The following is a 45885-nucleotide window of genomic DNA, read 5'->3' as shown; positions in this document are numbered from 1 at the left end:
CTTTCTGGGAGGAGGGGGGGGGGGCGTTTACTCCTGGGGGGGAGATCGGAGACCTCCCATGGGGCGCGGGAGTCCCTGGGGGGGGGGGGGGGGGGGGGCCCCCCCCCCCCCCCCCCCCCACCCGATGCCGACCGGACCTACCGCCCGGGCTCCCGGGCGGTCAGCCGGCCGCGTACGGCGGCGTGGACCTCGGCCTCCTCGGCCGGGTCGGCGGCGAGCCTGCGCAGTCGCTCCAGCACACGCGCGTCGCCGGTGGTGGCGACATGGCGCGCGGCGAGCTCACGGGTGGACTCCTCGCAGTCCCAGAGGCACTCGACGGCGGGCCCCTCGGGGAAGTGCACATCGGTCACGGCGAGCGCCCGGGCGGCGCGGCCGCGCAGTTCGGAGGAGGCGGCCTCCCCGTAGACGTGGCGCAGGACCGGGACGGCGTCGGCGGCGGCCAGCCGCCCCGCACCGTCGACCAGGGACCCGAGCCCGGTACCGCTGACCCCGTGCACGGAGATCCAGCGGCGCAGACCGGCGACCACCAGCGGTGCGTCGGCCGGGCCGCCCGCGTCGGCCAGCAGGCGCACGGCGGTCTCGCCGAGCGCGCTGTCGGCGCCCCCGCTGGCCGGGTCGGCCCAGCGGCGGGCCTGCGCCAGCACCTCGGGGCCGCGCATCCGGCCGAGCAGCTCCAACGCGGCCCGGACGATCCGGTCGTCCACGTCAGCTGCGGCGGCCTCGATCAGTTCGAGGGCGGCCGGGTCGCGCTGGTCGACCAGGTAGCGCAGGGCGGCCCGCCGGGCGCCGGGCAGGCCGCCACGGGCGGCCTCCAGCAGGACCGGACGGTCCTCGGGGCGGACCACGGCGGTCAGACAGCGGGCGGCCGCGGCGGCCCGGCGGTCCACGGCGTCGGGGCCGGAGCGGTCCTCGTCGGTACGCACCGGCTCGGGGCGGCTCAGGAAGGCGCCGGCGCCGAGGTCGCCCAGCTGGCCCTGATCGGCCCAGGCCAGGACGTCGGCGGTGGACCAGCCCGGGGTGACGCCGCCGCGGTTGAGCTGGCGCTGCCAGAGGTCGAAGGGTGACTGCTCGGCGGCGGCGGCCACTCTCGGGTGATAGGCCGCCCAGAGCCGCCAGGGCCTGGGCTCGTAGGCGTTGCGGATGAAGTCGCGCAGCTCGGCGTCGCCCTCCGGGCCCGGCGGGAACCGGTCCAGCACGGCCGTCCCGAGCAGCAGCAGGCCCCGGTCGTCGTCGCGCAGGGCGAGTTCGTCGAGGGCCCAGGCCCAGTTGGCGCCCGTGGCGGCGTACTCGCGCAGCATCAGCAGCGCGTCGCGCCGGCCGTAGGCGGCGAGGTGGCCCAGGACCGAGAGGGCGAGGCCGGTGCGGCTCTCGTCGTCGCTGACGAGGTCCTCGGCGGAGTGGAGGTGGTCCTCGATGCCCTCGAGGGAGGCCTCCAGCTCCATGTAGAGGCGGGCGTAGTAGAGGGAGCGGCTCTCGACCTGCCAGTCGGCCCGCGGATCCCTGGTGACGCATTCCTCCAGCGCGGCGATGGCCTCGGCACGGTCGGCAGCCAGCGCATGGAGCTGCCCGTCACCACGGCCTCGTTGCAGGAGGCCAAGGAGGCTGGCGCTAGGTGCTATCACTGGCTCGAACATGAGGTCAGCATCCGTTGCGGCGGTCGTAGTGGCAACGGGATTTCCGTCGCCGGGGTCTCTGGTCGGTACTGCGGTGGGCGCCCGGGCGCCGGAATCACCGAAGGTTACCGCCTCGGATGCCCTTCCGCACACAGGGCGACGGAGGCCACTGCCACAGTGGCATATGCCAGGGGAATTTTGCCTGCGTTCTGTCCAAACCGCCCACACCGCCCGGGCCGCTGTGCGACAGTCTTCTCACCACCACGACGCCCCGCACACAGGGGGACACACCGAGCGATGGACCCGTCATGAACATGCCCTTAGGCACCGGCCGCCCGCCGGACACCGCCACGGTGGACGGCGCCCGGGCGGGCGCGGACGGCGGCGCCGACGACGGCTCCGACAGCGGAACGGACGGCAGAGTGGACGGCACGGCGCAGGAGCCGTCCGGGCCCTACCTCGGCGGCGGCACCGGCGAGGACCGGCCCGTCGGCTCGGCCGAGTGGGACCTGCTGACCGACGGCGTCCGCTGGGACCAGGCGACCTACCTCCTCCTCGGCTGCGACCCGGGCCACGGCCCGCTCAGCCTGGACCGGCTGCCCGACCGCCTCCCCGAGGCGGACCGGCCGCTGCTGCGCCGGATGATGACCGACGCCCTGGTGCACGGCCGTCCGGCCGCCGGCACCCTGCGGATCCGCCGCCCCGGCGGACGGCACGACCACGTCGAGTGCGCGGGCGAGCCCGTGCTCGACGCCGACGGCACCGTCACCGCGCTGCGGATGCTGCTCCGGCCGGCCCCGCCGACCTGAACCCCGGGCCCGTCCCGCCCGGACTCCGCCCGGCCCGCACCGTCCGGGCCGGCCCTGCCGACCTGAACCCCGGGCCCTTCCCGACCGGCTCCGCCCCCGGACCGGCCGCCCGTCTCACGACGGCCGCGGCCGGTTCTTCGCGTCCGCCGCCCGCAGCTCCCGCCCCAGCTGGGCCCGCAGCTCGTCCACCACCGGCAGCCCCCGGTACCGGGCGGTCAGCCGGTACATCTCGCGCAGCCGGTCCCAGGTCCGGTGCGAGGAGTTCTGGCCGATCAGGTTCATCACCATCTTGGCCTGGAACTCCGCCGCGTCCGGCTCCCCGGTGATCCAGTGCACCGAGGCCAGGGTGATCCGGTCGAACAGCGCCGAACGCAGCTGCCCGGTGCCCTCCCGCAGGGTGATCACCCGCTCCGCGTGCCGCCGCGCCAGCGGGGCCGCCGCCGGGTCGTGCTCGGCCAGGGTGCGCAGCACCAGCGCCTGCATGCCGCGCAGTTCGGCCTCGTCGAAGACCTGCATCCAGGTCGGCGGCGGCGCCGGCGCGTCCTCGGTGAAGAGGTCCTCCGCCTCGCCGAGCAGCCGGTAGGTGTCCTGGGAGTGCCCGATCGAGGCGTGCGCCCAGGCCTCGACGGTGTTGAACATCGCCTGCGTTCTGGGCAGCAGCAGGCCGCCGCCCGCCTTGGCCGCCGACATCAGTTCGATCGCGTCGTCGGCCCGGCCGAGGTGCACCATCTGCCGGGCCGCCCGGGAGATCGCCTCGCCGGCCCGCGGCCGGTCGCCGGCCTCCTTGGCGGCCTCGGCCGCCATCATGAAGTACTTCTGCGCGGTGGGCTCCAGGCCCACGTCGTGCGACATCCAGCCGGCCAGCACCGCCAGGTCGGCCGCGACCAGCCACAGCCGCTGCGCCACCACCGGCGCGTGCCGGTGCGTCAACAGGCCGCCGACCTCGTTGAGTTGGCCGACCACCGCCTTGCGCTGGAGCCCGCCGCCGCGCGCGGCGTCCCAGGCCCGGAACACCTGCACCGAGCGCTCCAGCGACTCCACCTCGTCGAGCCCGACCGGGCCCGCGTCGTACACGTCGACCACCGGGCGCGCGCCGCCCCCGGTGACCACCTGGCGCGGGCCCGGCAGGGAGGCCGCGTACGCGACCGCGTCCCCGCCCAGCCAGCCCTTGAGGGAGTCGGCGACGACCGCCCCGGCCGTGAGCGCGGCTCCGGCGCCCACCAATCCACGTCGGTTCAGCATGAGGTCCATTCCCGTGAACTCGGTGAGGACCGCGGCTGTTCGATCCGGCGACCACGGGACTGCTGCGGACGGCTCCGCTCCGGACCTGGTGGGCCGGTGTCGTTCCAGACCGAGGTCCTCAGTGGTGACGACACGTCCGAGCCGCTCCGTGAACACGGCCGCCAGCACCCTCGGCACCGGATCGCGCGGGATCTCCCCCTGCTCGATCCACCGCCGTACCCTCGACGTGTCGGTGGACAGCTGCTGCTGACCCATCGCGGCACCCCGACGGTTGACCAGCCGGGCCAGTTCGCCCTTGGACCATCCGGTCAGGACGAACAGATCGGCGAGTCGGGTGTTGGGTTCCCTGCTCAAATGAAGCCCCCAGGTTCCTCGGCACTTCCGAGGCTAGAGGCTCCGGCAAGTGCCAGGCGAGCATTCGCCACCGTTCGCCAGGGCCCGCCAGACTACTAAGCCAGTGCCCGACGGGTGTGTTGTAGGGATGCGCCACCTCGCCCCTCGGGTCGGGCGGCGTCCCACCAGCGTCGGGGCGGTCCCCCGACCGTGGCACGGGACGCTCCCGGTCATCACCCGAGGGGGTGGCGCGGCCGGGTGGCGCGGGGGCGCCGGGCACGGCCACGGCAGTCCGGGCGACCGCATTCCCCAGGGTGCGGACGACCGGGACGCCGTCGAACAGGGGTTTCCGACCCCTCGTCCGTGCCCGGCGCCCGCGCACCACCCACCGACCGAAGCAGGGCCGCCGTCACGCCAGGAAGCACACGGCACCAGCCCTCCCCCGCCCCGCGGGGCGAACCCGCAGACGGACCGGAAGGGACCACCCTCAGCCCATGTACTCCTCAGCGACGACCCCCACGCCGACCGCGAGCCGCACCGCGCTGCGCCCCCCCACCGCAGCCACCGGCCGTCCGGGGCCCAGGCAGGTGCCCCCGGCGAGCCGTCCGGTGGCCCCGCGGGGCACCGAGGGCCGGGCCGCGGACGCCCGGGTCCCGGTCGGCCGCACGGCGCTGGGACTGCGCACCCCCGAGGCCGCCCCGCCGGCGGCCGGCCACCGCCTCCCGCTGGCCCGGCAGGCCGACGGCCAGGTGCTGCGCACCCGGCGGCCCGGCCAGCCGGTCGGGCCCGAGCGGATCGACCCGGCGGCGCTGCAGACCCCCTCGGTACGGGCCGCGCTGGGGAGCATCGCGCGGATATGTCCGGCGTTCACCCCGCGCCAGGTCCTGCGCGAGGGCAGCCGCCACATCCTGGTGGCGGGCACCATCGGGCGGGCGCCGGTGGTCGCCAAGTGCCTGGCGCCGCAGGCGGTGCGGAGTGAGTACTTCGAGCAGCTGGTGGCCGACTTCCACCACGAGGTCGCGGTCTACCGGGCGTTCGTCCGGCACCGCCCGCCGGTGCGGCTGCCCCGGCTGGTCGCGGCCGACCACGACCGGTGCGTGCTGGTCATGGAGCGGGTCCCCGGCCGCCCGGCTGCCCGGGAGCGCCACCCGGTCAACGCGCCCACCCCGGGCGAGGTCCGCGCCCTGCTCGGCGCCGTCCGGACGCTGAACCTCTGGCGGCCGCCGAGCGACGTGTTCCAGCCGCGCCTGGACTACCAGTTGGAGATCTCCCGCTACCACTCGGTGGGCCAGCTCACCGACCGGGACGCCGGCGACCTGCGCGGCCTGCTGCACGGCCTGGGCAACACCCCGCTGCAGCTGTGCCACGGCGACGCGCTGCTCAGCAACATGCTGCTGGCGCCGTCCGGGCCGGTGCTGGTCGACTGGGAGCAGGCCGGCTGGTACCTGCCGGGCTACGACCTGGCGGTGCTCTGGAGCGTGCTCTCCGGCGACACCGCCGCCCGCCGCCAGATCAGCCAACTCGCCCAGAGCGGCGGCACCCTGGCCCGGGACGCGTTCCTGGTGAACCTGGTGCTGGTGCTGATGCGGGAGCTCCGGCTGTACGACGTGCCGGGCGCCGGCGAGGAGCAGCGGATCATGATCCGCCGGCTCTACGACGACGCCGCGCTGGCCCGCCGCGCGGTCCGGGCGGCGGTCGGCACCCGCTGACGCCTCCGCCGAAGCCCTGCCGGCCCTGCCGGCTCCGCTGACCCCGTCACCGGCCCTGGCGCACCGCGCCGCGGCCGGTGACGCTACGCCCTGGCGCCGTGCGCCAGGGCGGCCAGGCCGGCGGCGTCCAGCACGGCCTCCTCGGGCGCCAGGTGCACCCGGCTGCTGAGCACGTCCCGCAGGTAGCGCTCCAGCGGGTGACGCCGGCTCAGTCCCGGGTTGCCGGTGAGCGCGACGGCCTGCTGGACGGCCGCGGTGGCGGCCCGGGTGGCCAGCAGGTGGGCCGGCCCGGTCCGGGCCACGGCGTCCGGCTCGCCCCGGTCCACCCGGGGGGCCAGCCCGTGCAGCAGCTCCTCGGCGCCGATCAGCTGGGCGTCGATCTCGCCGAGGGCGGCGCGGTAGCGCGGCAGGGTGCCGAGCGGCTCGGTGAGATTGGCCGGAGTGCGCTGGTTCAGGAAGCGGACCAGCCAGGCCTCGGCGGCCCGGGCGACCCCGACCGCCACCGCGGCGAGGGCCAGATCGTGCCAGGCGCGGGCGAGTTCGGCCTCCTGCGCGTCCTCCCGGTCGGGCGTGCGCAGCCCGAGCCCCAGTTCGAACGGGACCCGCACCGCGTCGAGGACGACGTCGTGGCTGGCGCTGGCCCGCAGGCCGAGCTGGTCCCAGGTGGGGTCGATCTCCAGGCCCTCGCTCTCACCCCGCACCAGGAAGGTGCCGACCCGCGGCTCGGGTTCGTCGGTCCGCGCGGTGACGGCCATCCAGGCCAGCGCCTCGGCGCCGGTGCAGTACGTCTTGCGACCGGTCAGCAGCCAGCCCTCGTCGTCCCGTCGGGCCACCGTCCCGAGCGGCTCGTCCGACCGACCGCCGGGCTCCGCCCGCAGCGTGTTGACCAGCGCGGGCCCGCGCCGGGACTCGGTCAGCAGCCGCCGGTAGCCGGCCGCCGGCCAGCTCGCACGGCGGGCCTGCTCGGCGTGCTGGAGCAGGGTGAAGGCGGTGACCACGGCCACCGAGGCGTCCCCGCGGCCGAGTTGGGCCAGCACCCGGACGGTGTCGGCGAGCGTCCCGCCCGGTCCGCCGTACCGCTGGGAGACCGTCAGGGTGAGCAGCCCGGCCTCGTGGACGGCCTCGATGCCCTGGTACGGGAAGGTCGCGTCGCGGTCGTGCTCCTCAGCGCGGGCGGCGAGCAGGTCGACCACCCGGGGCAGGCCGGCCAGGGCGGCCTCGACCGCCGAGCGGTCGGGCTCGGTGGCCGCGGCGGCGCCGGTGGCCGTCGCCGGTCCGGACGCGGCACCGGACGCGGCACCGGACGCGGCAGGTGCGGCGGGTGCGGGCGGGACGGGTGCCGCCGGCCGGGCGGGGCGGGCGGGGGCCGTCGGACGCGCGGGCGGGGCGGAGGGTGCGGGATGGCCGGAATCCGACGGCTCGGTTCGGGGACGATCGTTCGGTGAACGATCGTCGGCGGCGATGGTCGTCATGGGACTGGTGCCTCCGGGCGGCAGCATGGGCTCAGCGGGTGCGGACGGCACGCCGTACGGGCGCGCGGACGGGCCGGCGGCCCCGGAGGCCGGCCCGCGGCCCACCCCCCGGTCTCGGCGCCGACCCGGTCCGGTCGGCCGCCCGCCGCCACGGGGGCGAGATCCCCCCTCAGTGGCCCGGACACACCCCGCCGGCGGTCCGGCACAGGTCCAGATGCCTGCGACGGGTCAACAGTGGGAGACGGCACGGCATGTTCGCGACTGTACGAACCGGTGATCGATACCGTCAAGCAGCGTCCGAGCCCTGGCCGGGCCCCGACCCCGGGCCCCGACCGGGCCGGGGGCAGAGCGGGGGCGGTGTCGGTCAGCCCTGCTGGAACATGTCGGCCGGCAGCGGCTTCAACAGCTGATACAGGTCGTCCGAAATCGGTCGGTCCCAGGACGCGATGGTGACCAGCACGCCGTCGCTGCGGCCGAACTGGGCGCAGAACACGCGCTCCTCGCTGACCTTGACCTTCTTCACGATCAGCAGGTCGTCCCCGAGCATCACCGGGAAGTCCTCGGCCGAGGTGAACTCGACCGGCTCGTCGTTCTCCAGCGCCGCGAGCAGCTGCCGCACCTCGAAGGGCACCTCGTCGCCGGTGTCCCGGGCAGGCGACCCCTCGGGGAGGTTGCCGATGAACATCGCCGGGCCTCTGCCGCCGAACAGGTCGTAGCGCAGGAAAATCCCCTGGCAGGAGCCGTCCGGGCCGGTCATCATGGCCGCACCGAAGTCGCCGGGCCAGTCACCCGGGTCCATCGCGAGCACGTCGAAGTCCGGGCCGGCGGGCTGTCCGGAGCGACGGCGGAGAAAAGACATGGGAACATCGTACGTGTCCGGCACACCACACTCGCGAGGCGGGTGGGGCACCAACGGGGGACGGGCGGGAGGTCGACGCTCAGAGACCAATGTTGACTCTGAGCAACCGTCCGGGCTACGTTCGGTTCAGCACGACAGCCGTTCTGGGTTTCACCCTCCGGGGGGACGGCATGTCGCAACGCGGCCCTACACGCGTATCCCTCACTGTGCACCTGTCGTGCCGAACTGCCGAGCACCCAGCTTCGTCGTCGCACACAGCACAAACACACAAGCCAACAGTTCCATCGCAGTTCCGTGCAACAAGAGCCAGATCCGCGGGGCCCCGGCCCGTCGCTCCCGTGGATCTGCTCGGGACGCCGCCGCGTGGGGGCGTGCGGGTCCCGAGCAAACGGTGCCGTCAGCCGAGTCGCTCTCGGCGGTGGCGCCAGCCTCCCGGCGACTGCCGGCCCCTCGTGGGCCGGGACCGGCCGACGCACCCCGGTGCGCAGGGGATGACTGGGAGGTATGGCCTGGCAGTGCTGCCGGGCCGCAACAGCAGGCGCCGTGTCTGGCCGCGTGGGGGCGGTGGGCACGGCGTCTGCCTGTGCTCATACTCTGAGCTGCGTTTGTCTAACAGTCAACAGAAATTCTGACGGGGCACGCTCAAAAGATCATCAGTTGTGATGTTCGGTATGTTCGGTATCCGGAATCAGCGGCCCGACCGACCCGGGCCGACCAGGCCGTCCCAGGCCGACCCGGCTGGCCCGGACGCCGACCCGGCTGGCCTGGACACACCGACGGAGCGGACCCGGACGCCGCACCTCTTCCTGCAGCTCGGACCGCTCCGCGGGTGCGCCCGGACGGCGCGGACGATCAGGTGAGGTCGAACTCCCCGTCGCGGGCGCCGAGTACGAAGGCCCGCCACTCGGCCGGGGTGAAGACCAGGACCGGCCCGTCCTCCTGACGACCGTCCCGCATCCCGATGTACCCGTCCACGAACGCGATCTGGACGTCCCCGACGCCCTGGCTGCTGCACAGCCACTCGGCCCCGGTGAAGTCCACCTTCGGCTTCCCGTTCCGCGCGAGCTCCGGCTCGGCGCCGACCGTCCCGGTGTTCGCCCCGGTGTCCGTACCGCTGTTGACTGCCACTGACCGATCTCCTCCCGACGGCATTCCAGCGCCAGCCTAACCACAGCCAGCGGCCCCGGTCAGCGGGTTGGCGAGGTCGCCCTCGACGCCGGCGCCGCGTCTGCGCCGCGTCCGCGTCACGTCCGCGCCGCGTCTCCCGCCGCGAGGGGCGGAGGGCCGGCGGAGGAGCGGCCGGGGCCCGGTGGGGCGTGTCCCGCCGGACCGGGCCGCGGGCAGCTGCCAGAGTGCTGCCAGGGCGCGTACGGTCCCGCCCGCGCCCCGCCCACCACCCCGCCCACCACCTCGACCCAGGGAGCAGCCGATGAGCCGCCGGGACGGCACCCGCGCCGACGTCATCCCCATCTCCGACGCTCCCTCGGCCCACCCGCCGGCCCCCCGCACCCCGCCCTCGCCCACCCCGCTGCCCCGCCCCACCCCGGCGCGGCCCGCCACGCACGGCCGGGTCGGGATCGTCCTGGTCTCGCACAGCCAGGAACTGGCCACCGCCGTACGCTCCCTGGCGCTCGCGCTGACCGGATCCGACTCCCCCGCGCCGGTCGCCGCGACGGGCGGCGACCCGGCGGACGGACCGGGCATCAGCGCGGTCCTGGTGGCCGCCGCCACCCGGCGGGTCGACCAGGGCCACGGCGTGGTGGTGCTCGCCGACCTGGGCGGAGCCGTCACCACCGTGCGGGCGCTGCTCTCGGACGCCGACGAGCACGGCCTGCCGTTCCCGGTCCGCTTCGCGAACGCGCCGTTCGTGGAGGGCGCGGTGGCCGCCACCGCGACCGCCACGGCGGGCGGGGACCTGGCCGCGGTGCTGGACGCCGCGGAGGAGGCCTACCGGCAGCACAAGGGCTGAGGTCCGTCACACGGGTTGAGATCCGCCATGAGGGTTGAGGCACGTCACAAGGACCGAGCCCCGTCGCAAGGGCTGAAACCCGCCGGGCCCGCTACGGGTGCTCCCGGCCCTCCCAGCTGAACACCGCCGGGCCCCGGCACTCCAGCGCGTGGCGCAGCCGGTCGTGCTCGAAGTCGAGCATCGGCGGCAGCTCGTCCAGCCCGAACCAGCCCACCTCCAGCGACTCGTCGTCGTTCACCCGGGCCTCGCCGCCGACCGCCCGGCAGCGGAAGGTCAGCTCCAGGTACTGGGTCACATCGCCGTTCGGGTAGTGGACCGGACGACTGACCGTGGTCGAGGCGAGCAGCTCGGGCACCACCTCCACGCCGGTCTCCTCCAGGCACTCGCGCACCACACCGTCGGCGGGCTGCTCGCCGGGGTCGAGGATGCCGCCGACCGACGCCCACCGGCCGTCGTCGGCCCGGCGGGCGAGCAGCACCCGTCCCCGGTCGTCCACGACGACGGCGGCGACGGCGCTCAGCCAGAGCGGACGGTGGCCCACGAGGGAGCGGAGTTCGAGGAGGAAGGGAGGGATCGCCATGCGACGCAGCCTATCCAGGCCGCCGCCCGGGCCTCCGGCGGTCACCGCCACCGGCCGCTCGGGCCGCTCGGGACGGTCGGGGCCGCGGGAAACGCATTCACCGGAGAGGGGGGAAGGGACCGTCATCCGGAATTACGGGAGAAGGGGGTGCGAGATTGTCTGATGAGATGAAATTCGGTCGTTCTGACCAAATTCGCTTTATCTGTTGATACATCTGTTGAAAAGTTGATCGGCCCGCACCGGACCGTCCAACCGGGCGTCCGACGGAGTGACCGCGAGGGCTCCGTCAGAGCGCGGCACCCCGTCGCCGGACCACCCCGAAGGCGATCCGGCCGAGCAGCAGGACCCCTGCCGCCAAGCAGCCGGCCACCGCCATCGCCCACGCCGGACCGTCACTGTCCGGAACGATCACGGCCACCACGATGCCCAGCACCAGACAGGCCACACCCGCCACCGCCAGCGGAATCCGGTGGGTGACCAGGGCTCCGCCGCTGCACGCGCGGTTCCACCGGGTCGCCCCGTGCAGGTGGAAGTGATCACGGTCCGCATCTGCCATGAGCCCAAGGTACCCCGGGCGGGCCCCCGAGGCAGCCCGCAGGGAGTGAGGGCCGGCACACCCTCCGCAACCGCCCGTCCGGAGGTGCTCCCGGCCTGCTGACGCGTGTACGGGCTCCACAATCAGTCCACGAAAAATCCTCGTCCCCCCGGTACAACCATCCGTCCGGTGCAGGGGTCTCAATGGCATCGAGTGATCCAGGAGCCGTTCACGGGACGGGCGAGAACCCCCACCGCGAACCGGAATACCCAGGGAGCGGAGCCGCCGCCCCCTGGAGCCGGAGGCCGGGCTCCGTCCTCCGGCGGTACCGCCACGCCACTCGGCGACCAAGGGGGAACCGTTGCCGCAGACCCAGTCCACCCCATCGACCGCCACAGCGCGCGCCAGGCCCCGGCCTGGCCTGCGCCCCCTCCCACCCACCACCGGCTGCGCGTCCGACCACCACGGCGCCGGCCGACCCCGACCGGCCGTCGAGACCAAGCGTCTCGACGCGGGCCGGCTCGACGCGGGCCGGCTCGACGCGGGCCGGCTCGAAACGGTGCGGATCGAGAAGACCCGGGTCGAGCCCAACCTGCTCGACCCGACCCGGTTCGACGCGGGCCGGCTCGACCCGACCCTGCTCGACTCGACCCGGCTCGCCGCCAAACGCCTCGACACCAAACACCTGGAGACCGAGCAGGTCGACGCGAAGCACTCCGCGAAGGAACAGCAGGACGCACGGGGCGAATGGCTGCGGTTCGCCCCCGTACAACCGCTGTTCCGAGCCCGGGCCGCCCAGCGACTCGCCGTCCTCGCCTACCACGGGGTGACCGACCACCGCTCCTTCGGCGCCCAGCTCGACCGGCTCCGGCGGCTCGCCACCCCGGTCTCGCTGCAGGCCGTCCTCCAGGCGGTCACCGAGCGGCGGCCACTGCCGCCGCGCAGCGTCCTGGTCACCTTCGACGACGCCGACCGGAGCGTCCTCACCCACGCCCTGCCCGCCCTCGACGCCCGTGGCATCCCCGCCACCGCCTTCGTCATCTCCGAACTCATCGGCACCGAGCGCCCGTTCTGGTGGCACGAGGCCGACTTCCTCGCCCGCCACGGCGGCCGCGCCCGCTCACTCGACTGCGGCCACCCCTCCCAGCTGCTCCCCCGGCTCAAGGCCATGCCCGACCCGGACCGGCGCCGCAGCCTGCACGAACTGCGGGTCAGCGCCGACCGCCGACCGCCCCGCCAGGAACAGCTCACCCCGGCCGACCTGCTCGCCCTGCGGGACGGCGGGGTCGCCATCGGCAACCACACCCAGGGGCACCCGTGCCTCGGCCGCTGCGACGACGCCACCGTCCGCGCCGAGATCACCGGCGCCCACGAAGCCCTCACCCACTGGCTCGGCGAACCCCCCACCGCCTTCGCCTACCCCGACGGCGGCCACGACCCCCGTGCTGAAACCGTCCTGCAGGAGCTCGGCTACCAGCTCGGCTTCCTCTCCGACCACCGCCTCGGCCCCCGACTCCCCTCCCATCCCCTCCAGATCAGCCGCCTCCAGGTCGACTCCACCACCAGCACCCGCCGCTTCGACACCATCCTCTCCGGCCTCGAACCCGCCTACCGCCGCTGGCGCCGCCAAGAGGTGGCCTGACGGGTGACACCGCCGCGCGGGAAGTCGACCGGGCGACTCCCGCGCGGCGCGGCGCGGCGCTCTGCTACGCACCCCGCCCTGCCTCCCAGGCAGGCCCCCTGCCCGAACGGCACCACCGCCGCGCTCGAGAAGTCGGCCAGGCCGACTTTCTGTGCGGCGCGCAGCTGCGGAGGCTCGACGGCACTGGAGCACCGGACTGCAACAGCAGCGCCCCGGCCACCCCACAAGCGCACGAGAAGTCGGCCAGGCCGACTTCCGGTACGGGGTGGCCACGGGCATCGCAGCAACGGATCGACTTCGAGACGGCGGGCACGTGGCCAGCAGGGAGATCGGGTTGATGCCCCGACGAACGAATTCAGCCGGTCCCTGCTGCGCAGGATCGGGGAAGGGTGGCGTCAGAGCCTGGACGCGCCGCATCGGCCGCCCCGGGCGCCTCACGGGAGCCGTGCAGCGGCGGGCGGTCGGCTAGGCGCGGCCTGAGCGCCCAGGGGTCGAACCTCTCAGTACACAGCGTCGGCCGGGTCGACTTCCTGTGCGGGGGGCGCCGTGGCAACAAGTCGACATTGGGACGCGCGCTCGGCCGGCGGAGGATCAGGGCAGGCGAGGATCGCTCAGCACCAGGGGGGATGCGGCACCGCAGAGCGCCTCCGGGCCGGGGGAAGCCGGCCTAGCCGACTTCCCGTGCCGAGTGCGGTGGATCGAAGGGCGATTCCGCCCCCGGGCGCCGAGCGGGCGGCGGCCGGGTAGCCAGGGGCGGGGCCCGCAGCACGCAAGGTCGGCCGGGTCGACTTCCCGTGCAGGGTGTAGTGGCGCCGTAGTGCGGTTCCGGCCCGGATGCCGAGCGGACAGGACCTGGGTGACCAGGGGCCGAGTCCTGCACGAAAGATCGGCCTAGCCGACTTCCTGCGCGGAGTGCGGAGTGCGGTGGCGTCGTAGTGCGGTTCCGGCCGCCCCGCAGCACGCAAGGTCGGCCGGGTCGACTTCCTGTGCAGGCGCCGGGGCCATGGCCCCGGAGTGCGGAAGCACGGAAGCACCGCAGGAGGCGCCCGGCGGGCGGCGGCCGTGGTGCACGGGAAGTCGACGGGGCCGACTTTCTGTGCGCCGGAGCCCCTAGGGGCCGCGCACGGGTGGGCCATTCGGCTGCGGCCCCAGGGGCGGTGGGGTCAGGCGGGGACCGGGGTGAGGGTGAGGCCCTGGGGGTAGAGGGTGGCGGTGGGGGGGAGGGTAGCGGGGGCTCCGGCGTGGAGGACGGTGAGGGTGCCGGTGCCGGTACGGGTGGGGTCGGCGACGCGGCGGAGGGCCTGGGCGGCGACGGCCTCGGCGGAGCCGTGGAGGACCAGGCCCGGGGCCGCCGTGGGGGCGACGGCCGCGCGGATGCGGTCGGCCACGAGCTCGTAGTGGGTGCAGCCGAGCACCAGCACGTCGGTGCCCTCCGGTGTCCGGGCGGCCGCGTCGGCGACGGCCGCGGTGATGGCGGCGTCGTCGCCGTGTTCGACCGCGTCCGCCAGGCCGGGGCAGGCGACCTCGGTGATCTCGGCGGTGCCGCCGAAGTCACGGATCAGCCCGCGCTGGTAGGCGCTGCCGGTGGTGGCGGGGGTGGCCCAGATCGCGACGCGGCCACCGAGGGCGGCGGCGGGCTTGATCGCCGGGACGGTCCCGATGACGGGCAGGCCGGGTTCGAGTTCGGCGCGCAGCGTGTCGAGCGCGTGGACCGAGGCCGTGTTGCAGGCGATCACCAGGGCGTCCGGGCCGAGGGCGGCCGCGGCCCGGCAGCAGCCGAGGGCCAGCTCGGTGACCTCTTCGGGCGTGCGGGGCCCCCACGGCATCGAGGCCGGGTTGGAGGAGAGCACCAGATCGGCGTCCGGGCGCAGCTCCCGGATCGCGGCGGCGGCGGCCAGCAGGCCGATTCCGGAGTCCATCAGTGCGATCTTCACGAGGCAAGACTTTAGTCGATCCACCCCTCGCCGCCGGTTCTGCGGCAGACTGCCGGGGTGACCGTGCTGCTGTGGATCGCCGCGTTCTCCCTGCTGGTCTGGCTCTGGCTGGCGTGCTGCCACGGTTCGTTCTGGCGCACCGACGTCCGGCTGCCGCCGCGCCGTCCGCCGGCGCGGTGGCCGGAGGCGGCGATCGTGGTGCCGGCCCGGGACGAGGCGGCGGTGCTGCCGGTGAGCCTGCCGACGCTGCTGGCGCAGAAGTACCCGGGGCGGGCGCGGGTGATCCTGGTGGACGACCACAGTTCGGACGGCACCGGCGCGGTGGCGGCGGAGCTGCGGACGCTGGACGGGCTGGAGCTGACCGTCACCACCCCTCCCCCGCTGCCCGAGGGCTGGACGGGCAAGCTGTGGGCGCTGCGGCACGGGGTGGAGCTGGCCGGGCCGGACGTCCAGTACCTGCTGCTGACGGACGCGGACATCGCGCACGGCCCGGACTCGCTGGCCGAGCTGGTCGCCGCGGCCGAGTCGAACGGGCTGGACCTGGTGTCGCAGATGGCCCGGCTGCGGGTGGAGACCGGCTGGGAGCGGCTGGTCGTGCCGGCCTTCGTGTACTTCTTCGCCCAGCTGTACCCCTTCCGCCGGAGCAACCGCCCGGGCGCGCGGACGGCGGCCGCCGCGGGCGGCTGTTCGCTGGTGCGGCGGGAGGCGCTGGAGCGGGCTGGCGGGGTGGCGGGGATCCGGGGCGCGGTGATCGACGACGTGTCGCTGGCCCGGGCGGTGAAGTCCTCGGGCGGGCGCACCTGGCTGGGCCTGGCCGGGGAGGTGGACAGCGTCCGCCCGTACCCGCGGCTGGAGCAGCTGTGGCGGATGGTGTCGCGCAGCGCGTACGCCCAGCTGCGGCACTCGCCGCTGTTGCTGCTGGGGACGGTGCTGGGGCTGGCGCTGGTGTACCTGGTGCCGCCGGTGGCGCTGGTGGCCGGGCTGGTGGCGGGGGCGCCGTGGGTGGCGGCGGTGGGCGGGGCGGCCTGGGCGTTGATGGCGGGCACCTATCTGCCGATGGTCCGGTACTACGGGCAGCCGGCCGTGGCCGTGCTGCTGTTGCCGTTCACCGCTTCGCTGTACCTGCTGATGACGGTGGACTCGGCGGTGCAGCACTGGCGCGGCCGGGGCGCCGCCTGGAAGGGCCGGACCTACTCCGGGACGTGAGCCGGGAGGTGGGCCGGGACGTGAGCCGGCAGGGGGCTGGAACATGAGCCGGGAGGCGGGAAAAGCCGGGCGCGGCGGGCCGGTCTCGGCCCATACTGCTCGGATGGACCGTCAGCGGATCTCCCGGCTCGCCCACGCCCACCACCCGATCGCGGCACCCCTGTCGGACGGCTCGGTGTCCCGGCTGCTGGAGCGCGCCCTGGGTGGGCAGGACAGCGGCCGGGTGCTGGATCTCGGCTGTGGGGAGGGCGCCTGGCTGCTGCGGGCGCTGGCCGCGCGGCCGGGCTGGCGGGCGGTGGGAGTGGACGTGGACGCCGCGGCGCTGACCCGGGCGAGGGAGGCGGCGACGGCGCTCGGCGTGGTGCGCCGGATCGGCCTGCACCACCGGGACGCCCGGGAGTTCACCGACCGCGAGCCCTTCGACCTGGTGCTGTGCGTGGGCGCCACCCACGCCTTCGACGGGCTGCTGCCCACGCTCGCGGCGGCCCGTGAACTCCTGGCGCCCGGTGGGCGGTTGCTGGTCGGTGAGGGGTTCTGGGAGCGGGAGCCGTCCCGGGCCGCGCTGGACGGGCTGGGCGCCGCCCGGGAGGACTTCGCGGACCTCGCGACGACCACCGACCGGGTGCTCGCGGAGGGTTGGACGCCGGTGTACGGGCACGTCAGCTCGGCGCGGGAGTGGGACGACTACGAGTTCTCCTGGACGGGTTCGCTGGCCGAGTGGGCACTGGACCACCCGGAGGACCCGGACGCGGCGGCCGCCCGCGAGGCCGCGGACGAGCACCGCACCGGATGGCTGCACGGCTACCGGGGGACGCTCGGCTTCGTCACCCTGCTGCTGCGCCGGAACTGAACTTCCCCTCCGGCAGGGCTACTTCTGCGTCCGGGCGAGGAAGTCGTCGATCAGCGGGGCGATTTCGGGCAGCTTCTCCTCCAGGGCGAAGTGCCCGGTGTCGAGGACGTGCAGTTCGGCCCCGGGCAGGTCGCGCAGGTAGGCGCGGGCGCCGGCCTCGGTGAAGAACGGGTCGTTGCGCCCCCAGATCACCAGCGTGGGCGGCTGCTCGGCGCGCAGCCAGGCCTGCCAGGCGGGGTAGAGCTCGACGTTGGAGAAGTAGTCGAGGGCGAGTTCGACCTGGATGTCCTTGCGGCCGGGCAGGTCGAGGAAGTGCTGGTCGAGGGTCCAGCCGTCGGGGGCGACCAGGCTCGGGTCGGTGGTGCCGCCCTCGTACTGGCCGCGGGTGACGTCCAGGGTGAGGATCGAGCGGGCGGCCTCCTCGGCGCCGGGGACGCCGCGCCGCTGGGCGATGAACCCCCGGGCCTGGTCGGAGAGTCCGTCCTCGTAGGCGTTGCCGTTCTGGACCACCAGGCCGGTGATCCACTCCGGTCGGCGGGTGGCCAGTCGCAGGCCGACGGGGGCGCCGAAGTCGAAGACGTAGAGCGCGAAGCGGTCCAGGCCGAGGGCGAGGCAGAAGCGCTCGACGACGTCGGCGAGGGTGTCGAAGCGGTACGGGAAGGTCTCGGGCGAGGGGCTGTCGCTGTGACCGAAGCCGGGGTAGTCGGGGGCTATCAGGCGGTAGCGGGTGCCGAGCGCGTCGAGCAGCCGGGCGTACTGGTGGGAGGCGGAGGGGAAGCCGTGCAGCAGCAGGAGGACGGGGGCGTCGGCCGGGCCGGTTTCGCGGTAGAAGACGCGCAGCCCGTCGAGGTCGACGTGGCGGTGGTGGATGTGGGGGATCGTCAGCTCACTCATGCTAACCATTAAAGCGCATCTGAACGGTTAGGCACAGGGCTGGCAGGGGTCCGGCGAAGGCCCACCAGGAGCGAGCTGACCGATGATCACCTGCCGGTCGTGGTCCGGTGGCTCTTCACCTGCTCCTGCTGCACCAGGTAGTCGAGCACCTCGGGCATCGCCTCGACGCCGCCGGCCTTGGTCGGCGAGGTCCGGTACTCGCCCTGGACGACCACCGTCGGCAGCTCGTTGATGCCGTAGCGGACGAACTGGGCGGCCGCGTCGTCCACCGACTGCCGCACCTCGGCGGAGCGGTAGGCCGCGTGGAAGCGCTGGGCGTCGACACCGTGGCGCACCGCCCAGTCGGTGGCGGCGGTCTCGGTGGTGAGGTCGGCGTGGTCGGAGTGGATCGCGCGGAAGGCGCTGACCTGGAGCCGGTCGACCAGGTCGAGGCGCTCCAGGGTGTAGTACAGCCGGGCGTGGGCGCGCTGCACGCCCTCCTCCGGACTGCCCGGCCAGATCGCCGGGACCCGGCGGAGCGCGACGTCGGAGCGGTGCTTCTCGGCCCAGGCCTCCAACGGCTGCTCCAGCGCCTGGGAGTGGCCGCAGTCGTACCAGAAGAACTCGACGGCCTCGGTGCGGGTGTCCTCGCGCACCGGTTGCGGGTGGTCGAGCTTGACGAACTGCGTTCCCTCGGAGGGGGATTGGTGGGTCACCGCACCGGCCTGGACGGGGGACGCGGCGATCCCGGCGGCGACGGCGAGCAGGACGGTGGACCGCAGCAGCGACTTCGAGTTCACACCGGGCAGTGTGGCGCCGACGCCTCGTTACCGGCGAGTCGGTACGTGGCGGCGGGCCCGGATTCGCCCGAACGGCGTAGCCGGGCCGCAGCTCAGCTCGGCGGGCCGCCCGTCCACACCTCGGCGACCAGCCGCTGCCAGTCGTCCACCACCGCGCCCAGCTCGAAGTGCTCCAGCGCGTGCGCCCGGGCAGCCGCGCCGAGGCCCGCGCGGTTGCAGGCCAGCACCTTGGCCAGCGCCTCGGCCAGCGCGAGCGGGTCCCCGGGGGCGACCAACGCTCCGGTGGCGCCGTCCCGGACCACCTCGCGCACCCAGCCGACGTCGGTGGCCACGGCGGGCACCCCGGCCAGGGCCGCCTCGATCAGCGCCCCGGGCACTCCCTCGCTGTCGCTGGTGAGCAGCAGCGCGTCGGCGGCCCGGTAGAGCGGGGCCGGGTCGGGCAGCGGGCCCAGGAAGTGGGCGCGGGCGGCGGCCGGGTGACGGGCCAGGGCCTCCAGCAGCGGACCGTCCCCGGCGACGGCCATCCGGACGTCGGGCAGCCGGTCGAGCACGTCGAGCGCGAGGTCGAGCCGCTTCTCGGGGGCTATCGCACCGATCCAGGCGACCAGCAGGACGTCGGCGGGCAGGCCCAGGGCGTGTCGGGCGGCGCGCCGGTCGTCCCGGCCGTCGGCGGGCGGATAGCTCTCGGCGGCACGGGAGTTGGGGATCACCCGGACCTTGCCGCCGGGCAGCTCGAACTGCTCCTCCAGCACCGCGCGCGCCTCGTCGGTGAGCGTGGTGACGGCGGCGGCACGGTGCATCAGGGCGGCCCCGCGCAGCCTGCGCAGCCGGTTGGCGGTCCAGTAGCGGGGGTGGCCGACCGAGACGTAGACGAAGGGGGTGGGGGTGCCGGCCAGGGCGAGGGCGCAGGCGGCCAGGGTGTCGGAGCCGTGGGCGAGCACCACGTCGGCGGCGCGGGCGGCGGAGCGCAGCGCCCACAGGGTGCTCGGGCGCAGGCGGCCGGGGCCGAGGACGGCGGCGGCGCGCAGCCGGGCGGTGTCGGGGCAGCCCTCGCCGCAGGTCCCCGGGACGGCCGTCCCCGCGGTGCACACCCCGGTCGTGCCCGCACCCGGTCGGGCGGGCGGTACGGCCGGGTGCGGGGCGAGCGCGCACAGCGCGGAGGCCTGGCCCCGGCGGCGCAGTTCCCGGTGGAGGTCACGGGCGAAGTTCTGGGCGCCGCCCCGGCGTTCGTCGCTGATCAGGTGCAGGACACGCGGGCGGGCTCCGGCCGAATCGGCCGCCGTAGGGTCGGGCATGGACCGACCTTGGCACAGCGCCCCGCGCCGTACAGCCCCTTCGCGCAACCTGGTGGTGGCCCGTGCGCCCGCGCCCGTACACCCAGTGTGCGCTGAGGACCCGCCGTCGTGCGCCGGGTGCGACCGCCGTGCGCCCCGCCTCGCCCCATGCCGCTCCGCCTCGCCCCATGCCGCTCCGCCTCGCCCCCTGCCGCTCCGCGGGGCCGCCCTTCGCTCCCCCGCACGCCGCGTCGGGCACCGGCTCACGCCGCCGGGAGGCCGCACCGGCGGGCCGCAGCAGCGGGTCACACCGGCGGCTCGCACCGGCGCGTCACACCAATGGGTCAACCGCGGGCCGCCGACGGCCCAACCGCCGGTACGCGGAGGGCCCGTACCCCGCCCGGGCGCGCCCGCTCCGGGCCGTCGGCCGGTTACGCGAATCGGGTGAACGCGGTTGGACCTCGGCCCGCGCCGGTCGGCAGGATGTCCGGCCGGGGCGCCCGCCGTTCTGCCCCATCTCCCCCTTCCCCGTTCGGATTTGGAGTCACCCGGTGTTCAAGGGATTCCGCAGCTTCCTGCTGCGCGGCAACGTGGTGGACCTCGCGGTCGGCATCGTGATCGGCGCGGCCTTCACCGCCGTCGTCACCGGGTTCGTCAGCGCCTTCCTCACCCCGCTGATCGGGGTCGCCACCGGCGCGGTCGGCGACTTCACCCAGAAGACCTTCGAGGTGGGCGGCACCAAGTTCCCGTACGGCCTCTTCGTCAACGCGCTGATCGGGTTCGTGCTGGTCAGCGCGCTCATCTACTTCGCCGTGGTGGTGCCGGTCGGCAAGCTGCAGGAGCGCTTCGAGAAGGCCGCGCCGGCGCCGGCCGCGAAGGTCGACTGCCCGGAGTGCCTGAGCTCGATCCCGGCCGCCGCGACCCGCTGCTCCTTCTGCACCACCGAGGTGGCCGTCCGGCCCGGTCTGCCCGCGCAGTCCCAGGCGCTGCAGTCGCACTGACGCCGAATCGCGTCCGGACCGTGCCCTGATCGAGTCCGGACCGCGTCCGGATCGCCCGCTGTGGGCGCTGACGGGAAATTTATTCCCCAAACATTCACGAGCCCCCGCCGGACCGTCGGCGGGGGCTCGAATGCGCCGGCGCACGCCCCATCCGCAAAAGTTTCTCCACGACGCCTCCGAACGGCCACCGGCCGGTCACCGCAAGGCCTTGCGACGGCCGCGTCCGGGTGCTGTTCGATCACTGACGGGGCGCCAGGACTGTCCGGAACTGTACGCCGGTATGTCCGTTCTTCCTACTTTCGAAACCTTTGTGCGGGCGAAGACTGTGTAAACACTCGAACTGCTCCCCCTCCCGCTCTCCTCAGCAGGCGCATTGTGGGCTTACCGTATGCCCCATGACCTCGCCCCGCTCCTACGACGGAGTCGGCTACCCCTCTCCGTCCTTCTCCTCCGGCACGCCGATTTACGACAGCCTCGTGGCTGAGCGCGGCGTCCCCCAGATCGCACCCATCAACGTGCCGGCGGCCCTGCCCCCGGCGATGTCCTCCGGTTACGGATCCGGCCCCGGCCAGTCCTACGAGAACCGGTACGGCAACGGGTACGAGAGCGCCGGCAGCAACCTCCCCGCGCTGCCGCCCGCCCGCCTCGCCCTGGGCCCCGGCCCGAGCAGTGGCCCCTCCGCCGGCCCGGCCACGGCGTACATCCCGGCGCAGCCCGCGCCGGCGTACGCCTCCGCGCCGCAACCGCCCGTCCCCGGTTACGGCGCCCCCCAGCCGTACCAGCGACCGCAACCCGCCGCCCCGACCTTCGCGCAGACCGCCAGCGGTGGCTACCAGCCGACCGGCGGCCAGAGCTTCGGCGGCCAGAACACCTTCATCGGCCAGGGCGGGCAGCAGACCTTCGGCGCGCAGCCGACCGGCGGACCGGCCGGTTTCGGCCAGGGCCAGCCCGGCGGCCTCCCGCAGGGCGGTCCGCAGTCCTTCGGCGGCCAGCAGGGCTTCGGCGGCCCGAACCCGGCCGGCCCCGGCTTCCAGGGCCAGGGCGGCGACCAGAGCTTCGGCGGCGCCCAGCTGCGCCCGGCCATGGCGCCGGTCGCGCCGGTCCGCCCGATGCAGCCGCAGCGCCCGGGCCCGTACGGCGAGCCCGGCGGCTACCAGCAGGGCGGCTACCAGCCGCAGGGCCAGGGTTACTGAGCCCGAGCACACCACAGGGCCGACCCCACCGGCCCGCACCCGCACCACCTGAGCACCACCCGGCGCCCCCTGAACGCCGGGCGAACGGAGAACGGGTCATCCACGGACCGCCCGGAACGCCCCCCACGGCGTACCGGGCGGTCCGTGCGCGTACGGGGGGCTGCGGAGAGGGCCGGACCGTACGGGACCACGCGGGCGGGAGTCGCTCCGGGGCGCCTCCGGGGCAGCCGCGTCCGCCCCGACCGCTGCTGGCAGGATGGAGGGATGCACCTCACCGGACTCCACGTCTACCCCGTCAAGTCGATGTACCGCCTCAGCCCCGACACCGCCGCGGTCCACCCCTGGGGTCTGGCCGGAGACCGCCGCTGGATGCTCGCCGACCCCACCGGACGCTTCGTCAGCCAGCGTGAGAACGCCGCCCTCGGGCAGATCCGGGTCGACCCGCTGCCGGACGGCGCACTGGCGCTGACCGCCCCCGACGGCTCCCGGATCGAGGTCGCCGCGCCCGTCGCCGACGCCGGCGCCCCGGTCGCCGAGGTCGAGGTCTGGGGCACCCGCTTCCGCGCCGTCGAGGCCGCCAAGGACGCCCACGCGTGGATCGCCGACCGCCTCGGCGACTACCGCCTGGTGCACCTGGACGACCCGCGCGCCCGGCCCGTCGACCCGCAGTACGGCCGGCCCGGCGACACCGTGTCGATGGCCGACGGCTTCCCGCTGCTGCTCACCACCACCGGTTCGCTGGAGCGGCTCAACGAACTGATCGCCGCCGAGCACCCGGACGGCCACGAGACCCTGCCGATGGAACGTTTCCGCCCCAACGTGGTGGTCGCCGGCTCCGAGCCCTGGGCCGAGGACGGCTGGCGCCGGATCCGGATCGGCGCGCTCACCTTCCAAGTGGTCAAGCCCTGCGGCCGCTGCGTGGTGACCACCACCGACCAGGAGAGCGGCGAGCGGCGCGGCCCCGAACCGCTGCGCACCCTGGCCCGGCACCACCGGCTGCTGCGCATGGCCGCGTTCGGACAGAACCTGATCCCCGAGCGCCCGGCCGACGTCGAGGGCGACGTGCTGGGGACGCTGCGCCTCGGCGACGACGTCGAGGTCCTGGAGGACGGGGCGCACTGGTCCCCCGACGGGCGCTGACGCCACCGCCGCGCCCTGGCCCGGCTCCCCCCGCGCCTTGGCCGGAGCTCCGCCTCCGGCCCGCCGGCACGGAACTCGGGCACCGCACTCCGGCACGGAACCCCGGCACGGAACTCCCGCTGTGCGCGCTCGTTGAAGCAAGTGGTCGGAACCTGTGGCCGCGGTGGGCGCCCCCGGTGCCCGCCCGTGCCGAGCGGCCCCGGGCGGGCGCACCGGCCGGTCCGGACGGACGGACGGATCACCCGTCCGGGCGCGCTACGGTGGGCGGACGGCCCGCGCACCCCCGCGCCCACGGCCCGTTGGATCGCCGGCACGACGAAGGTGGGGACGACAGACCGTCATGGCTGAGCACAGGGTCCGGGTCACCCAGGACAGCGCATCCCGCTGGCGCCGCCGCGCGGGCGAGTACGACACGCTCGCGGAGGCCCTGGCCGCCGCCGAGCCGGGCGACACCGTGACCGTCCGGCCCGGCACCTTCCGGGAGAACGTGCTGCTGGACAAGCCGGTGACGATCGTCGCGGCCCAGGGCCCGGGCACCGTCCGGATCGAACCGGCCTCCGGGGTGGCGATCACCGTCACCGCCGCCGCGACCGTGCGCGACCTGGTGGTCGAGGGCGGCGACAGCTCCGCGCCGGCCGTCCTGGTCACCGGAGCGGACGCGACGCCCGCCTTCAGCGGCTGCCGGATCGAGACCCGCTCCGCCACCGGGATCGAGATCGGCGGCGGCGCCCGCCCGACCCTGCGCGGCTGCATGGTCGCCAACCCCGGCGGCCTCGGGCTGCGGCTGCGCGGCGAGGGCACCGCCGCCGCCTTCGAGGACTGCGAGGTCGCCGCGGCCGGCCAGGCCGGGCTCGCCGTGCTCGGCGGCGCGACCGCCGCCCTGGACCGCTGCCGGATCCACCACGCCTCCGGCGCCGGCGTGCTGCTCTCCGACCCGGGCAGCGCCGCGGAGCTCACCGGCTGCGAGATCTACGAGATCCGCGGCAGCGGCGTGCAGGCCGAGGCCCAGGCCGGCGGGCGGCTGGTCGACTGCGACATCCACCGGGTCACCGGCAACGGCCTGACCCTGGACGGCGAGGCCGAACTGGTGCTCACCGGCTGCCGGGTGCACGACCTGCCGGAGAACGGCGCCGACCTGCGCGGGCGCGCCAGGCTCAGCCTCTCCAACAGCACCGTGCGGGACTTCGGGCGCGGCGCGCTCTCGGTCTGGGACCAGGGCACCGAGGCGGTCGCCGAGTCCTGCCGGATCCACGGCTCCAACGGCGAGTACCCGGCGCTGTGGGTCAGCGACGGCGCCCGGCTCACCCTCACCGACTGCTCGCTGTACGACCTGCCGGACGCGCTGTTCGTCCTCGACCGGGACTCCGCGGCCGTCGCCCGGGGCTGCTCGTTCAGCCGGATCCGCAGCTCGGCGGTCTCGGTCAGCGGCGGGGCCACCGTCACGCTCGCCTCCTGCCAGGTGCAGGAGGCCGGGACCGGGCTCTGGTTCCGCGACCACGGCAGCGGCGGACTGCTCACCGACTGCGAGATCTCGGACGTCGCCACCGGGGTGATCGTCACCAAGGGCGCCGACCCGGTGCTGCGCGAGTGCACCGTACGGGCCAGCACGGACGCCGGGGTGTACGTCTCGGCCCAGGGCCGCGGCACCTTCGAGGACTGCCGGGTCTCGCACGGCAAGGGCTTCGGCTTCCACATCATCGACGGGTGCCGCACTCAGCTCACCCGCTGCCGGGCGGAGCAGAACGAACGGGCCGGGTTCGAGTTCTCCGAGCCCGGACCGGTCGCGGAGGGGTGCATCTCGGACGACGTGGCCCCGCTCGCCCCGGCCGGACCGGGCACCGCCGGACGGCCCGAGCTGCCCGCCCCGAGGCCCGCCCAACTGGCCTCGGCCGCACCGGCGTTGACCGCCTCCTCGATGGTGTCGGCGGCGACCTCCGGCACGGCGGCGACGGCCACGATCGCGCCGATCCCGGACTGCCGCCCGGCCGACGAGGCGCTCGCCGAACTGGACTCGCTGGTCGGCCTGGCCACGGTGAAGCAGGAGGTGCGCACGCTGATCGACCTGATCTCGGTCGGCCGACGCCGCCGCCTGGCCGGCCTCAAGGCCCCCTCGCTCCGCCGACACCTGGTCTTCACCGGTGCCCCCGGCACCGGCAAGACCACCGTCGCCCGGCTGTACGGCGAGATCCTCGCCTCGCTCGGGGTGCTCCAGCGCGGCCACCTGGTCGAGGTGGCCCGGGTCGACCTCGTCGGCGAGCACATCGGCTCCACCGCGATCCGCACCGCCGCCGCCTTCGACCGGGCCCGCGGCGGGGTCCTCTTCATCGACGAGGCGTACGCGCTCGCCCCCGAGGACGGCGCCCGGGACTTCGGGCGCGAGGCGATCGACACCCTGGTCAAGCTGATGGAGGACCACCGGGACGAGGTGGTCGTGATCGTGGCCGGCTACACCGCCGAGATGGAGCGCTTTCTCTCCGCCAACCCCGGTGTCTCGTCCCGTTTCTCACGGACCGTCAGCTTTCCCGACTACACGGCGGACGAACTGCTGGAGATCGCCCGGGCGCAGTGCGCGGAGCACGAGTACGCGCTCTCCGAGGCGGCCGAGAGTGCGCTGCTGGACCACTTCGGCGGGCTGGAGCGCGGGCCCAACTTCGGCAACGGGCGCACCGCGCGGCAGGTGTTCGAGACCATGGTCGAGCGCCACGCGGTGCGGGTGGCCTCACTGGCCGACCCGTCCACGGAGGAGCTGCAGCTGCTCGTCCCGGCGGACCTGCCGACCGCGCCGCTGCCGTAACGGGCGGGAACTCCCCGACGGCGGCGGGGCGTTGGGCCGGGCATGGGAATGCTTCTGACGGGTGCCGCGGGCGGACTGCTGTTACCGGCCGGGCTGGTGGTGCTGTTCTTCCTCGGCGCGGTGGTACGGCGGCTGCGCACCCGGCACTCCGCACCGGGCGGGCGCGGCGCCGGCGCCACCGCGACGGAGGAGCTGCACGCGCTGCTCTATCCGGGCAAGCGGGTGCAGTTGGAGCAGCGGCGGGTCGAGCTGGTGCTGCGGGACGACGAGCACGACGGTGCACCGAAGCGCACGGGGATCGACCTCGCGGGCGGCCGGGCGGTGATCCGGCGGAGTGCGGGCGGGTGACAGCCGTCAGCCCGTCCAGGCGCCGCCCGCCAGGAAGGACTCCAGCGCGGAGCGGTACGGCGCGATGTCGATCCGCTCCCCGGCCAGCCAGTCGTCCGAGTAGTACTTGTCCAAGTAGCGGTCCCCCGGGTCGCAGATCAGGCCGACCACGCTGCCCGTCCGGCCGGCCGCCCGCATCTCCGCGACGATCCGCAGCGCGCTCCACAGTCCCGTCCCGGTGGAGGCGCCGGCCTTCTTCCCGAGCACCTGCTCCAGCACCCGCACCGCGGCGATCGAGGCGGCGTCGGGCACCTTCATCATCCGGTCGACCGCCCCGGCCACGAAGCTCGGCTCCATCCGGGGCCGCCCGATGCCCTCGATCCGGGAGCCGCTCGCACAGACGGCGTCCGGGTCGTGGTTCACCCAGCCCTCGAAGAAGCAGGAGTTCTCCGGGTCCGCGACGCAGATCCGGGTGTCGTACTGCATGTAGTGCACGTACCGGGCGATGGTCGCCGAGGTGCCACCGGTGCCGGCGGTGGCGACGATCCAGGCCGGTTCCGGGTGCGGCTCCAGGCGCAGCTGGGCGAAGACCGACTCGGCGATGTTGTTGTTGCCGCGCCAGTCGGTGGCCCGCTCGGCGTAGGTGAACTGGTCCATGTAGTGCCCGCCGGTCTCCTCGGCGAGCCGCGCGGAGGCCGCGTAGACCTCGTCCGAGCGCTCGACCAGGTGGCACTCGCCGCCATGGAACTCGATCAGGTCGATCTTGGCCTGGCTGGTGCTCTTGGCCATGACGGCGATGAACGGCACCCCGATGAGCTGGGCGAAGTACGCCTCGGAGACGGCGGTGGAGCCGCTGGAGGCCTCGATCACCGGCTTTCCGGGGCGGATCCAGCCGTTGCAGAGCCCGTAGAGGAAGAGCGAGCGGGCCAGCCGGTGCTTGAGCGAGCCGGTCGGGTGGGTGGACTCGTCCTTGAGGTAGAGGTCGATCCCCCACTCGGCCGGCAAGGGGAAGCGCAGCAGGTGGGTGTCGGCGGAGCGGTTGGCGTCGGCGTGGACCTTGCGCACCGCCTCCTTGAGCCAGTCGCGGTACTGCTGGTCGGAGCGGTCGACGTCGACGGTCGGCTCGATGCCGACGGCCGGCCCGACGCCCACGACCGGCTCGGTGCCGACGGTCCCACCGGACTGGGTGCTCATGGTCACGTACTCCCTCGTTGCGGCCCCCCGCTGCTCACTACGAGTGTACGAGAGTCACGATAAGTGACCGTTTTCGTAGACCCAGCTTCCGCTTATCGCCCCTCGCGGCCCGCCCGCCGCGCCACTCCCCGCCCCGCCCGGCGTCTCAGACCGGCGTTCTCAGACCGGCACCGACTGCGGGTCCGCGAGGTACGGCCCCCAGCCGAGCTCGGCCGCGCCCGCGAGCGCGCCGTGCGCCAGCTCCGCGCCGACGATCGGCACCCGCCCGCTGCGCCCCCACAGGCTGCGGTCGGCGACCACCGCGCGCAGCCGGTCGGGGGCGGCCTCCAGGAGGTCGAGGTGCAGGCCGCTGAGCACCACCCGGTCCGGGTTGAGGATGTTGGCGACCCCGGCCAGTCCGAGCCCGAGCCGGTCGATCACGTGTTCCACGGCGGCCCGCGCCCGCTCGTCGGTCGCGGCCGCCCAGCACAGCTCGCGCGCCTGGTCGAGCAGCGGGCGGCCGGGCTCCGGGGTGAGGCCGGCGGCGGCGAACAGCGCGTCGGGGTCGGTCTCGGCGTTCAGGCAGCCCCGGTTGCCGCACGCACAGGGGCGGCCCTGCGGGTCGACGGTGAGGTGGCCGACCTCCAGGGCGAGCCCGGCGCTGCCGGTGTGCAGGTGCCCGTCGATCACCAGCGCGCCGCCGACGCCGCGATGGCCGGAGGTGACGAAGAGCAGGTGCCGGGCGCCGCGCCCGGCGCCGTGGCGGTACTCGGCGAGGGCAGCGAGGTTGGCGTCGTTGGCGATGGCGGTGGGCAGCGGCCGCACGGCCTTCGGGCCGTGGTCGGCGCGGCCGACCTCGACGTCGTAGAGGTCGGCGACCGGGGTGCCGCTGGGCCAGGCGAAGTGCAGCGCGGCGAGCGCGGTGCCGTCCGGTTCGGTGACCGGGTTGGGCAGGGCGAGCGAGGCGGCCAGGCAGCGGCGGTCGGTCGCGCGGGCCAGCTCGGCACCGGCCTGGGCGACGGCGCGCAGCATCCGGACCGGATCGGTGGCGGCGGGCAGCGGCAGGTGGACGGGCGGGTCGAGCAGTCCGCCGAGTCCGGCCAGGGTGACGCTCAGCCCGTCGGCGTGGATCTGCCCGGCGACCACGACCGGGCCCTGCGGGTCGATCGCCAGCCGGTGCGAGGGGCGGCCGCGGCCGCCGCCGGCCGGGCGGGAGTCGACGGTGATCAGGCCGAGCGCCTCCAGTTCGGCCGTGACGGCCCCGGCGGTGGCCCGGGTGACGTCCAGCGCGCGGGTCAGCGCGGACCGGGTGGGTGTCTGGCCGGTGTGGATGAGCGAGAGCGCCGGGCCGAGCAGCGTCCGACCGCGGTCGGGGGCCGCGCGGCGGTGGGCGTCGCGCTGCGCGTCGGCATCGGTCCCGGAGCGGGGCCGCGGGCTTGAAGGTGAGAGCTGCACGCCCCTATTGTGACTTTGTGTCGCTTCGAAACAAAATCAGTTCCCACCGCCACGCCGACCCGACCTCCCCCCAGTCTCGCAGCACACCCCCGGTCGCGGACAGCCCCTGGGGCGCCGCCCGGCTCGCGCTCACCGCCTTCTTCGCCGTCGACGGCTTCCTGTTCGCCGCCTGGGTCGTCCGCATCCCGGACGTCCGCAGCCAGGTCAGCGCCTCCCACAGCGCCCTCGGCCTGGCCCTGCTCTGCCTGTCGGCCGGCGCCGTCCTCACCATGCCGGCCGTCGGCCGGCTCTGCCTGCGCTACGGCTCGCGCCCGGTCACCGTGGCCTCGCTGGCGCTGCTCGCCGTCGCCGTCCCGCTGCCCGCGCACGCCCACTCGGTGTACTCGCTCGGCGCGGTGCTGCTGCTGTTCGGCGCCGGGTACGGCGGCGCCAACGTCGCCATGAACAGCGCCGCCGTCGATCTGGTCGCCCAGCTTCGCCGACCCGTCATGCCCAGCTTCCACGCCGGGTACAGCCTGGGCGGCCTGCTCGGCGCGGGCATCGGCGGACTGCTCGCCGAGCGGCTGACCACCGCGTGGGCGCTCGCGCTCGGCGGACTGCTGGGGCTCGCCGTGACCGTCGGCGCGGGCCTCGTCCTGCTGCGCAGCCCGGCCGCGCCGATGGTCGCCCCGGAGCGGACCCCCAATCCGGTCAACGACCCCACCCGCAACCCCGCCAACGACCCGGCCACCGCTCGGACCACAGACCCGGCCACCACTCCGGCCACCGCTGCGGCCGCCGGGAGGCACGTCCGACTGCTGGTGCTGCTGCTCGGCCTCACCGCACTGTGCACGGCGTACGGCGAGGGCGCCGTCGCCGACTGGACCACCCTCCATCTCACCGACGACGTCCACGCGGGCGCGGGCACCGCCGCCGCCGGGTACGCCGCGTACGCCTTCGCCATGACCAGCGGACGGGTGGGCGGCACCTGGCTGTCCATCCGGCTGGGCCAGAACCGGCTGATGCTGCTCGGCGGGCTCGCCGCCGCGGCCGGCATGCTGCTCGCCGCCCTGGCCCCGTCGGTGCCGGTGGCCATCGGCGGGTTCGTCCTGGTCGGCCTCGGGCTGGCCAACCTGTTCCCGCTCGCCATCGCGCGCGCCGGGGCGGCGGGCGGGCCGCAGGGCGTCGCGCTCGCCTCGACGCTCGGGTACGGCGGGATGCTGATCGGGCCGGTGGTGATCGGCTTCCTCGCCGACGCGGTCGGGCTGCCGCTCGCCCTGACCACGGTCGCGGTCACGGCCACCGCCGCGGCCCTGCTGCCGCTTGCGGTCGGACGGCGCTGACGGCCGGACGGCGTTGCCGGCCGGGTGGCACTGGCAGTCGGACGGCGCTGACCGTCGGGGCGGCCCTGCCGGACCCGCCCCGGCAGTGGCAGGATGCGGACCCATGACCACCACCGGACGCATCCAGGTACTTCGGGCGAGCGAGCGCCCGGCCACCCCGTGGCTCAACGGGGGCGGGGTGACCCGGGAGGTCGCCCGGTCCCCCGCCGGGGCCGGACTGGCCGACTTCGACTGGCGGGTGAGCCTGGCCGACGTCGCCTCGGCCGGTCCGTTCTCGCCGTTCCCCGGGATCGACCGGGTGATCACCCTGGTCGAGGGCGCCGGTATGGTGCTCACCGTGGACGGCGTCGAGCAGCTGGTCGACGCCCCGTTCCGCCCGTTCGCCTTTCCCGGCGACGCCGCCACCGACTGCCGACTGCTCGGCGGTCCGGTGGTGGACTTCAACGTGATGACCCGCCGCGGTCGGACCGACGCCGCCGTGGAGCTGCGGACCGGGCCCGGCAGCGTGGCCGTCCCGGAGGGGTCTACCGTCCTGCTGGTCTGCCTGGCCGGTTCGGCCGTCGTCGACGGCGGCACCGAACTCGGCCGCTACGACGCCGCGGTGCTCGACGCACCGGGCGCCCACCAGCTGCGGCCCGACGGCGTCACCGCCGCGATCACCTTCCGCGCCGCCGGCTGAGCAGCTCAGACCGCGCAGTACGGACCGCGCACTGCCCGTACCCCCGCCGGAACCGGGGGTACGGGCAGTGGCGGCACCGGCGACGTCAGCCGCAGAACACCGGCGTGGCGTGCGCCGGGTCCAGGGCGTTGGTCACCAGGTGCAGCGCCGTCGGCGAGAACGCGATGGCGACGTGCTCGGCGAGCGTGACCGGGCAGTGGTCCTGGAGCACCTGGTTGTCCACGTCCGGCCCGTTCAGGAACTGGGTCCGCCACGGGGTGACGACCTCGTCGTAGACGGTCGAGATCACCGTGTAGTGCACGCCCGGCACGGTGTCCGGCCGGGAGGCCATGGTGGCGTTGAAGTCGGAGCCCACCGCCTGGTCGCGGCAGGCCTGGCAGACGGTGTAGATCAGGTCGGCCACGCCGGGGAAGTACGGCGCCAGCTTGGTGATCCCGTCGAGGGTCGTGCCGTGGTTGGACGGCGCCAGGCCGATCAGCTTGTCCACCTTGGAGGCGCCGCCGAGGAACTTCAGGTAGTAGTTCGGCAGCATGCCGCCCTGCGAGTGCCCGACGATGTCGACCTTGGCCGCACCGGTCGCGGACCTCACCAGGTCGACGAAGTGGGCGAGTTGGGCGGCCGAGGCGGGCACCGGTCCGAGGCCGCCGATCGGCAGCAGCAGACCGCTGCCGCTGGAGGTGACGCCCGGGACGGTGCCGTAGTCGAGGGCGAAGACGCAGTACCCGAGGCCCTTGAGCAGCGGGGAGAGCGCCAGCCAGTTCTCGTAGCGGTTGGCGAAGGTGCCGTGCACCAGCACCACCGGGTCGGGGTGGGCGGCGGACGGCCGGCAGCTCCAGTCGTTGGCGCCGGGCGGCGAGGCCACCGAGTCACCGTCGGGCGGGAGCGCGGCCTCGGCGGCGGCCGGGGTGGCGGCGACCGGAGCGGCCACGGCGGGGGCCGCGGCGGCGCCGACCAGTAGCGCGCCCGCCAGGACGGCCGCACCGACGGCTCCGCCGAGCCGACGGCGCAGGGGAGTTGCGGAGAAGCGGAGAAGTGGGGTTCTCAACTGTTGCCTCCACAGCGGAAGTTTGTTACCAACAGGTAACCCGAGTGGCTCAATGATGCGGTCGCCCCTCCGGCCCAGCCCTTGGACGTCCCCCAGACCTGGACGGTGTTCTCTGTGACCGGTCACAACGCACCCCACTGCACCCCCACCAGCCACTCCGCCGAACTCCCCGCGCACCGGGCCCCCGACGCCGCCACCAGCACCCCTGCCGCCAAGGCCACCGACGCCGCCGACACCCCCACCGGCGCCACCGGACACCCCTCGCCGTGGCGCGTCCCGGTGATCGGCGGACTCCCGGCCGACCAGCGACTCCTGAGCAGCGCCCGCGAGTTGGCCGCCGAGGTGGTCGCCGCCCTGCTGGAGCGGGTACCGGTCTACCACCGCCTCCCGCGCGAGCAGCTCACCGGCGAACTCACCCGGGACACCGAGCGCCGCATCCGCGGCCTGGCCCACGCCGTCCGCACCGGACTCCCCGCCCCCGCCGAGGAGTTCACCGCCGTACGGGACGCCGCCGCGCGCCGCGCCGAGGAGGGCCTGCCGCTGGACGCCGTCCTGCTCGCCCACCACCTGGGGCTGGAGGTCTGCTGGGAGTTCATCACTCGGGACGCCCACGCCGGGGACGCCGCCGACCTGCTGCTGCTCAACCGCCTGCTGCTCGACCAGCTCCGCCGGGCCGTCACCGCCGCCAGCGCCGGCTACCTGGACGGGCAGCAGTCGGCCGGCGACCGGAACTCCACCGCCCGGCAGTCCCTCCTGTCCGCACTGCTCGCCGGCACTCCCGCCGAGGAGGCCGCCGCCCGGGCCGGCACCGAACTGCCGCCCGGCTACGCCGTACTCTGCCTGTCCCTCGCCGACCACCCGGACGAGCACTCCCCCGGCATCGACCCGGCCATCGCCGCCCGTCGCAAGCTGCGCCGTTTCGTCTCCGAACTCGACCACCGCACCCGGCAGTCGGCGCTCTCCTCGCTCACCCCCTCGGGCGGCCTGCTGCTCCTCCCGCTGCCGACCCCGCCGGACCTGGCCGACGGGCCCGCCGACGGATCCGAGGGCAGATTCGAGGGCAGATTCGAGGGCGGAGTCGAGGACCGGGCCGACTGGTCCCTGCTCGGCGCCGTCCTCGCCGCCGCGGCCCGCGCCGCAGGTGTGCCCGTGCTGGCCGGAGCGGCCGCCGCAGCGCCGGCCGAGGTGCCCCGCGCCGCCGCCCTCGCCTACGAAGTCCTGGACGTGGCCCGGACGTTCGGCCGCCCGCCCGGGCTGCACCGGCTGGACGACGTGCTACTGGAGTACCAGCTCACCCGGCCCAGCCAGGCCCGCGCCCGGCTCGCCGCACTGCTCGAACCCCTCGCCGACAACGGGGAGTTGCTCACCACCCTGCGCATCCACCTGGCCGGCGGCCTCAACCGCCGACAGACCGCGAGCGCCCTGCACCTGCACCCCAACACCGTCGACTACCGGCTGCGCCGGATCGCCGTGCTCACCGGGCTGGACCCGGCGCGCCCGGCCGACGTCCTGCGGATCACCGCCGCGATCGCGGCCCGGACGGCCGAGCGGTCGAGCGCGGCCCACCGGTCGTGACGTCCTGCCGTCAACGACCCGCAAATCAACGGCCCGAGCTCACCGGCCCGAGCTCACCGGCCCGCAAACAACAGGCCCGGGCTCAACGGCCCAGGTCAGCGGGCCGACGACGCCGTCCTGCTGGAGGCCGGTGCACCGCTGGGATCGACCGAACGACCTCAGTCCCGCTCCCCCGGCAACCGCAGGTCCCACCCCACCAGGGCGCGCAGCTGCTCCGCCGTCACCCCGTCCGGCACCGGCCGGGGCGGTTCGTGCCGCAGCGGCGGCTGCCAGCCCTCCTCCTCGGTCCACCGCCGGACCACCTTGGCCGGGGCACCGGCGACCACGCTGTGGTCGGGCACCTCGCCGCGCACCACCGCACCGGCCGCGACCACCACGTTGCGGCCGATCCGCGCCCCCGGCATGATCACCGCGCCGGTACCGATCCAGCTGCCGGTGCCGATCTCCACCGGCTCGTTGCGCGGCCACTGCTTGCCGATCGGCAGCTCGGTGTCCCGGTACTCGTGCGCCTGGTCGCTGACGTACACCCCGGGGCCGGTCCAGACGTCGTCGCCGATCACGATCGACTGGTGGCCGACGATGTGGCTGTCCCGCCCGATCACGCAACCGCCGCCGATCCGCACGATCGGCTCCGGCCCGAGGTCGAGCCCGGGCAGGAAGCCCGCACTGATGGTGACCCGCTCGCCGATGATCGAGAACGGCCCGATGGTGATCCACCGCTCGTTGAACACCGCCCCGAGCGGGAAGGCGAGGGTGGTGCCGTCGCCCAGCTCGCCGAACCGGTACGGACCGGGGTTCCGGTTGCTGACCGCGCCGGTCCGCTGCACCCAGCGCCAGCCCCGGTGGACGAGGCGCCCAGCGGCCCGGCGGCCGCCGTCCCGGACGGTGGAGAGGAGGGAACGGGTTATCGGCATGCGCTCACGTTACCGGCCCGTAGCGTCCGCCCGGTGACCGGGAGGCCGACATCACACCGGCCCCACCGCTCCCTTCCGCACCGCCCCGGACCGCCCCCCTTGCCGGCCGGGCTGGGCCGGGGCCGCGCCCAGCCGGAGGCCGGCCCGGCCCGCGGCTCAGCGCACCCAGCCGGAGGCCCAGCCCAGCCCGCGGCTCAGCGCACCCAGGCCGCCGGCCGCTTCTCCAGGAAGGACCGCATCCCCTCCTGCGCCTCCGCCGACCCGAACAGCCGCGCCGACAGCTGCACCAGCTCGTCCGCGTCCCGCTCGAAGGACCGCGCCACCTCGGCGTTGGCCAGCCGCTTGGACTCCGCCAGCCCCTGCGGCGAGCCCTGGCGCAGCGCGTCCAGCAGACCCTTCACCAGCACCCCGGTGGACTCGCTGGAATCGGCCGCCTGGGTGATCAGACCGATCCGGGCCGCCTCGGCGGCGGCGAAGACCTCGCCGGTCAGGTAGTAGCGGGAGGCGGCGCGCGGCTCCAGCTTGGGGCGCAGCGGCAGCGAGATGACGGCGGGCGCCAGGCCGAGCCGGACCTCGGTGAAGGCGAAGGTCGCGGCCGGTCCGGCGACGGCGAGGTCCGCCGCGCCGATCAGGCCGAGGCCGCCGGCCCGGGCGTGCCCGTCGACCACGGCGATCACCGGCTTGGTGCAGTCCACGATCGCCTTCTGCAGCTCGACCAGGCCGCGCGGGCCGACGGTCGGGTCCGCCCCGGTCGCCTCGGAGAGGTCCGCACCCGCGCAGAACACCTTGCCGGTGTGGGTGAGCACCACCGCACGGACGTCCCGGTCGGCCGCGGCCACCGCCAGTCCGGCGTGCAGCTCGGACATCAGGCGGGAGGAGAGTGCGTTGCGGTTGTGCGGCGAGTCGAGGGTGAGCGTGGTGACGGCGTCCGCGGTGGTGACGCGGACGAGGGGCTCTGCGCTGGTCATCGGCGTGGGCCTGCCTTCCGGCTGAGGGTGGGTCGGACTGCGGGCGCGGACCGGGGTGCCCGGACCGCGCCCGCACGACTCTGGCACGCCCACCCGCTCCTCGGCCAGAGCCGATCGGCACCCCTCGGCCGGAGCCGTACGGGCCCCGGCGGCCCCGGCCCTCCGGCCGCCGGGCCGAAAACCGCTGGTGGCAGCCGTGGTCCGCCCGTCAGCATGGGCCCATGACCACCGACCCCCCGGTCCTGCTGCTCGCCCCGCGGATCAACGAGACCGGCCTCCAGCTGCGCACCGCCGCCGGGCTGCGCGGCCTGCGCGCACGCACCGCCGCCTCCTGGCGGGCTCCGCGTGACCTGCTCGGCGCCGCGGTGCACGTGTACGGCGGGCCGCTGTTCGCGGACGCGGTCGGCCGGGAGCTCGGCCTCGCCCTGCTGGAGCCGGCCGAGGACTGGCTCGCCCGGCTGCCGCTCGCGCTGACCGGCCGACGGGTGTCCGCGACCACGCTGGCCGAGGCCCGCGGGCTGCGCGGCCCGGCCTTCGTGAAGCCGCCCGCGGACAAGCTGTTCGCCGCCCGGGTCTACCCCGACGGCCGCGCGCTGCCCGGGCCCGCTCTGCTGGACGGGGACATCCGCGTACTGGTGAGCGAGGTGGTCCGGTTCCGCACGGAGTTCCGGCTGTTCGTCCTGGACGGCGCGGTGCGGACGGGCTCGCGCTACGCGCAGGACGGCGACCTGTCCGTCGCACCGCTGGGGGCGGACGGCCCCGAGGTGCTGGCCTTCGCCCGCGACGTGCTGGCCGCCTCGGCCTCGCACGCCCCGCTGCCGAGCGCGGTGGTGGTGGACGTCGGACGGACGGACCGGGGCTGGGCGGTGGTCGAGGCCAACGCCGCCTGGGCCAGCGGGGGTTACGCCGCCGACCCGGGCGAGGTCCTGGACGTGGTGCTGCGCTCCTCCGGCCCTGCCGCCCAACTGCCCCCCGCCGACGAGCCGTTCCGGCGCGAGCTGCCCGAAGTGGTGCGCTGACGGGTGCGTTGACGCCTGCGCTGACGGGTGCGTTGACGGGTGCACTGACGGGCGGGTTGACCGGGGCCGGCCACTTGCCGTCCCGGCGTACGGTGGAGCACGATCGGGCACCATGACCACCACGCACCTCACCCACATCACCCAGCCGCCGGGCGTGTTCCCCGCGAAGGGCTACACCCACGTCGTCACCGGCACCGGCCGGCTGGTCCAGGTCTCCGGACAGGTCGCCTTCGACGAGCACGGGAACCTGGTCGGCGCGGGTGACCCGAAGGCCCAGGCCCGTCAGGTCTTCGAGAACCTGCGCCACTGCCTGGCCGCCGCCGGCGCCGACTTCTCGGACGTCGTCAAGTTCACCTTCTTCATGACCGACATCGCCCACCTCGCGGCGATCCGGGAGGCCCGGGACGAGTACCTGGGAGACCTGCCGCTCCCGGCCGCCTCCGCGATGCAGGTCGCGGCCCTGTTCCGGCCCGACGTGCTGATCGAGATCGAGGCCACGGCGATCGTCCCGGAGTAGCCCCCCTCAAGCCGGCCCCTCCCTCGCCGCCACCCCAACTCCCTAGTGGTACAGACCTGTTGACGCATTGGTCCAGTCCTCCTACAGTGCCCATGCCCCCGCCCCCCACGGCGCGGGCGCCGATCGCACACGGAGCACTCCCGGTTCTACGTCACCCTGTCCAACCCCCACCGCCACAGGGAGAACCATGTCCGCTCGATCCCGGGCGGGACGCCCGCGCATGCGCAGCAGACTGCTGGCGCTGCTGTCCGTCCTACTCCTGCCACTCGCCGTCCTGACCGCGCTCGCCGCCCCGGCGAGCGCGGCGGGCAGGCTCACCGCCACCTTCACCACCGCCGACAACGGCTCCTGGTGGCAGGGCACGTACATCGTCCACAACGACAACGCCACCGCCGTCACCGGCTGGACCCTGGACTTCGACCTGCCCGCCGGCGTCACCATGGGCAACACCAGCAACGGCACCGCGACCGTCAACGGCCGGCACGTCACCGCCACCGCCGCGTACTACAACGCGACCGTCAACGCCCACAGCACCACCGAGCCGTACAGCTTCTGGTTCGTCGGCACCGGCCCGGTCTCCACCCCGCTCAACTGCCGCGTCAACGGCGACAAGTGCGACGGCTCCGCCGACGTCCCGCCGTCCGCGCCGGGCACCCCCACCGTCACCGGGGCGACGGCGCACACCCTCGCGCTGAGCTGGCCGGCCGCCACCAGCGGGGACTTCCCGGTCGCCTCCTACGACGTGCTGAGCGGCACCACCGTGCTCGCCTCCGGCCCGACCGCCAACGCCCTGGTCACCGGGCTCACCCCGGCCACCACGTACACCCTGACCGTCCGGGCCAAGGACAGCCGCGGCAACACCGGCCCGATCAGCGCGCCGGTGACGGCCGCCACCTTCGACCCGTCCACGGACCGGGTCCCGCCGACCGCACCCACCAACCTCCGTGCCACGTCGGTCGGTTCCTCGGACGTGACGCTCGCTTGGAACGCCGCCACCGACAACGTCCGGGTCGCCGCGTACGACGTCTACCAGGGCGCCACCCTGGTGGCGACGGTCGACGGCGGCACCCTGACCGCGTCCGTCGGCGGCCTCTCCCCGTCCACCGCCTACACCTTCACGGTGCAGGCCCGCGACCCCGCCGACAACGCCTCGCCCGCCTCCGCTCCGCTCGCCGTGACCACCGCGGACATCGTCGGCGCCGGCAAGTACGCCCGGGTCGGCTACTTCGTCCAGTGGGGCATCTACGGCCGCCAGTACTTCGTCAAGAACCTCGACACCTCGGGCAGCGCGGCCAAGCTCGACATCGTCAACTACGCCTTCGAGAACATCGATCCGGTCAACCTGACCTGCCTCGCGGGCGTCACCAAGGGCACCACCGCCAACCCGGAGGACCCGGACCAGGGCACCGGCGCCGGTGACGCCGACGCCGACTACGCCCGCCCGATGAGCGCCGACCAGTCGGTGGACGGCGTGGCCGACGACGGCTGGGGCAAACTCCGGGGCAACTTCAACCAGTTGAAGAAGCTCAAGGCCAAGTACCCGAACCTCAAGGTGGTCGTCTCACTCGGCGGCTGGACGTACTCCAAGTACTTCTCCGACGTCGCCGCGACCGACGCGTCCCGGCAGAAGTTCGTCAAGTCCTGCGTGGACACCTGGATCAAGGGCAACCTGCCCGTCTACAACGGCGCCGGCGGGGACGGCGTCGCCGCCGGGATCTTCGACGGCATCGACCTCGACTGGGAGTGGCCCGGCTCCGGCGACGGCCACCCGGGCAACCACTGGAGCGCGAACGACAAGGCCGACCTGACCCTGCTGGCGGCCGAGTTCCGCAAGCAGCTCGACGCACTGGGCGGCCCCCACAAGCTGCTCACCGCCTTCACCCCGGCCGACCCGGCCAAGGTCGCGGCCGGCTGGGACCTCGGCAAGGTCTTCACCTCGCTCGACATCGCCAACGTCCAGGGCTACGACTTCCACGGCTCGGGCAGCGACAACTCCTGGGAGCCCAACCGCACCGGCCAAGCCTCCAACCTCTACTCCGACCCGAACGACCCCTACAACTTCCACTTCAGCGTGGACGGCGCCGTCCGGACCTACCTCGCCGCCGGGGTCAACCCGCGCAAGCTGACCATCGGCTTCCCGTTCTACGGGCGCGGCTGGCAGGGCGTGGCGGACGGCGGCGCCCACGGCGTCTGGCAGTCCGCGAACGGCGCGGCGCCCGGCCAGTTCGCCGAGGAGGCGGGCACCCGCGGGTACCAGAACCTGCTCACCGGCGTGCCCGGGCTCACCGTCTACCACGATCCCAAGTCCGTTGCCACGTACGGCTACACGGGCGCGAACGGCCAGTGGTGGACCTTCGACGACGCCTGGTCGATCGCCCAGAAGACGGCCTACCTCAAATCGAAGAACCTGCTCGGCGGCATGATCTGGGAGATGTCCGGCGACACCCCGTCGGGCACCCTGATGTCCGCCCTCGACACCGGGCTCAAGTGACCGGGCCCAGATGACCGGGCCCAGATGACCGGGCTCAGGTGACCGGGCTCAGGTAGCCGCCACCGAACCGCCGGCCGGGCCGGTGCCCCGAACGGGGGCGCCGGCCCGGCCGCACGGACCGGGTCCCGCTACCGGGCGGCCATCGCCATCAGCTTGCGCGCCGCCCGGTTCTGCCGCAGCAGCTGCGCGAAGGTGGTGTGCCCCTGGGTGGTCCGGGCGAACGCCCGCCACGCCGCCGGCACCGTGGTGACCGCCGTGTGGAACAGGTACGGCCGCCGCTCGAAGGCGCTCAGCAGCTGCTTGCCCGCGCGCATCTCCACGCCCAGCCCGGCCTTGATCGCGAACGCGTAGTTCAGCGCCTCGCGCCGCACCGTGCCCGCGTCACCCGCCTCCGCGATCCGCACCGCCCACTCCCCGGCCAGCCGGCCGGAGCGCAGCGCGTACGAGATGCCCTCGCGGGTCCACGGCTCCAGCAGTCCGGCGGCGTCCCCGGCCACCAGGACCCGGCCGCGGGCGAGCGGCGAGTCCTCGGCCCGGCAGCGGGTCAGGTGCCCGGACTCGATCCGCGGGGGGAAGCCGGACAGGCCCAGGCGCCGGATGTAGTCGGCGAGGTACTGCTTGGTCCGCTCGCCGTCACCGCGCGCCGAGATGACGCCCACGGTCAGGCTGCTGGTCTCGGTCTTCGGGAACACCCAGCCGTAACTGCCGGGCAGCGGGCCCCAGTCGAGGTGGATCCGGCCCGACCAGTCGGCGGCCACCTGCGGCGGGACGGGGATCTCGGCCTCCAGGCCGAGGTCGATCTGGTCGAAGGTGACGCCCACGTGCCGGGCGATCCGGCTGGCGCTGCCGTCCGCACCGACCACCGCCCGGGCCTCGAAGGTGCGCCCGTCGGCGGCCGTGACCACGGCCGTGCGGTGCTCGCCACCGCGCTGCTCGACCCCGGTGACGGTCACTCCGGTGACCAGCACCGCCCCGGCCTGCTTGGCGGACCGGACCAGCCGCAGGTCGAACTCGTCCCGGTTGACCAGCCCGAACAGCATCCGCTTGGAACGCTTGGTCCGGGTGTACTGCCCGTCGTAGGCGAAGGTGACGGCCGACACCCGGTCCTGCAACGGCAGTTCGAAGTTCGGCGGCAGGCTGTCCCGGGACGGGCCGATGATGCCGCCGCCGCAGGTCTTGTAGCGGGGGTGCTCGGCCTTGTCGAGCAGCAGCACCCGGCGGCCCTGTTCGGCGGCGGCGTACGCGGCCGAGGCCCCGGCCGGTCCGGCGCCGACCACCACGACGTCCCAGACGCCGTCCTGCGGCTGCGACGCCTCGTCGAGCGGGCCGTGCGACGGGCCCTCCGAAGGGCCCTCCGACGGGGCTTGCGACGGGCTGTCGACCGGGACGTCCGACGGACGCTCGACCGGGACGTCCGACGGGCTGTCGATCGGGCTACGGGAATCAGGGCTTCCGGAGTCAGTCACGTCGACCAATCCTATGCGTCCGCCCGGTGCCCCGGTCGCCGCACCACCCACCGATCCGGAAGCTCCCCGCTGCCCTCCGGACGGCTCAGCCTATGATCGGCGGTACCCCAACCGACCGCCTCCGCCCCTACCACCCCCCGGGCGGACCCGTCCCCTCCGGAGCCCCGATGTCACAGCCCCTGGCCGACGCCGTCCGGTCCCTGATGGACCGTGCCCGCACCGACCTCGCCGAGCTGGTCGCCTTCCAGTCGGTCGCCGACCCGCGCCAGTTCCCGGTCGAGGAGTGCCAGAAGGCCGCGCACTGGGTCGCCGAGGCCTTCGCCGCCGAGGGTCTGACCGGCATCCGGCTGCTGGACACCCCGGACGGCACCCAGTCCGTCTACGGCGAGCTGCCCGGCCCCGAGGGCGCCCCGACCGTGCTGCTCTACTCGCACTACGACGTGCAGCCCCCGCTCGACGAGAGCGGCTGGCACAGCCCGGCCTTCGAGCTGACCGAGCGCGACGGCCGCTGGTACGGGCGCGGCGCCGCCGACTGCAAGGGCAACATCCTGATGCACCTGACCGCCCTGCGGGCGCTGCGCCAGGTGTACGGCGACGACTACCCGGTCGGCCTGAAGGTCATCGTGGAGGGCTCCGAGGAGCAGGGCACCGGCGGTCTGGAGCGCTACGCCGAGGCCCACCCCGAGCTGCTCGCCGCCGACGTCATCGTGATCGGCGACACCGGCAACTTCGCCCCGGGCCTGCCGACCGTGACCGCCACGCTGCGCGGCATGACGGTGGTCGAGGCCTCGATCACCACGCTGGCCGGCAACCTGCACTCCGGCGGTTTCGGCGGCGCCGCCCCCGACGCGCTGCAGGCACTGATCAAGGTGCTCGCCTCGCTGCACGACGAGAACGGCGACGTCGCGGTCGCCGGGCTGGCCGCCGACCAGACCTGGGAGGGCGTGCAGTACCCGGAGGAGCAGTTCCGCGCCGACGCCAAGGTGCTCGACGGCGTCGCCCTGACCGGCACCGGCACCGTCTCCGACCGGCTGTGGGCCCGCCCGTCCGTCACCGTCCTCGGCATCGACGCCCCGCCGGTGATCGGCGCCACCTCCTCGGTGCAGGCCGCCGCCAAGGCGCTGATCTCCCTGCGCGTCCCGCCGGGCATGGACACCGAGGCCGCCCAGGACGCCCTGGTCGCCCACCTGGAGGCGCAGGTCCCGCTCGGCGCCCGACTGACCGTCGAGCGCCAGGGCAACGGCGCGCCGTTCCGCGCCGACACCAGCGGCCCGGCCTACGAGGCGATGGGCGAGGCGATGGCCGAGGCCTTCGGCACGCCGATGGTCGCCTCCGGCGAGGGCGGCTCGATCCCGCTCTGCAACACCCTGCGCTCGCTCTACCCGCAGGCCGAGATCGTGCTGATCGGCGTCGAGGACCCGACCACCCAGATCCACGCCGTCAACGAGAGCGTCGACCCGCAGGAGCTGGAGCGGATGGCCCTCACCGAGGCCCTGTTCCTCCGCCGCTACGCGGAACTGCGCACCGTCTGACGGGAGTTCGCACCGGTCCCGGGCCGCCCGCCACGCCACCGGCGGGCGGCCGCGACCACCGCCGCGTAGCCGACCGCACCCACCGCGAGGCCGGCACCGGCCCCGAAGCACACCTCCGGGACGAGGTTGCGGCGCAGCGGGGCGATCCGGTGCAGCACCCCGGCCGCGGTGGCCGCGGCCAGCACCGCGGTGGCCGTCCGCCTGGTCCGCGGCGCCAGCCGCACGGCCGGGCGCACCGGTTCCACGGCCCGCACCGCGCGCGCCGCCCAGCCGCCCAGCGCGGCCAGCGCCAGCGCCGAACTCCCGTACTGCAGCGCCTCGTAGACCGGGACCCCGGCCACCGTCCGGTCCAGTACGGGCAGCAGCCGCACGCCCAGCCGGCCGCCGTGGGTGAACGCGTCCCAGCCGACGTGGGTGGCCGCGCCGACCGCCGCCGAGGCCACGAACCAGGCCGCGTCCGCGCCCAGGCCCCCGGCACCGCCGCAGCCGCCGGTACCGCCCGCACCGGCCGCCGCGGCCCGGCGGACCGTCAACGCCTCGGCGCCGCCCGCCCACCGTTCGGGCAGCAGCCCCACCAGCGGCGCGCGCAGCAGCCCGTGCCACCCCGCCACCAGCGCGCCGGCGATCGCCACGTCCAGCGTCGGCACCGCCCACCAGGCGTGGGTCAGCCCGCCGTGCCCGTACACCCCGGGCAGCAGCGACTCGGCGAAGAACGGCACGTCGGGCGCCATCGACCCGGCCACCAGCGCCGAGGCCACCAACGGCCCGCGCTCCCCGGCGGCGCGCAGCAGGGGCAGGACGGCGGCGGGATGGCTCAGCGTGAACGGCATGTCCCCATCCTGACCCCCGCACCGGCCGCGCCACCAACCGGGGCCGGGCCACCGCCCGGCGCCCCGGCCCTCCTCCCCCTGCCCCTCCTCCCCCGGCCCGTCGGCCCCCAGCCCGTCCGCCCCCAGCCCGTCCGCCCCCGGCCCTTCCGCCCCCGGCCCTCCGGCGCTACGCCGCGTCCGCCGTGCTGGCCAGGCGGCCGAGCGCCGCCCGGCACCCCGCCTCCAGGTAGCGCAGTTCCCCGCTGCGCCGGGCGTCCAGCGCGGCGGCCAGGCGCCGGTAGCGGCTGGGCGGCAGCAGGTCGGCCGACTCGTCCAGGGTGACGAACCGGCAGCCGCGCAGCTCCTCCTGTTGCAGCAGCAGGTTCCGCCGGCCCGCGTCGTCCAGCAGGCCGCCGTCGTACATCAGCCGCAGGCCGCCGCGTCGCGGGCCGGTACGCGGTTCCCAGTCGACGGCGAGCAGCCGCAGCACCGAGGGGTCCAGGCGCAGCCCGAGCTCCTCGGCGGTCTCGCGCAGGGCGGCGTCGGTGGGGGCCTCGCCGCGTTCGACCACGCCGCCGGGGAAGTCCCAGTCGGGCTTGTAGACCGGGTCGACGAGCAGCACCCGGTCCTGCTCGTCGAAGAACAGCACGGCCGAGGCCACGGTGTCGCCGGTCGGGTCGGGGGCCTGGACGATCGGACAGCGCGCGGCACCGACCCGGACGAGTTCGGCGATCCGGTGCGCGGTCTCGCGCGGGGTGAGCGCGCCGTTGTCGATCATCCGGGCGTCGCCGACCAGCCAGCGGCGGGCGGCCCGGTAGTGCGGCAGGTGCTCCAGGCACCAGGTGCGGACCCGCTCGCTGCGCTCCGGGTCGCCCGGGCATTCCTCGCGGTGGGCGATGCGGTTTCGCAGGATCGTTTCTTCGGGGTCCAGGACGAAGTGGTGCACCGCGATCCCGTGCGCGGCGAGGTCACCGAAGATCTCGTCCCGGTAGTCCTCTCTGAGCAGGGTCATCGGCACCACCAACGGCCCGCCCACCTCGCCGAGCAGCGCGGCGGCCGTCTCGGGCACCAGCCGACGCCAGGCCGCGAGGTCCTGGAAGTCGGACACCGTGGCCAGCCGGTCGGCCGGAAGCATCCGGCGCAGTCCGAAGCCGACCAGCTCGGGATCGAAGAGCACGCTCCCGGGCAGCAGTTCCACCAGCTCGCGGCAGGCGCTCGTCTTGCCCGCCCCGAATGTGCCATTGACCCAGACGATCACAACGTCCCCTGCCCTCGACTTGCCCCGATGCCGTTCGCACCGGGCAGCGCCCCCGTCGGCCGAACCAGCGCCACCCGTGGTGGTACCCGCGCGAAGCCGCTCCCCAAAACTGCTCGCCACGCCCGCCCGCGCGCCCCGACCCGCCCCTTGACAGCGGCATGTGCCCAGGCCACGGGCCCGGTACGGATATATGCGGATCGGCCGCCATCAAAGCCGCACCCCGCCGCCACACCGTTCGCACAGGGAGTCGGACCGGCCGACTTCCGGCGCGCGCCCCGACCGTACGCCGCTCGCGCCGCCCCTGCGCCCTCCCGCTCCCCCGTCCTCCCGCTCACCGCTCCCTACCCCCGCCCTCACCGCCCTCACCGCCCGCCGGTCGCACCGCTTGCCGGTCGCACCGCCCGCCGGTCGCACCGCTTGCGCGGCCCGCACCCCGCCGCGTACAGAGAAACCCATGAAGCTGCTCCCCGCCGGCCGGGTCGTCGTCATCGGCTCGGTCAACACCGACCGGATCCTCCGCTGCCCCGTACTCCCCGCGCCCGGCGAGACCGTGCTGGCCACCGACGCCACCCGGGGGTTCGGCGGCAAGGGCGCCAACCAGGCGGTGGCCGCGGCCCGGATGGGGGCCGCCACCCACCTGGTGGCCAAGGTGGGGCGCGACGCCGAGGGCGAGGCGGCGCTCGACGACCTGCGCGGCGCGAACGTGGAGACGGGCGCCGTCCACACCCACCCCGACGCGCCCACCGGCCAGGCGATCGTCATGGTCGACCCCGCCGGGGAGAACAGCATCGTGGTCGTGCCCGGCGCGAACGCCCACCTGACCCCGGACGAGGTCGGCGCGGCCCTGGCCCGGCTCCACCTGCTCCCGGTCGACGTCGTCCTCACCAGCAACGAGGTCCCCCCGGAGTGCATCCGCGCCGTCGCCGCGGCCCTGCCCGCCGCGGGCCCGCGCGGCGGCACCCGCTGGCTGCACAACACCGCCCCGGCCGGCGCCCTGCCCGACCCCGGCCCCACCGGACGCCGCCCGCTGGTGGTCGCCAACGCCGTCGAGGCCCGGCAGCTCACCGGCGCCGCGGACGCCGTCGAGGCGGCCCGTGCGCTGGCCCGGCAGGGCGAGGGGGCGGTGGTCACCCTCGGCGGCGAGGGCGCCCTGGTCGCCGCCGGCGGAGCACTCACCCGGCTGCCCGCGCCGACCGTCCGGGTGGTCGACACCACCGGCGCCGGCGACGTCTTCTGCGGGGCGCTCGCCGCCGGCCTCGCCCGCCTGGCCGACCTGCCCGACGCGGCCGCCACCGCCGTCGCCGCCGGGGCCTTCGCCGTCACCGCGCTCGGCGCCCGCGGCGCCCTCCCCCGCCCGACCGACCTCTGACCGCGCGTCGGCAGCGCCCTCCCGGCCCGGGCACCGGGGTGCGGGCGCGGGGGGGGGGGGGGGGGGGGGGGGGGGGGGGGGGGGGGGGGGGGGGGGGGGGGGGGGGGGGGGGGGGGGGGGGGGGGGGGGGGGGGGGGG

The 45885-nt window shown here is 75.0% G+C and carries 39 protein-coding genes; 19 read left to right on the top strand and 20 right to left on the bottom strand.

Features of this window, described 5'->3' with window-relative positions; genetic code table 11:
* Positions 1–137 precede the first annotated feature (137 nt).
* The gene (locus ACZ4W5_RS31265) at positions 138–1634 is read right to left on the bottom strand and encodes a HEAT repeat domain-containing protein (RefSeq protein ID WP_465658336.1); all 1497 of its coding nucleotides are present in this window, start codon (positions 1632–1634) and stop codon (positions 138–140) included.
* A 287-nt stretch (positions 1635–1921) separates the two neighbouring features.
* Here ACZ4W5_RS31265 and ACZ4W5_RS31260 point away from each other — a divergent pair, with 287 nt between their 5' ends.
* Positions 1922–2422: a PAS domain-containing protein gene (locus ACZ4W5_RS31260; protein WP_465658334.1), complete on the top strand. Its 501-nt coding sequence runs from the start codon at positions 1922–1924 to the stop codon at positions 2420–2422.
* 114 nt (positions 2423–2536) lie between these two features.
* On the opposite strand, the gene ACZ4W5_RS31255 is transcribed toward ACZ4W5_RS31260, so the two are convergent.
* A complete protein-coding gene (locus tag ACZ4W5_RS31255) occupies positions 2537–4018 on the bottom strand; it encodes a DNA-binding protein NsdB (protein ID WP_402489958.1) in 1482 nt (493 codons plus the stop codon).
* Between the two features lie 473 nt (positions 4019–4491).
* Here ACZ4W5_RS31255 and ACZ4W5_RS31250 point away from each other — a divergent pair, with 473 nt between their 5' ends.
* Entirely contained in the window at positions 4492–5706 is a 1215-nt protein-coding gene (locus tag ACZ4W5_RS31250; RefSeq protein ID WP_360243559.1) for an aminoglycoside phosphotransferase family protein, read from the top strand.
* 83 nt (positions 5707–5789) lie between these two features.
* On the opposite strand, the gene ACZ4W5_RS31245 is transcribed toward ACZ4W5_RS31250, so the two are convergent.
* From ACZ4W5_RS31245 to ACZ4W5_RS31230, 4 genes are all read right to left on the bottom strand, one after another.
* Positions 5790–7178: an acyl-CoA dehydrogenase family protein gene (locus ACZ4W5_RS31245; RefSeq protein WP_465658332.1), complete on the bottom strand. Its 1389-nt coding sequence runs from the start codon at positions 7176–7178 to the stop codon at positions 5790–5792.
* Positions 7179–7347: 169 nt separating this feature from the next.
* A complete protein-coding gene (locus tag ACZ4W5_RS31240) occupies positions 7348–7431 on the bottom strand; it encodes a putative leader peptide (protein WP_360243587.1) in 84 nt (27 codons plus the stop codon).
* A 111-nt stretch (positions 7432–7542) separates the two neighbouring features.
* On the bottom strand, positions 7543–8037 hold the full coding sequence (locus ACZ4W5_RS31235; RefSeq protein ID WP_360243564.1) for a hypothetical protein: 495 nt from the start codon (positions 8035–8037) through the stop codon (positions 7543–7545).
* An 852-nt stretch (positions 8038–8889) separates the two neighbouring features.
* Positions 8890–9078 (bottom strand): DUF397 domain-containing protein, encoded by a 189-nt coding sequence (locus ACZ4W5_RS31230; protein ID WP_360243590.1) that lies wholly within the window; start codon positions 9076–9078, stop codon positions 8890–8892.
* 388 nt (positions 9079–9466) lie between these two features.
* On the opposite strand from ACZ4W5_RS31230, the gene ACZ4W5_RS31225 reads away from it, so the two are divergent.
* Complete coding sequence (locus tag ACZ4W5_RS31225; protein ID WP_360243567.1) at positions 9467–10006, top strand: PTS-dependent dihydroxyacetone kinase phosphotransferase subunit DhaM; 540 nt, start codon at positions 9467–9469, stop codon at positions 10004–10006.
* A gap of 91 nt (positions 10007–10097) precedes the next feature.
* Here the strand turns inward: ACZ4W5_RS31225 and ACZ4W5_RS31220 are convergent, their stop codons facing one another.
* Both ACZ4W5_RS31220 and ACZ4W5_RS31215 read right to left on the bottom strand, forming a co-directional pair.
* Positions 10098–10586, bottom strand: a complete 489-nt coding sequence (locus ACZ4W5_RS31220; RefSeq protein ID WP_360243570.1) for an NUDIX hydrolase — start codon at positions 10584–10586, stop codon at positions 10098–10100.
* 286 nt (positions 10587–10872) lie between these two features.
* Positions 10873–11142: a hypothetical protein gene (locus ACZ4W5_RS31215; RefSeq protein WP_360243573.1), complete on the bottom strand. Its 270-nt coding sequence runs from the start codon at positions 11140–11142 to the stop codon at positions 10873–10875.
* Between the two features lie 340 nt (positions 11143–11482).
* On the opposite strand from ACZ4W5_RS31215, the gene ACZ4W5_RS31210 reads away from it, so the two are divergent.
* Complete coding sequence (locus ACZ4W5_RS31210) at positions 11483–12763, top strand: polysaccharide deacetylase family protein (RefSeq protein WP_465658328.1); 1281 nt, start codon at positions 11483–11485, stop codon at positions 12761–12763.
* 1163 nt (positions 12764–13926) lie between these two features.
* Here ACZ4W5_RS31210 and ACZ4W5_RS31205 read toward each other — a convergent pair.
* On the bottom strand, positions 13927–14697 hold the full coding sequence (locus tag ACZ4W5_RS31205) for a glutamate racemase (protein WP_465658326.1): 771 nt from the start codon (positions 14695–14697) through the stop codon (positions 13927–13929).
* A gap of 57 nt (positions 14698–14754) precedes the next feature.
* Between ACZ4W5_RS31205 and ACZ4W5_RS31200 the strand changes: the two genes are divergently transcribed.
* On the top strand, positions 14755–15903 hold the full coding sequence (locus ACZ4W5_RS31200) for a glycosyltransferase (RefSeq protein WP_465658325.1): 1149 nt from the start codon (positions 14755–14757) through the stop codon (positions 15901–15903).
* Positions 15904–16006: 103 nt separating this feature from the next.
* Entirely contained in the window at positions 16007–16753 is a 747-nt protein-coding gene (locus ACZ4W5_RS31195; RefSeq protein ID WP_465658323.1) for an SAM-dependent methyltransferase, read from the top strand.
* A gap of 18 nt (positions 16754–16771) precedes the next feature.
* Here the strand turns inward: ACZ4W5_RS31195 and ACZ4W5_RS31190 are convergent, their stop codons facing one another.
* The 3 genes from ACZ4W5_RS31190 to ACZ4W5_RS31180 form a co-directional block, all read right to left on the bottom strand.
* Entirely contained in the window at positions 16772–17647 is an 876-nt protein-coding gene (locus tag ACZ4W5_RS31190) for an alpha/beta fold hydrolase (RefSeq protein ID WP_465658321.1), read from the bottom strand.
* Positions 17648–17733: 86 nt separating this feature from the next.
* Positions 17734–18426, bottom strand: coding sequence for a thiol:disulfide interchange protein DsbA/DsbL (locus tag ACZ4W5_RS31185; RefSeq protein ID WP_465658319.1), 693 nt, complete (start codon positions 18424–18426; stop codon positions 17734–17736).
* A 92-nt stretch (positions 18427–18518) separates the two neighbouring features.
* Entirely contained in the window at positions 18519–19721 is a 1203-nt protein-coding gene (locus ACZ4W5_RS31180; protein WP_360244710.1) for a glycosyltransferase family 4 protein, read from the bottom strand.
* 530 nt (positions 19722–20251) lie between these two features.
* On the opposite strand from ACZ4W5_RS31180, the gene mscL reads away from it, so the two are divergent.
* From mscL to ACZ4W5_RS31155, 5 genes are all read left to right on the top strand, one after another.
* Positions 20252–20701, top strand: a complete 450-nt coding sequence (gene mscL, locus ACZ4W5_RS31175; RefSeq protein ID WP_360244707.1) for a large conductance mechanosensitive channel protein MscL — start codon at positions 20252–20254, stop codon at positions 20699–20701.
* A gap of 395 nt (positions 20702–21096) precedes the next feature.
* The gene (locus ACZ4W5_RS31170) at positions 21097–21894 is read left to right on the top strand and encodes a DUF6643 family protein (protein WP_465658317.1); all 798 of its coding nucleotides are present in this window, start codon (positions 21097–21099) and stop codon (positions 21892–21894) included.
* A 264-nt stretch (positions 21895–22158) separates the two neighbouring features.
* Positions 22159–23034, top strand: a complete 876-nt coding sequence (locus ACZ4W5_RS31165; RefSeq protein WP_465658316.1) for an MOSC domain-containing protein — start codon at positions 22159–22161, stop codon at positions 23032–23034.
* A gap of 340 nt (positions 23035–23374) precedes the next feature.
* Positions 23375–25828 (top strand): right-handed parallel beta-helix repeat-containing protein, encoded by a 2454-nt coding sequence (locus tag ACZ4W5_RS31160; protein WP_465658314.1) that lies wholly within the window; start codon positions 23375–23377, stop codon positions 25826–25828.
* Between the two features lie 42 nt (positions 25829–25870).
* Positions 25871–26176, top strand: coding sequence for a DUF6191 domain-containing protein (locus ACZ4W5_RS31155; protein ID WP_465658312.1), 306 nt, complete (start codon positions 25871–25873; stop codon positions 26174–26176).
* 6 nt (positions 26177–26182) lie between these two features.
* Here the strand turns inward: ACZ4W5_RS31155 and ACZ4W5_RS31150 are convergent, their stop codons facing one another.
* Entirely contained in the window at positions 26183–27349 is a 1167-nt protein-coding gene (locus tag ACZ4W5_RS31150; RefSeq protein ID WP_360244695.1) for a PLP-dependent cysteine synthase family protein, read from the bottom strand.
* Between the two features lie 159 nt (positions 27350–27508).
* Positions 27509–28783 (bottom strand): ROK family protein, encoded by a 1275-nt coding sequence (locus ACZ4W5_RS31145; protein ID WP_402490000.1) that lies wholly within the window; start codon positions 28781–28783, stop codon positions 27509–27511.
* Between the two features lie 17 nt (positions 28784–28800).
* Here ACZ4W5_RS31145 and ACZ4W5_RS31140 point away from each other — a divergent pair, with 17 nt between their 5' ends.
* Positions 28801–30105: an MFS transporter gene (locus ACZ4W5_RS31140; protein WP_465658310.1), complete on the top strand. Its 1305-nt coding sequence runs from the start codon at positions 28801–28803 to the stop codon at positions 30103–30105.
* A 103-nt stretch (positions 30106–30208) separates the two neighbouring features.
* Positions 30209–30784, top strand: coding sequence for a HutD/Ves family protein (locus ACZ4W5_RS31135; protein WP_465658309.1), 576 nt, complete (start codon positions 30209–30211; stop codon positions 30782–30784).
* 85 nt (positions 30785–30869) lie between these two features.
* On the opposite strand, the gene ACZ4W5_RS31130 is transcribed toward ACZ4W5_RS31135, so the two are convergent.
* Positions 30870–31754: an esterase/lipase family protein gene (locus ACZ4W5_RS31130; protein ID WP_465658338.1), complete on the bottom strand. Its 885-nt coding sequence runs from the start codon at positions 31752–31754 to the stop codon at positions 30870–30872.
* A gap of 189 nt (positions 31755–31943) precedes the next feature.
* Between ACZ4W5_RS31130 and ACZ4W5_RS31125 the strand changes: the two genes are divergently transcribed.
* Positions 31944–33404: a PucR family transcriptional regulator gene (locus tag ACZ4W5_RS31125; protein WP_465658307.1), complete on the top strand. Its 1461-nt coding sequence runs from the start codon at positions 31944–31946 to the stop codon at positions 33402–33404.
* Between the two features lie 158 nt (positions 33405–33562).
* Here ACZ4W5_RS31125 and ACZ4W5_RS31120 read toward each other — a convergent pair whose 3' ends face one another.
* Together ACZ4W5_RS31120 and ACZ4W5_RS31115 are read right to left on the bottom strand one after the other, a co-directional pair.
* On the bottom strand, positions 33563–34318 hold the full coding sequence (locus ACZ4W5_RS31120; protein WP_360244683.1) for an acyltransferase: 756 nt from the start codon (positions 34316–34318) through the stop codon (positions 33563–33565).
* 194 nt (positions 34319–34512) lie between these two features.
* On the bottom strand, positions 34513–35286 hold the full coding sequence (locus ACZ4W5_RS31115; protein ID WP_465658306.1) for an enoyl-CoA hydratase family protein: 774 nt from the start codon (positions 35284–35286) through the stop codon (positions 34513–34515).
* A gap of 221 nt (positions 35287–35507) precedes the next feature.
* Between ACZ4W5_RS31115 and ACZ4W5_RS31110 the strand changes: the two genes are divergently transcribed.
* The 3 genes from ACZ4W5_RS31110 to ACZ4W5_RS31100 all read left to right on the top strand — a co-directional run bounded on the left by ACZ4W5_RS31110 (position 35508) and on the right by ACZ4W5_RS31100 (position 39313).
* Positions 35508–36305: an ATP-grasp domain-containing protein gene (locus tag ACZ4W5_RS31110; protein ID WP_465658304.1), complete on the top strand. Its 798-nt coding sequence runs from the start codon at positions 35508–35510 to the stop codon at positions 36303–36305.
* 112 nt (positions 36306–36417) lie between these two features.
* Positions 36418–36822: a RidA family protein gene (locus ACZ4W5_RS31105; protein WP_465658302.1), complete on the top strand. Its 405-nt coding sequence runs from the start codon at positions 36418–36420 to the stop codon at positions 36820–36822.
* A 220-nt stretch (positions 36823–37042) separates the two neighbouring features.
* The gene (locus ACZ4W5_RS31100) at positions 37043–39313 is read left to right on the top strand and encodes a glycosyl hydrolase family 18 protein (protein ID WP_465658300.1); all 2271 of its coding nucleotides are present in this window, start codon (positions 37043–37045) and stop codon (positions 39311–39313) included.
* Positions 39314–39441: 128 nt separating this feature from the next.
* On the opposite strand, the gene ACZ4W5_RS31095 is transcribed toward ACZ4W5_RS31100, so the two are convergent.
* Entirely contained in the window at positions 39442–40779 is a 1338-nt protein-coding gene (locus ACZ4W5_RS31095; RefSeq protein WP_402490025.1) for a geranylgeranyl reductase family protein, read from the bottom strand.
* 167 nt (positions 40780–40946) lie between these two features.
* On the opposite strand from ACZ4W5_RS31095, the gene ACZ4W5_RS31090 reads away from it, so the two are divergent.
* A complete protein-coding gene (locus ACZ4W5_RS31090) occupies positions 40947–42311 on the top strand; it encodes a dipeptidase (RefSeq protein WP_402490028.1) in 1365 nt (454 codons plus the stop codon).
* Here ACZ4W5_RS31090 and ACZ4W5_RS31085 read toward each other — a convergent pair.
* Together ACZ4W5_RS31085 and ACZ4W5_RS31080 are read right to left on the bottom strand one after the other, a co-directional pair.
* Positions 42287–43141, bottom strand: coding sequence for a DUF4184 family protein (locus tag ACZ4W5_RS31085; protein WP_465658298.1), 855 nt, complete (start codon positions 43139–43141; stop codon positions 42287–42289). The two genes, ACZ4W5_RS31090 and ACZ4W5_RS31085, sit on opposite strands and share 25 nt — an antisense overlap.
* Positions 43142–43307: 166 nt before the next feature.
* The gene (locus tag ACZ4W5_RS31080; RefSeq protein WP_360244662.1) at positions 43308–44378 is read right to left on the bottom strand and encodes an NUDIX hydrolase; all 1071 of its coding nucleotides are present in this window, start codon (positions 44376–44378) and stop codon (positions 43308–43310) included.
* A gap of 454 nt (positions 44379–44832) precedes the next feature.
* Here ACZ4W5_RS31080 and ACZ4W5_RS31075 point away from each other — a divergent pair, with 454 nt between their 5' ends.
* Positions 44833–45747, top strand: a complete 915-nt coding sequence (locus ACZ4W5_RS31075) for a PfkB family carbohydrate kinase (RefSeq protein ID WP_465658295.1) — start codon at positions 44833–44835, stop codon at positions 45745–45747.
* Positions 45748–45885 lie beyond the last annotated feature (138 nt).

This window comes from Kitasatospora sp. NPDC029367 (assembly GCF_055569135.1).
This window is presented reverse-complemented; position numbering and strand designations above follow the sequence as displayed.

Coding starts and splice junctions, on each gene's coding strand:
- ACZ4W5_RS31165 (WP_465658316.1), top strand. CDS start 22,159: ATGCACCTCACCGGACTCCACGTCTACCCCGTCAAGTCGATGTACCGC.
- ACZ4W5_RS31105 (WP_465658302.1), top strand. CDS start 36,418: ATGACCACCACGCACCTCACCCACATCACCCAGCCGCCGGGCGTGTTC.
- ACZ4W5_RS31115 (WP_465658306.1), bottom strand. CDS start 35,286: ATGACCAGCGCAGAGCCCCTCGTCCGCGTCACCACCGCGGACGCCGTC.
- ACZ4W5_RS31160 (WP_465658314.1), top strand. CDS start 23,375: ATGGCTGAGCACAGGGTCCGGGTCACCCAGGACAGCGCATCCCGCTGG.
- ACZ4W5_RS31170 (WP_465658317.1), top strand. CDS start 21,097: ATGACCTCGCCCCGCTCCTACGACGGAGTCGGCTACCCCTCTCCGTCC.
- ACZ4W5_RS31195 (WP_465658323.1), top strand. CDS start 16,007: ATGGACCGTCAGCGGATCTCCCGGCTCGCCCACGCCCACCACCCGATC.
- ACZ4W5_RS31225 (WP_360243567.1), top strand. CDS start 9,467: ATGAGCCGCCGGGACGGCACCCGCGCCGACGTCATCCCCATCTCCGAC.
- ACZ4W5_RS31110 (WP_465658304.1), top strand. CDS start 35,508: ATGACCACCGACCCCCCGGTCCTGCTGCTCGCCCCGCGGATCAACGAG.
- ACZ4W5_RS31100 (WP_465658300.1), top strand. CDS start 37,043: ATGCGCAGCAGACTGCTGGCGCTGCTGTCCGTCCTACTCCTGCCACTC.
- ACZ4W5_RS31265 (WP_465658336.1), bottom strand. CDS start 1,634: ATGTTCGAGCCAGTGATAGCACCTAGCGCCAGCCTCCTTGGCCTCCTG.
- ACZ4W5_RS31085 (WP_465658298.1), bottom strand. CDS start 43,141: ATGCCGTTCACGCTGAGCCATCCCGCCGCCGTCCTGCCCCTGCTGCGC.
- ACZ4W5_RS31250 (WP_360243559.1), top strand. CDS start 4,492: ATGTACTCCTCAGCGACGACCCCCACGCCGACCGCGAGCCGCACCGCG.
- ACZ4W5_RS31135 (WP_465658309.1), top strand. CDS start 30,209: ATGACCACCACCGGACGCATCCAGGTACTTCGGGCGAGCGAGCGCCCG.
- ACZ4W5_RS31245 (WP_465658332.1), bottom strand. CDS start 7,178: ATGACGACCATCGCCGCCGACGATCGTTCACCGAACGATCGTCCCCGA.
- ACZ4W5_RS31155 (WP_465658312.1), top strand. CDS start 25,871: ATGGGAATGCTTCTGACGGGTGCCGCGGGCGGACTGCTGTTACCGGCC.
- ACZ4W5_RS31215 (WP_360243573.1), bottom strand. CDS start 11,142: ATGGCAGATGCGGACCGTGATCACTTCCACCTGCACGGGGCGACCCGG.
- ACZ4W5_RS31240 (WP_360243587.1), bottom strand. CDS start 7,431: ATGCCGTGCCGTCTCCCACTGTTGACCCGTCGCAGGCATCTGGACCTG.
- ACZ4W5_RS31180 (WP_360244710.1), bottom strand. CDS start 19,721: ATGCCCGACCCTACGGCGGCCGATTCGGCCGGAGCCCGCCCGCGTGTC.
- ACZ4W5_RS31220 (WP_360243570.1), bottom strand. CDS start 10,586: ATGGCGATCCCTCCCTTCCTCCTCGAACTCCGCTCCCTCGTGGGCCAC.
- ACZ4W5_RS31075 (WP_465658295.1), top strand. CDS start 44,833: ATGAAGCTGCTCCCCGCCGGCCGGGTCGTCGTCATCGGCTCGGTCAAC.
- ACZ4W5_RS31260 (WP_465658334.1), top strand. CDS start 1,922: ATGAACATGCCCTTAGGCACCGGCCGCCCGCCGGACACCGCCACGGTG.
- ACZ4W5_RS31150 (WP_360244695.1), bottom strand. CDS start 27,349: ATGAGCACCCAGTCCGGTGGGACCGTCGGCACCGAGCCGGTCGTGGGC.
- ACZ4W5_RS31090 (WP_402490028.1), top strand. CDS start 40,947: ATGTCACAGCCCCTGGCCGACGCCGTCCGGTCCCTGATGGACCGTGCC.
- ACZ4W5_RS31235 (WP_360243564.1), bottom strand. CDS start 8,037: ATGTCTTTTCTCCGCCGTCGCTCCGGACAGCCCGCCGGCCCGGACTTC.
- ACZ4W5_RS31120 (WP_360244683.1), bottom strand. CDS start 34,318: ATGCCGATAACCCGTTCCCTCCTCTCCACCGTCCGGGACGGCGGCCGC.
- ACZ4W5_RS31190 (WP_465658321.1), bottom strand. CDS start 17,647: ATGAGTGAGCTGACGATCCCCCACATCCACCACCGCCACGTCGACCTC.